Genomic DNA, 57,671 nt, shown 5'->3' on the forward strand with positions numbered 1-57,671 from the left:
ACCTGTGAAAAATGAAATATAGAATTAATGACCACATCATTTTTGACGTGGATACGGGAACCATGAGCCTGACAGAGTTTCCTGAAGATCCCATCTCTATTTCCAATCCGTCGAAGCGGTTACTGCTGCTATTGATTACGCATCATGGCGAGCCAGTGGGGCGGGAGGTAATATTCAAGAAGGTTTGGGATGATTATGGCATGGTGTCAGGCAACAATAATCTTAACCAATGTGTGAGTAAATTACGTCGGGTTATTAAAAATCTGGGCATTGAGGACGAGGTGATTGTCACCGTCCCCAAGGTCGGTTTTATGCTGCGATATCAAATTATGGTGGAGTCTTGCGAAGGGCCGGAAGATCGTTTCGTAAATGGAGATATAAATTCCCCTCCACCGGCGCCGGTTCAAGCGGAAATCGCGCCTTCGTCAGGCTCTTCAGCCGCAGCCGATGCGGTTTATACCGGGTATTCCCGGCGCTGGTGGGCGATAGTCAGCGTAGTGGCATTGGGGGTAATTATGCTGGCGGTTGGCATTACCACCTATCTCACCGGTTCGGTTTCCCGGCAAGAAATCTATCTTGGCAAAGTCAGCAGTTGTAAGGTGTTTATGTCGATGCCGGGCGCCTCAGCTGCCGTCAGTGCTGCTCTAAGTCGCGACATTCTGGCCTATGCGGGCCCGCAAACGGCAGAGTGCAGCGGTGACGAATTCCTGTTGGTAGTACGCAGCAATCAGGTACGCTCTTACATTTCGGGCATTTCCCGACTGTTTTTTCTGCGCTGTCGCATTTTACGCGAACATCGGGTAGAGATTTGCTCTGGGCTCGAAAGCGACAACGCCGCAATTCTTAATTAATCATCAATCGGTGTCAGGATGAACGCCACCCCGGGGGAAAGGAATATGCCACCAATCTTTATTGTCTTGATATTAAATACTTAATTTTCACCACCTGGTTAATAATGCAGCATTTATTCGATGCAAGCCTTATATTTTGCTCGCCGGCGCTGCCTTGCATTTCTGCGCCAACCGCTTTTGTAATACCTAATTATGGTAATAGATTATGAAAAATATCTCTTTCAGGGAGGACATTCTCTTTTTCGAACCCAACCCCTGGGTGAGAAAAGGATTACGGGCACTTATTGGAACCGAACCCATACACTACCAATTTGTGCACAGCATCAGGGCAGTGGAGGCAGGGTTAAAGGAGAATGAGAAACAAATCCTCATAATGGAGCTGTATAATGAAAGTGAGAGTTTGTATGATGTATTACATTTCATCCTGACGATAAAGGATATTTGGCCCAAGACGCCACTGATCATATTTACTGAAGTGACCAATGCCAGCATATTGACCATTCTGGCTGCTCAAACGCATTTATCCCTGGTGGCCAAAGACGATCCATTGGTTTGCCTGTATCAGGCCATTGACGCTGTCGGCACGGGGGTAAGTTACCGTAGTCCGGCGATTCAGAAAGCGTTGATATCCGCGGTAGAACCCTTGTCCCGTAGCGAATGGCAAATATTGGCGATGATGATCGCCGGCGCCAATCCGCGACATATCGCCAGTATTACCCATCGCAGTTGTAAAACGGTCAGTAGCCATAAGCTGAATATCATGCGTAAGCTGAGGCTTAATCAAGCAGGGTTTATGCGCCTGATTTTGGCATTCAGGACTCAACACCCGGCCTAAAAATTCGCCGTCGGTTGTAATGGCACACGCCGCGCCGGCGGTTTAATACTTTCTCGTTCCAAGCGCTTATCCCTTTATTTCCTGCCAGCCACCCAGATGAATTGATCTGCATCAAATTAAACATCCTACAAAAATAAACCTGTCGCCCTTATTTATGCGCTGACGCAATAGTGCGTTTTATATACCGTTAACGTGGTTTTAGAGGGGATGAAAACAATAGGTGTTTTGTTCCCTGCAGCATCATTACATGGCCCTTTTAACTTACTGGAAGCAAAATAAACATTAAAGTAAGAATAAAAATCTAAATATTTGACCATTGGTAGTTAATGGTTCTTTTTTGATTTGATGCGGTTACTCTTTTCTCCGTCAAGCAGACTGGCTAAAAGCACTCATGCAAGTGACTGATTAAGGCACGTCAGGCTAATGGACGCACAATCATATTTAAAGTTGAAGGGAGTTTTACCATGAAGAAAATTACACTGGCTCTGGCAATCATTTCCGCCTTCGCTGCGGTCAGCACTGCTCAAGCCGCCGACGTTACCGCTCAGGCGCTGGCTACCTGGTCTGCTACCGCGAAGAAAGACACCACCAGCAAACTGGTTGTTACCCCAATCGGCAGCCTGTCTTTCAACTATGCGGAAGGCATCAAGGGTTTCAACAGCCAGAAAGGTCTGTTTGACGTGACCGTAGAAGGGGATGCCACTGCAACTGCCTTCAAACTGACTTCTAAACTGGTTTCAAACACCCTGACTCAGCTGGATACCTCTGGCTCAACCCTGAATGTCGGCGTGAACTACAACGGCGCAGCGGTAGAGAAAACGGCGGAAACCACCATGATCGACACCTCTGCCGGCATTTTGGGTGGCAACCTGAGCGCGTTATCCAACGCTTACAATCAGGCTGTCCGCACCAGCGCACAAGATCAGTTCACTTTCACCATTATTGGCGCCACCTCTGACGGCACCACTGCGGTCACCGACTTCAGCACCCTGCCGGAAGGTATCTGGAGCGGTGATGTGAGCGTGGAATTCAACGCCACCTGGACTGCGTAATCCCCGAGTTGCTGGTTTAGAGCAGGGGGCAATCCCCTGCTTATTCCACCCCGCTGAAGAACGTCACTGGAATACCGTTATGAAACGACTCTCTCTCGCCGCCTGCCTGTTGCTATCGCTGTCTCAACCTGTTTTCGCGCTCGACGTCGGTGAGATCAGCTCGTTCATGCACAGCGATAGCGCGCGTCTGAGTAAAGAAATCAAGAACACCACCGACAGCGGTCGTCTGGTGAATATCAAGATCGAGCGAATTTCCAGCCCGCTGGAGTCCGGCACGGTGCTCCCGATGGGCAGTAAAGATGAAATGTTGCTGTCGCCGGCCAGCCTGATATTACCGGCCAATGCCAGCGACGTGATCCGTTTCTATTACAAAGGCCCCAGCGACAACCAGGAACGGTATTACCGCATTGTCTGGTTCGATCAGGCGTTGAGCGATGTGGGGAAAAACTCGGCTAAACGCAACGCGGTTGCCACCACATCGGCACGTATCGGCACTATTTTGGTGGTGGCGCCACGGCAGGACCAATTCGACTATCAGTTTGCCGACGGCCAGATCAAAAACACCGGCAACGCCACCTTTAAGGTGGTGGCCTACGGTAATTGCCGCGACAAGAAAGAGGGGAATGACTGCAAGGAAAACTATTTCGTCATGCCGGGCAAGGCTCGAGCTTTCAGCAAGGTGGACGTCAGCGACAAGAAGGGTCGCGTTGCGCTGTGGCATGGCGACCAGTTTATCCCGGTGAAATAACGGACTGCGTAACCCACGGCAAAGCCTATACGGAATGGAACTCATAACAAGAATTCAAGGAGTGGATGTGAAAGGTGCGCTGGATGATGTGTTGTTGAAAACCCTGCTTGCCGCCGGCGCGCTTGTGCTTCCTGCCGTGCTGTTGCCGGGTCAGACGACGATGGCTGCCGGACTGACCCAGATTGATGGCGTCTTGATCCCCCAGACCTTCAGCCTGGCGTTGCGCGAAGGCATGAGCATCCCCCTGCTATTGCACTTTGAAAAAAACAGCGGTGTAAAAGACGACCGCCGTATTGGCCATGCCTTTTTGTACCTCGAAAACGACCAACTAAAAATTCGCCAAATTACCCTGGAAGAGGGTGACGAGGGGACACCGCTGACTGCGGAAACCATCAAACAGCTGCAGGCACTGCAGGAGACCGCATTTGATCGGCAGCAGCGTATTGCGCTGACGCCCGACGCCTGGCTGGCGCTGGATTTCCGCCAGCTCAATTTACAGCTGGTGGTGAAAGCGTCCGCGATGGGAACCCTGCTCCGCGCGCGCTCCAGCGACATTGGCGCGTCGAGCGTCAATGCCGTCAGCAGCACGCTGGACTATAACCTTGGTATTTACGATAACCGCACCCGTGCCAGCGAGGGCAACACTTCCAGTTACCTGTCACTCAACAGCGTTACCGCTTTGCGCGAGCACCACGTGGAAGTGAACGGTTCGATTTACGGCATCGGCAGCGGCGACGAAAACGCTACGCTGTATAAGGCGATGTACGAGCGCGATTTTGCCGGCCGCCGCTTTGCCGCCGGCATGCTCGACAGCTGGAACCTGCAGTCGCTGGGGCCGGTCACCACCATCAACTCCAGCAAGATCTACGGCCTGTCCTACGGTAACCGTGCCAACTCTACCGTTTTTGATAACAGCCAGTCGCTGACGCCGATCGTGGCATTTTTTCCATCGGCGGGGGAAGTGCACTTGTCGCGTGAAGGGCGGCTGCTCAGCGTACAAAATTTTGCCATGGGTAACCATGAAGTGGATACCGGTAACTTGCCTTACGGCATTTATGACGTCGAAGTCGAAGTGGTGGTCAACGGCAAGGTGGTAGATAAGCGCATGCAGCGGGTGAACAAACTGTTCAGCCCCAATCGTGGTGCCAATGCGCCGCTGGCCTGGCAGTTTTGGGGCGGAATGATCCGTATGGACGACTGGCGCGGCGATAACCAACGTCAGCGACCGGCGAAAGATTCTTATCTGCTGGGTGCCTCTGCTACCGGCAACGTAAACAGGCTCAACTGGGCGCTGTCCGGCTATTCGTTTGACAGCAATGCGGTCGGTGAAAGCCGCATCAGCGTACCGCTCACCGAGTCGATTCAGTTCAACCTGCAGAACATGGCGGCCTCCGACAGCTCATGGAGCATGGTTAACAGCGTCAGCGCAGCACTGCCTGGCGGTTTCAGCAGTTTGTGGATCAATCAGGAAAAAACCTCGATTGGCGACAAACTGCTGCAAAACGATGCATATAACCGTGCCATTGGCGGCACGATGAATTTTGGTGCGCTATGGTCGCCGTTGGGCAGTCTGAGTCTCAGCTACAACGACGATAAGAAGAACAACAGTCATTACTACAACGCCGATTATTATCAAAATGTGTTTACCGGCCGCTTTGGTACGCTGGGCGTACGTGCCGGCATACAGCGCTATAACAACGGTGGCTACAGCGCAAATACCGGTAAATATATTGCGCTGGACTTCTCTTTGCCGATGGGCAATTGGCTCAGCGCCGGAGTTTCCAATCAAAACGGCTATACCACGGCTAACCTGGCGGCGCGCAAGGATATTCAAAACGGGCCGATCCGCACCCTCGGCGCCAACCTGTCGCGGGCGATATCCGGCGACACCAACGGCGATAACAGCCTTAACGGTGGTGCATACGCGCGCTTTGATACCAAATATTCCGCCGGTACGGTCAACGTCAGCAGCTCCGCCGACGGTTACGTCAACTCGAGCCTGTCCGCCAGCGGCAGCGTGGGTTGGCAGGGGCGTGATATTGCGGTCAGCGGCCGAAGCGAAGGGAATGCGGGCATCATCTTTAATACCGGTATTGAAAACGACGGCATGCTGACCGCCCGGGTCGACGGACGGACGGTCAAGCTGACCGGCAATAAAAACTATGTGCCGTTGTCGCCGTACGGTCAGTACGAAGTGGAGTTGATGAACAATAAAAACTCGGCGGAAAGCTTCGATATCGTCACCAAACGCAAGAGCAAGCTGACGCTGTATCCGGGTAACGTGGCGGTGATCACGCCAGAAATCAAACAGATGGTGACGGTGTTCGGTCGCATCAAGGCTGAAGACGGCACGCTGTTGGCCAATGCCTATATCAAAAACCATATCGGGCGCACCCGCACCGATGACAAAGGCGAATTCATTATGGACGTCGATAAGAAATTCCCGGTTATCGACTTTACGCATAGCGGTAACCAGAGCTGCGAAGTGGATCTGGATCTGAGTAAGGCTCAGGGCGCCGTGTGGGTCGGTGACGTGGTTTGTACCGGGCTGAAAACCTATGCCGGCAACAATATGCAGGCAGGAGAAACGATCAATGAAGGCTAAAATTGCGCTGCTGCTTATGCTGTGGGTGGCCCTGCCGTTGCGTGCGGCGGTTACCGTTACCAACTGGCCAAACGCCGCGACGGTGAAGTTCGTGTTCGTTGAAAACAACGCCGACGACAACTTTTTCGTTACGCCGTCCGGGGTGCTGGATCCGCGCATGACCGGTGCGAATAAATGGACCGGCCTGAAATACGGCGGCTCCGGCACCATTTATCAGCAGAGCCTGGGCTATGTGGACAATGGTTATAACACCGGCCTGTCAGCGAACAACCGCTTTGACATGTGGCTGGAAAATGCCCCGATAAAAAATCCGTTCCTCGGCCTGCGCTGCATTAACTGGTATGCGGGCTGTAATATGGACACCAGCCTGATCCTGCCGCAAAGCACCGATGAAAAAGGGTTTTATGGTGCGGTGGTGACGCCAGGCGGCGCAAAATGGATGCACGGCATGATGTCGCCGAGTTTCTACCAATATTTGCAGCAGATGGCCCCCGGCGATGCATTCAGCATGCAGATTAATAGCTGCCAGACCTCGGCCACTTATGATGCCGGCGCTGGGGGACGGTGCCAGAACCAGGCCAGCGGTAATTGGTATAAACGCACCGTGACCCACAGCAAGGCCGCGCATCTGCGCTTTATCAACACCAACGCGGTATCGGAAGTGTTTGTTAACAGCGACGGCGTGCCGATCATCGGTGAGGGGAATGCCGACTGTAAAAACCAGACTATCGGTGCGCGCGCCGGCATCATGTGCAAAATGGTCAGCTACGATCTGCAGACCGATGGAAGCGTCAGCAATACCTCGATTCACGTGTTCCCGGCCATTAACCATGCGGCGCTGTCCTCGGCGGTTAACGCCGCCGACCTGCAGTTCAGTCTGAACGGCAACACCTGGAAAAACACTTCCGGTACCGGCAGCTATTACACCTTTAACGAGCTGAAAAGCAGCAATGCCATCTACGTCTTTTTCGCCAGCAACTTCTTTAAGCAGATGGTGAAGCTGGGGATCTCCGACAGTGGCACTCGCGACCTGATTAACTTCCGCTTCCAGAACACCACGTCGCCGGAGTCCGGCTGGTATGAGTTTTCCACCTCAAACCAGCTGATTATTAAACCACGCGATTTCAGCATTAGCATTATTTCTGACGACTATGACAATACCCCTCATCGTGAAGGTTACGTTGGACCGGGTGAGCCACCGCTGGAGTTTACTTATATTGTTACCACCAGCGGTAAAACCGCTGCCGATGAGGTGAGAGTCATGGCCAGCGGCCCGACACAGGCCCTCAGCGGTAGAAGCTACTGCATTTTTTCCTCGGCGGATAACAGCACCAAAGTACCGTTCCCGGCGACGCTGAGCATCACTACCAGCACCAACGGGCAGCAGGATTATGACGCCGGCTGCGATGGGCAGTGGCATGACATGACGAATGCGTTATGGAGCAGTACGCCGTGGAATGACATTTCCGGCGAGGTAGGGGTGTTAAACAAAACGCGAGTGAAATTCAGTATCCCGATGAATAACCCGATTTCACTGAGGACGATTGAAGGTAATGGTTGGTACGGCGACGTTAGCGCCGCCGGTGAGATCCATGTTGAAGCCACCTGGCGCAACATTAACTAGGGGAAAGGTTGTGAGAAGCTTGCTGCTCGGGTTGTTGTGCCTGCCATTTTATGCCAGCGCGATTAACGTTGGCACCCTGACGTTCGCGATGGATCAGGACCAATCCTTCACCGCCAAGCGGGTGCTGAACAATAACCGCAGCGCGCGTATTTATCAGGTGACGCTGCGGGCCATTGATCGACCGGGTGATAGCGAAACGCGGAGCAAACCGGCCGATGGCGAACTGCTGTTTGCCCCTCGTCAACTCCAGTTGCAGGCGGGACAGAGCGAATATTACAAGTTCTTTTACCGCGGGCCGCAGGATAACCGCGAACGCTATTACCGGGTATCGTTCCGAGAAATTCCGACTCGTTTATTCGATCCCGCAGGGCAAAAGGCGACTGGCGTGACGCTGGAGCCAATCGTGGTAATGGACACCATTTTGGTGGTGCGGCCACGTCAGACCAATTTTGCCTATCGGCTCGATTCACAGCGCGGCACCGTCACCAATACCGGCAACACCTACTTCAAGCTGTTGATCAAGCCCGGTTGCGACAGTACCGACGAAGAAGGGGTAACCGAATACCTGCGTCCTGGCGATACTTTGACTCATGCCGGTATTCGCCAGAAAGGGCAGAAATTTATTATCTATAACGACAAGTTTATCAGCATCGATAAAAGCTGCCTCAACGAATAATAACGCGCTAACGCAGCGGGATTGAGAAGCGGAAGCAGGCACCGCGTTGCGGTTGTTCGATCAGTTGGATATCGCTGTCGTGCAGCAACAAAATGCGCCGCACGATCATCAATCCCAGCCCGCTGGCGTGGCGACGCGCGCTGCTCAGAATAGAAGGGCGAACGAACAGATCGGCGCGCAGCTCCTGTGGGATACCGGGGCCACTGTCGTTAAGTTGAACCAGCACCTTGCCTGCCTGCTGCCAGAGCCGCACTTCAATCTCGCCCCCCTGTGGCGTGTGGCGAATAGCGTTGTCCAGCAGGTTGGTCAACACGCGTTCAATCATGCTGACATCGGCGAACACCAATGGAATGCCCGGGGCGATATCAGCCAGCAGCCGTTGCTGGCGAGCCTCGGCTGCCAGCTCGAACTTCTGGAACACATCCTGCACCAGCTCGCTGAGCGAGAACGGCTCTTTCTGCGGTTTCACCACGCCATACTCCAGCCGTGCCAGCTCGAACAGCTCCTGCGCCAGCCGACCAACCTTGCGGCTCTGCGCCAGCGCGATCTCCAGATAGCGTTGGCGATCGTTTTCACTCAGGCTGGCGGATTTTACCGACAGCGTTTCCAGGTAGCCGTGCAGCGAAGTCAGCGGGGTACGCAGGTCGTGCGAGATATTGGCGATAAACTCGCGGCGCTGTTGGTCCTGCTGTGAAAGCGACTGCCACTGTAAGGCGATGCGTTGCGCCATGCTGTTGAAGGCTTGCTGCAGTCGGCTGACCTCGTCGCGTCCGGCGGCGTCGACCGGCAGCGCGGCATAGGCCTGTACCGCAGCGATGCCGCCGCTGTCCAGCTCGCTGACCTGACGCGTAAGACGACGGATTGGCCGGGTGACCCAATAGAACGCGAATCCGCCGGCCAACAGGCTGAACAGCACCATCAGGCCCGATGACCACAGCGCCATAGAAACCGCAGAGCTAAACAGCGCGTTGCTGGCCAGCGCGTCGTAGTCTTCGCCCAGCAGCACCACGTACAAATAGCCTTCAACCTGACCATTGACCTTCAGCGGTGCGGCGCTGAACACTTTTCTGGCATTCGGGTTGCGCGGGTCATCGCCGTAAACCGGCATGCTGGCGCCATCGAACAAGGCCTGCAACGGCAGCAGATCCACTTTCTGGCGTTTCAGGTGGCCGGCCGGCGCGGCGTTGCCAATGATATTGCCCTGTTTGTCGAGCAGGTAGACCTCAACGCTGGGGTTTACCGCCATCAGCTGATCGAACAGGCTGTGAACCGAGGGGGCGTTCAGCCCGTTTTGCCCCAACAGCGGGTTACTGTCGGCAATGTGCTGCGCCAGATTACCGGACAACCGCTGGATCACCGCCTGGCTATACTGGGTACTGCTGCGCACCTGCATCCAGCCGGATATGGCGCAGCTGACTACCATCAGCAGTGCGAAGATCAGGGTCAGACGTTGCGTTAACGTAAGGTTTTTCATGATTCACTCTTGCGGCGCTGCCGCGAATTTGTAGCCCATACCCCATACGGTGAGGATGCGCTCGGGTTCCGCCGGGTTGCTTTCAATCTTGATGCGCAGCCGGTTGATGTGGGTATTCACGGTGTGCTCATAGCCTTCGTGCTGATATCCCCACACCTGGTTGAGCAGGCTCAAGCGGGAAAAGACCTTGCCGGGGTGTTTGGCAAAAAAATACAGCAGGTCGAATTCACGCGGCGTCAGGTCGATGGCTTGATGATTCAACAGCACTTCACGCGCAATCGGATCGATGGTCAGGCCGTCAAAGCTCAAGGTGCCGGCGTCCATTTTCAGGTTGCGGCTCATGGCTTCCTGACGGCGAAACAGTGCCTTAACCCTGGCCACCAGTTCCAGCATCGAAAAGGGTTTGGCGAGATAGTCGTCGGCACCGAGTTCCAACCCCAGCACGCGATGTACCTCGCTGGATCGCGCGCTGGTGATGATGATCGGCGTGTAGCGCGTCATGTTGCGCGCGCGGCGGCAGATCTCCAACCCATCGATCCCCGGTAGCATCAAATCGAGGATCAATGCGTCCCAGCCGCCCTGTTCCAGCATCGCCATCCCCAGATTGCCATCGGCGGCATGGCTGATGTCATAACCCTCGTCGCGCAGATGTAACTGCAGCAGCTCTGCGATATTGCCGTCATCCTCGACGATTAAAATTTTCTTTGGCTTTTCCATTCTCTCACCGCTGATTGCCAGGCCTTAGTGAAGTCTACACAACCACCGGAGCCTGAGTTATCACATTTTATTTAACTTTGCGTGAGGTCTTGGGGAACAAATCGGACGGATACTCAGCCCATCGAAACCGCCACCGTCAGGAGAGACGTCATGGCCATGTCCATTACGCCGGAGAAACCCGCACTGATCCACCCGCTGTGGCTGCGCCTGACGCATTGGTTGAATGCGTTGGCGATGCTGATCATGGTCACCAGCGGGTGGCGCATCTACAACGCTTCCCCGCTGTTCAACTTCAGTTTTATCAATGAGCTGACGCTGGGCGGTTGGTTGGGTGGGGCGCTCCAATGGCACTTCGCCGGCATGTGGCTGTTTGGGATCAACGGGTTGTGTTATCTGCTGATCAATCTGTTCAGCGGCCGTTTGAAACGCAAATTTTGGCCGCTCAGCCCAAAAGCCTTGTTGAGCGATCTGCTGGCAGCGCTGCGGGGCAAACTCGGTCATAGCGATTTGCGTCATTACAACATGGTACAGCGAGCTGCTTATCTGTTTGTGATGGTGGCAGGCGTAGTGATGGTGATATCTGGCCTGGTGTTGTGGAAGTCGGTGCAATTTCCGCTGCTGCGCGAATTGCTCGGCGGCTATGAAGCGGCACGTTATATCCACTTTTACGCCATGTCGGCGCTGGTGGGGTTTGTAGTAGTGCACCTGGTCATGGTGGCGCTGGTACCACGCACGCTGTTGGCCATGCTGCGTGGACGTTAAGGAGAACCCGATGAAAACAGATAAACCCCTTATCAGCCTGAGTGAAGGCCGGGAGATTGTCAGGGAAGCACAGCAGTTGCTGGCGCGTCAATTGACCTCCTCTTCACGCCGCCGTTTTCTGCGTAACGGGTTGACGCTGGGTGGCATTGCGATGCTCACCGGCTGTGACCTTAGCGACAACACCCATGTGGAACAGGCGTTGAGCCGTATCTCGCGCTTTAACGATCGGGTGCAGGGGTGGCTGTTTAACGCCGACCATTTGGCACCGGTGTATGCCGAGTCGCAGATTACTCGTCCGTTCCCGTTCAACGCGTTTTACGCCGAGGAAGAGGCGCCGGATATCAATGGCGAGGATTATCGGTTGGAGGTCAGTGGGTTAGTGCTGAATAAGCAGCCGTGGACCTTGCCGCAATTGCACAGCATGACGCAAATCAGCCAGGTGACGCGCCATATCTGCGTTGAAGGTTGGAGCGCCATCGGTAAGTGGGGGGGCGTACCCTTTGCGCAATTTTTGCAGGCGATCGGCGCGGACCTGAGCGCCAACTATGTCAGCTTCAAATGCGCCGACGACTACTACACCAGCATCGACATGGCCACGGCGCTGCATCCGCAAACCATTATGGCGCTGACTTACGATGGCCAGATCCTGCCGCGTAAATACGGCTATCCGATGAAGCTGCGCATGCCGACCAAGCTCGGCTACAAGAACCCGAAACATATTCAGGTCATAGAGATCACCAACCGCTTTCCCGGCGGCTACTGGGAAGATCAAGGTTACAACTGGTTTGGCGGCAGCTAACGACGGCCCCAACTATCCCCGGCACACAGGTGCTTTTTAAATGAGAAAAGGAAATACCATGAAAAAGTTATTCGCAGTAATGATGTGTAGCGCGTTGATGTTAGGTTCCCTCGGTGCCAATGCCGCCGACAGCATGGGCAAAGACGCGATGAAAAAAGACGGCATGAGCCAGATGTCGCACGACGGTATGGCCAAAGACGGCATGAAAAAAGAGTGTATGGGCAAGGATTGCATGAAGAAAGACGGCATGGGCAAAGATGCCATGGGCAAAGATGCCATGGGCAAAGATGCCATGAAACATGATGGCATGAAGAAAGACAGCATGGGTAAAGACGCCATGAAGCATGACGGCATGAAGAAAGACAGTATGAGTAAAGACGCTATGCAAAAAGACGCTATGGGGCAGTAAGCCGCCGCGCCCCGCAGCCGGATGGACGCGGGTTTAATCCCGGCTGCGGGCAAGTACAACGGGAGGGACGATGGTTCAGACAATGTGGCTGCAGCGCTTTAAGCGCTCGAACTGGGACGTGGCCTTTGTGCGGCTGGCGCTGGTGGTGATCTTCGCCGCTTTCGGCTATGCCAAGTGGTTTGATTATGAAGCGCAGGGGCTGGTGCCTCTGATTGGTAATAGCCCGCTGCTGGCCTGGATGCACGATGTGTTTGGCATTCGCGGTGCCAGTTATGCGTTAGGGGTTGCCGAGTGGAGCTTTGGTCTTTTGCTGCTGGCCGGTTTTTGGTCGCGACGTTTGGGGTTATTGGGGGCGGTGGGATCGACGCTGACTTATCTGACGACCCTGACGCTGATCTTCTCCACTCCGGGTGCCTGGGAAGTTTCGGCCGGTGGCTTTCCGGCGATGGGGGGAGCCACCAGCTTTCTGCTAAAAGATCTGGTGTTATTGGCGGGTTCGATACTGCTGCTAAAAGCCGACTTGCCTGACGATATACCGTAAAAAAAGGCGCAGTTTTTAAACTGCGCCTTTTGGCCATGATGAACGGATCACATATCCGGGAAGGTCAAGGTATTGCCCGGCGCCTCACGGTGGATATGCACAAAGTTCAGGTGTTTCTCATACTGATCGAGAATATCGCCGATCACCTGCTCTTTGCTGTAATCCATCAGGTCATTGCCCTGGGTGCCTTCCATCAGGAAGGTTTCCAACCGGTAGTAATGCGACTTACCGGAGCGAGCACGATAGGTAAAGCCCGGCACCGAATAGCGCTGTGGCCAGATCTGGTAGATGAAGTTCTGCTCTTCGCCCAGATGCACCAGCAGCTCCAGATGGCTCAAACGTTCATCTTCGGTCGGCGGTACCTCACTGAATTCCACTTTGGCACCGCGCAGTTCCAGCTCACGCGCCACTTCTTGCATCGCCGGTCGGCAACGGGTATCCAGCATTTTCTGCGTGTACTGCGTGCCAGGATAATTCATTACGCGCGACAGGCGCTGTTTCCAGTTGAGCACGTCATTGCTGGACACCGGCATTGGCGCACTGGTGTTCAACGCGCTGGCTTTGCGGTAATCCTCTACCCGCAATGACTTATACAATCCGGCCATCACGAAGAAGATCACAAAGCTGAACGGCAGGCCCATGATCACCGTGGTTTTTTGCAACGCGGGCACGCCGTCGGTCATCAGCATGCCGATGGTCAGCAGGCCAATGGTTATTGACCAAAAAATACGTAGCCAGTTGGGCGCATCGTTGTTGATGTCGCTCAGACGCGAGGTGAAGTTACCCAAAACCAGTGAACCTGAATCCGCCGACGTGACGTAGAACAGCAGGCCAGTGATGGTTGCCACCGAGGCGCTGAAGGTGAAGCCCGGATACTGAGCCAGCAGGCTGTAGAAACCGCGTTCCGGATACTGCATTACTTCCTGCGCGAAAGCGGCGTTACCGTGAATGATCTGATACAGCGCGCTGTTGCCGAAAATCGACAGCCACAGCAGGGTGAACACGAAAGGAATAATCAGCGTACCGACTACAAATTGGCGGATGGTGCGCCCACGCGAAATACGCGCCAGGAACAGGCCGACAAACGGCGCCCAGGCCACCCACCAGGCCCAGAAGAACAGGGTCCAGTTGTTCATCCATTCTACCGGACGATCGAAGGCGAAGCTGTTAAGGGTCATCCCCATAAAGCGGTTAACGTAGTCGCCAACGTTGAGCACCAGCGCATTGAGCAGGAATTCGGTATCTCCGAAGAACAGCACGAACATGATCAGCCCCAACGCCAACAGCACGTTGAGTTCGGACAGAATGCGGATGCCCTTGTTAACGCCTGAGGTCACCGAAATGGTCGCCATGATCACTGAAAGCAGGATCAGCGCGGCCTGAACCGTCAGGTTTTCCGGAATGTGGAACAGAACTTTCAGCCCGTAGTTCAACTGCACTACGCCAATACCCAGCGTGGTGGCGATGCCGAAGATAGTGCCCAGCACGGCCGCTATGTCTACGCTGTGGCCGATCGGGCCGTTGATGCGTTTACCGAAAATCGGGTAGAGCGCCGAACGGATGGTCAACGGCAGGTTATAGCGGTAGCTGAAGTAGCCGAGGGCGATGCCCATCAGCGCATACATCGACCAGCCGGTCAGCCCGTAGTGGAACAGTGTCCACACCATGGCCTGGCGGGCGGCTTCCATCGTCTGGCCCTGGCCTTCCGGTGGCATCATATATTGCGTCACCGGTTCGGCGACCGAGAAGAACATCAGATCGATGCCGATGCCGGCGGCGAACAGCATCGCTGCCCAACTCATCAGGCTGAATTCGGGTTTCGACTGTTCTGGCCCGAGCTTGATCGAACCGAAGCGCGACGCGGCGATAAACACCACAAATACGATGTACAGAGTAGCGGCCAGCAGGTAATACCAGCCGAAGGTGGTTGAAACCCAATTCAGGGTGCGGGTGATCCATCGCCCGGAGAAATCGGTAAAAAAGATGGTCATCAGCGAGAAGGCCAGAATCAGCCCCGCCGAGGTAAAGAAAACCACCGGATTAAGGCCATCCTTTTGTGGTTTTGAGGAGGTTTCGCGTGTTGTCATCGTCTTCCTCTGTTTTTTAACAACTGAGTAAAATCGTGCCCACACACCAGCCTGAACGGACGCATCGGCGCCGTCCGGAAAAGTGCGGATATAAAGCCGCGGCAATCGCTATTCTGCTTGCCAAAGATTGCCGCTTTGCTTGTTAACGAAACAGAAAATCGTTTCGTGGTGGGAACCGCTTACAGACACTGATTTTGGTCAGATTCGTTAAATACCTCACAAAAATCAGCCAGTTCCACAACCGAAAAGTACATATTTGTAACCAAGCGGTAATAAAATATATGCAATTTTTATTGAACGTTCAATCAAAAAAAAGTTTAATAGTGAGCATGAAGACCAAGTTCAGCAGGTGAAAAGGGCGTGAAGTCCCGCCGCTGAGACGAGGCCGAAGTCGGTTTTGTGAGAGTCGAATTATGCCAAAGGTAGGAATGCAGCCAATCAGAAGGCAGCAGTTGATAGATGCCACGCTGGCCGCGGTGAACGAAGTGGGAATGCATGACGCCACCATCGCGCAAATAGCGCGGCGGGCCGGAGTTTCCAACGGCATCATCAGCCATTATTTCAAGGACAAGAACGGCCTGCTGGAAGCCACTATGCGCTATTTGATTAGCCATTTGGGCGAGGCGGTGAAGCTGCGGCTACAGGCGTTAAGCGACCAGAGCCCGGCATCACGGCTGCAGGCGATCGTCGCCGGTAACTTCGACGACAGCCAGATCAACAGTGCAGCGATGAAAACCTGGCTGGCGTTTTGGGCCAGCAGCTTACACCAGCCGCAGCTTAATCGGCTGCAACAGGTGAACGGCCGTCGGCTGTATTCCAACCTGTGTGCCGAATTTAGTCGCCAACTGCCCAAGGCGCAGGCGCGACTGGCAGCCAAAGGATTGGCAGCACTGATTGACGGCCTGTGGCTGCGCAGTGCGTTGCGCGGCGCGGCGTTCAACCAGAAGCAGGCGATAGCACTCACGACCGAATACATTACGTTTCAACTCCGGGGGCAAACGCCACCCTGAGGATAACCCAAGGAGAACCTATGTCCCGTTTTGGCTTACAGAAGCTCTATATTAATGGTGCCTATGTAGACAGTACCGATGGAAAAACTTTCAACGCGGTTAACCCGGCGAACGGTGAAGTGCTTGCCGAGATCCAGTCCGCCAGCGCTGAAGACGTCAACCGTGCGGTGGCCAGTGCAGCCAGCGGACAGAAAGTGTGGGCGGCGATGACGGCGATGGAACGTTCTCGTATTCTGCGCCGTGCGGTGGATATTCTGCGTGAACGCAACGACGAACTGGCCGCGCTGGAAACGTTGGATACCGGCAAGGCCATGTCGGAAACCACGGCAGTGGATATCGTTACCGGTGCCGACGTATTGGAATATTATGCGGGTCTGATCCCGGCGATCGAAGGCCAGCAGATCCCGCTGCGTGACAGCGCCTTTGTTTATACCCGCCGTGAGCCCCTGGGCGTGGTGGCCGGTATTGGCGCCTGGAACTACCCGATCCAGATTGCCCTGTGGAAATCCGCACCGGCACTGGCGGCAGGCAACGCGATGATCTTCAAACCCAGTGAAGTCACTTCCCTGACGGCGCTGAAGCTGGCGGAAATCTATACCGAAGCCGGTTTGCCGGACGGCGTATTCAACGTGGTCACCGGCAGCGGCGCAGAAGTCGGCCAGTACCTGACCGATCATCCCGGCATTGCCAAGGTGTCCTTCACCGGCGGTGTCAAAACCGGTAAGAAAGTGATGGCTAACGCCTCAGGTTCGACGCTGAAAGAAGTCACCATGGAGCTGGGTGGCAAATCCCCGCTGATTATTTTTGACGACGCCTGCCTGGATCGCGCCGCCGATATCGCCATGATGGCCAACTTCTACAGCTCCGGCCAGGTGTGCACCAACGGGACTCGAGTATTTGTCCCCGCAGCGTTGCAGGCCGAGTTCGAAGCCAAAATCCTCGAACGCGTTAAGCGCATCCGCCTGGGAGATCCTACCGATCCACAAACCAACTTCGGCCCGCTGGTCAGCTTCGCGCATATGGAGTCGGTATTACGCTTCATCGAAAGCGGCAAGAAAAGCGGCGCTCGCCTGTTGTGCGGCGGCGAACGTGTGACTGAGGGTGAATACGCCAAAGGGGCTTATGTGGCGCCGACGGTATTTACCGACTGCGGTGACGAGATGGAGATCGTGCGCGAAGAGATCTTTGGGCCGGTCATGAGCATTCTCACTTACCACAGCGAAGAAGAAGTGGTACGCCGTGCGAACGACACCACCTTCGGCCTGGCTGCCGGTTTGGTGACGAACGATCTGACCCGGGCGCATCGGGTGATCCACCAGTTGGAGGCCGGTATTTGCTGGATCAACACCTGGGGTGAATCGGCGCCGGAAATGCCGGTCGGCGGGTACAAGCAGTCTGGCGTCGGCCGTGAAAATGGCCTCAGTACGCTGGAACATTACACCCAGGTCAAATCGGTACAAGTCGAGCTGGGCGAATATATTTCCATCTTTTAAATATCCCCGTCGTCTTTCAAGCTACAGCGTTGTTGGCTGCGAACGCGGACCCCAGTCACTTACTTGACTCCTGGGGTTCCACGCCCTTGCCGCCTAGCTGTAACGCGAAATCCATAGGGGATAATCCTTTCTTGCATCCAAAACCGCCTGGATATATTCAGCATGCGATATTCAAGCCATTCGCATCATTCAGGCATACGAATATTTAGGAGATAATGTATGGAATACGATTACATCATTATCGGTGCCGGCTCAGCCGGTAACGTTTTAGCCACCCGTTTAACCGAAGACGCTGATGTTAGCGTATTGCTGCTGGAAGCCGGCGGCCCGGATTATCGGATGGATTTTCGCACCCAGATGCCGGCCGCGCTGGCATTCCCGCTGCAGGGCCGTCGTTACAACTGGGCGTATGAAACCGATCCTGAGCCGCACATGAACAACCGCCGCATGGAGTGTGGCCGGGGTAAAGGGCTGGGCGGCTCATCACTGATTAACGGCATGTGCTACATCCGCGGCAACGCGATGGACTTCGACAACTGGGCAAAAGCACCGGGGTTGGAGGACTGGAGTTATCTGGACTGCCTGCCATATTTCCGCAAGGCGGAAACCCGCGATATCGGGCCTAATGATTATCACGGTGGCGACGGCCCGGTCAGCGTGACCACGCCGAAAGCCGGTAATAACGAATTGTTCCACGCAATGGTGGAGGCCGGTGTGCAGGCGGGTTATCCGCGTACTGATGACCTGAACGGCTACCAGCAGGAAGGCTTTGGCCCGATGGATCGCACGGTCACGCCGAAAGGCCGTCGCGCCAGCACCGCTCGGGGTTATCTGGATCAGGCTCGTTCCCGTTCAAACCTGAAGATTGTGACTCACGCGTTGACCGACCGCATCCGCTTCGAGGGTAAGCGTGCGGTGGGCGTTGACTACTTGCAGGGCGAAAGTAACCAAATCAACAGTGCCCGAGCGCGTCGTGAAGTGTTGCTGTGTGCCGGGGCGATTGCCTCGCCGCAGATTTTGCAGCGTTCCGGCGTTGGTCCAGCGGCGCTGCTGAACCGCCTGGACATCGATCTGGTGCACGATCTGCCCGGCGTGGGCGAGAACTTGCAGGACCATCTGGAAATGTACCTGCAATACGCCTGTAACAAACCGGTGTCGTTGTACCCGGCATTGCAATGGTTCAACCAGCCGAAGATCGGCGCAGAGTGGCTGTTCAATGGCACCGGCGTGGGCGCCAGCAACCAGTTTGAAGCCGGTGGCTTTATCCGCAGCCGCGAAGAGTTCGCCTGGCCGAACATTCAGTACCATTTCTTGCCGGTGGCGATTAACTACAACGGCAGCAACGCGGTGAAAGAGCACGGTTTTCAGGCGCACGTCGGTTCAATGCGCTCCCCAAGCCGTGGCCGGGTGCAGGTGAAATCGAAGGATCCGCGCCAACATCCGAGCATCTTGTTCAACTATATGGCGACCGAACAGGACTGGCAGGAGTTCCGCGATGCCATTCGCATCACGCGCGAAATCATGGCGCAGCCTGCATTGGACGAATACCGCGGCCGCGAGATAAGCCCGGGGCCAGAAGTGCAGACCGACGAACAGCTGGACGCTTTTGTGCGTGAGCATGCCGAAACCGCCTTCCATCCTTCCTGCTCATGCAAAATGGGCGAAGACGAGATGGCGGTGGTGGATGGGCAAGGGCGAGTGCACGGTATGGAAGGCCTGCGGGTGGTGGATGCGTCCATTATGCCGCTGATCATCACCGGTAACCTGAACGCCACCACCATCATGATCGCCGAGAAGATTGCCGATCGTATTCGCCAGCGCACGCCGTTGCCGCGTAGTACTGCCGACTATTACGTGGCCGGCGACGCCCCGGCGCGTAAGCCATAACCCACATGCCCTCTCGCCGTTGAGGGGGAGGGCCGCTGTAGCAAGCAACCCCCTCTCCAATGTCCTTCCCCGAGGCGAGGGGGCAATTCATTCCCGTTATCTTTCACCTCAGCAGGTACAAACGTACCCCTTAAGCCGGCAGGGCGATCGCCTGATCGAAACTGTTTGGCGTCGCCATGCGCCACATGCGCGCATAAAAATCGCTTTCGATCTCTTTTTGCAGCAGTGCACCAGGCTCCAGGTAGTAATAGATGTCGGCGTAGACCTTGATTTCGGTTGAGGTAATACGGCGCAGCATATGATGCGAAGTCAACTGCTCAGGGCGGCTGACGCCCGCCGCGGCGAGCATTTCTGCCAGCGCTTTCACCGTATTCTGGTGGAAGTGATAAACGCGTTCGGCCTTGTTTGGCACCACCAGGGCTTTCTGTCGCAGTGGATCCTGGGTGGCGACCCCGGTAGGGCAGTGATTGGTATGGCAGCTTTGCGACTGAATGCAGCCGACGGCGAACATAAAACCACGGGCTGAGTTCACCCAGTCGGCGCCCAACACCAGCACGCTGGCGATGTCGAAGGCGCTGATGATTTTACCGCTGGCACCAATCTTGATTTTGTCGCGCAGTCCGCAGCCCACCAGGGTGTTGTGGACGAATAACAACCCTTCGCGCAGCGGCATGCCCATATAGTTGGACAGTTCGAGCGGTGCTGCGCCGGTTCCGCCTTCTTTGCCGTCCACCACGATAAAGTCCGGCAAGATCTGGGTTTGCAACATGGCTTTGGCGATGGCGACAAATTCCCACGGGTGGCCGATACAGAGTTTGAAGCCCACGGGTTTGCCACCGGACAATTCACGTAGCTGCTGGATGAAATGCATCATTTCAATTGGGGTGCTGAAGGCGCTGTGCGAAGCCGGAGAAATACAGTCGACTCCTTCAGGTACGCCGCGCGTTGCGGCGATTTCCGCATCCACTTTTTTCGCCGGCAGTATGCCGCCATGTCCGGGTTTAGCCCCCTGGCTGAGCTTGATTTCAATCATTCTCACCTGCGGTTTTTTAGCCTGCTCGGTGAAGCGTTGCGGATCAAAATGGCCGTCGGCGGTGCGGCAACCGAAGTAGCCGCTGCCCAATTCCCAGACCAGGTCGCCGCCATTTTCGCGATGATAACGGCTGATACTGCCTTCGCCGGTGTCGTGGTAGAAATTGCCCTTTGCCGCGCCGAGGTTGAGGGCGCGAATGGCGTTGGCCGACAGGGCGCCGAAGCTCATGGCGGAGATGTTAAAGATCGACGCGGAGTAGGGTTGGCTGCAATCTGGACCGCCGATCGTCACGCGGAAGCTGGTGGGGTCAGATACTTCGACCGGACGCATGGAGTGCCCGATACATTCGTAGCCGGTTTGATAAACGTCCAACTGGGTACCGAACGGCTTATCGCCCATTTCGTTTTTGGCGCGTCGGTAAACCAGCGTGCGCTGGGTACGTGAAAACGGGATCTGCGCGTTATCTTCTTCCAGTAAGTACTGGCGTATTTCCGGGCGAATAAACTCGAAGAAAAAGCGCAGTCGGCCGATGATCGGATAGTTTCGGCAGATGGCGTGGCGTTGTTGGGTCAGATCATAAATGCCCAGAGCGCTCAGACCACCAAAAATGATCGTCGGTAGCCAAAACCAGGGGCTATGGGACAACAGCGCCAAAGACGCCAACGTCAGCAAAAGACTCAACACAAGGCAGGTATAACGGCTGAATAATGATGACTTCATAACATCTCCTGATGTTTTTATTAGTCCAGACGACATGGCTCACAGAAAGTTTGCTGAGCGGATCCTAACCAATAGACAGGAGTGTTATGTGGCTGTTACTGCTTTATCGTTGATTGTTACATTAATTTAACGATGAGTCCGCCCTTCAGGCCGCCGGGTGGCAGCCTGAAGGGGAGAAGGAGTTACTTGCTGGCAACGAAAATACTGCTCATGCTGCGCAGACGCAGCTTTTTCATCGCACTGTATTTCTGAGAGAAAATCGTTTTGGGGTGGGTGCCGCGCTTTTGGGCAATATGCAGCAGGCTGTCACCGCGCAACAGGTTGAAGATAACGTCGCTTTCCGCCGGGCTAAGCTCGCGGGTTTTCTGCATTTTTATCCCCCCGGGCTCTTTGCTTTCCAGCAGGTTCTGTATTTTTTCCTGCAGCGAATAAAGTGGAATGCGTGTAGACACCAATTCAACGGAGATGCCCAGGATCGACAATAGTTTCACCACGCGTTCATCGTCATAAAACACCAACAGACGCGTTTTGGAGTTGTATTGCTGATGCAAAGACACCAGGCTTTCAATGACGTTAACGCTTTGCTCCAGATTTTGTGAGGTGAAGATCAGGGCGATGTCGTGCTTAATTATTTTCTCCGCCTTGGCGCCACCGTGCATAAAATCTGAAAACAGTCTGATATCGTACTTGCCGTAATGTTTTTTCAGTAACACCGAAAGGCCGACATAGCTGTACTTACACTCACTAATAACAAGGACATTGTTTTTAGACATAATGGCAAACACCCATAATGAGTTAAAAGTATTCAGCTGTAAGAAGCGAGTTCAAATCCTTGATGTCGGATTCCTTCCACAGCTTTCCCTGCAGTGCGTAATATGGCATTTCGTCCAGCCATTTTTTATGCTCGGGGGTTTCAACCCCTTCAATAATTACCTTGTAATGATTAAGGTAAAAAAAGCGCAATAAAGCGCGCATTAAACCGTCGCCGCCGGACTTTTTCATAAAGTCCCATAACAAAAAGCGGTCGAGTTTAACGAAGCGGAACTGGCTGTTATACAGCGCGGAAAAACCCGCATAGCCAGAACCAAAATCATCGAGCCAAAATGAATAGCTCTTTAGTGAAGGATCGCCATGAACGCGATCTTTAACCAAACGGGTTGAGTTCTCACTGATTTCGAAATGTATACAGCGAGTGGCGTTAATTCTTTCTGCAAAATGACTATTGGCCAACGAGCGTAGAGAATGGTCATCTACATTCAGCGTAGCTATAACCTGATTTTCACGAAACCAGTGATTATATTTCTCTATCAGACTGACCTGGTCTAACAGAATCTCAATTCGGGTCTCGCTATCGGCAGTACGAAAGAACTGTTCAGGAGAAAAATGCGCATATTCACTATTAAAAGTGAATCGAGATAGGCACTCAACGGCCAGCAATTGTCCGGATTTTGCGAACATTGGCTGGAAAACATAATTAATTCCGTTATTTTTCTCTCTAAAAGAACTGCGCATTCCTCAATCCCTTGATTGATATGTAACTACCTGTTTTTTAACTAAAATTAATTCAATATCAGGCTGTTTATAGGTAAATGTCTTATTTGGTGCGACGTGATTGTGAAATGTCGCTTGCAGACCATTTAACGCGCATTTAGTCGTGAAGTCCAAAGGGCTCAAAAGGTAACAAAATGTAAATATACGGAATAATATGCTGTTAATCAGGCCTTAAAGAAAAATGTCTGACTGCATGACTTTCCAAAACACAGATTATTCCTATTCGATTGAATCGTCAACATCGATCGATAGGTATTTGTTGATAGTTTATTCCTATCAAGAGGGGGGTTATGAATGTTTTAAACGATTTAACAATAAGAATGCGCTTAGTCTATATTTCGTCCGGCAATGGGTTCATCGAGGCAACACTCCTTTTAAGCAAGGAGTGCTATCGCTGAGTGTATGCTCAGTGCCGGGGAACTATATATTCGTCTGTCACTGAATCGATTATTTTATTGTTTTTCTATGGAGCTGGAAATGAAAAAAGTATTATTGCCTTTGGCCGCGCTGGTATTGTCTGCTACTGCTTATAACGCTACTGCTGCAAGCGGCAACGTTAAATTCACCGGTGAAATCGTACAGTCCACCTGTAAAGTTGTTGATAAAGACCAGAATAAAGAAGTTTACCTGGGTAAATACCCTACTACCGCATTCCCAACTTCTGGTTCTACCAGCGGTGCTAAAGCTTTCGATATTAGCCTGGAGAAATGTGAAGCGGGTAACTACACCCTGCGTTTCGACGGTAACACCCCAGCTGGCCACCCAGAGCTGTTGGCTGTAACTGGCGGCGCTAACGGCGTTGGCGTTGAAATCCTGGATAACAACGGCGCAACTCTGCCAATCTCTCAGGAAGTTGCTACCCCAGCGACCGTTTCTGTTGCTGCTGATGGCGACAACCCAGGTTCTGCGACTTTCAACCTGCGCGCTCGTTATAAATCTTACCAGGATCTGGTAACTGCGGGTCAGGCAAACTCTAACGCTACCTTCACCATCGAATACAAGTAATTTAATTCGCTGGCAGGATAGATAGAGCTATTGGCCACGGACGGCTAAATTCTGAGAGTTGAGATATTCCGATGAAAAAAGTGCTTTCTTGTATTTTATTCGCGTTTTCCGTAAATGCTTTTGCCGGAATTCAGGTTGATTCGACGCGCGTAATTTATAACAGCGGAAGTAAATCCGCATCGCTCTCAATCAGCAATGACAGCGACGACACCTATATGGTGCAAACCTGGTTGGATACTGGCGATTCAAGCCAGATGCCGAAGAATTTACCGATCGTGGTCACTCCACCTATTTTAAAACTGGCTGCCAAAAAAGACGCAATTCTGCGCTTTATTTATTCCGGCAGCGGGTTACCGCAGGACAGAGAAAGTCTGCTCTGGGTAAACGTACAGGAAATTCCGCCAACGCCTAAGCAAGACAACGTGCTGCAGGTGGCGATCCGTACCCGTATCAAACTGTTCTACCGCCCAGAAGCCTTGAAGGCCAACCTGCAACAGCAGGCAGAGGCACTGAAATGGCAGCGTCAGGGCAGCAATCTGGTGGTGACCAACAATGGTCCACTGTTTGTGACGCTGGGTGTACTGACGCTGAAAAGCGGTGGCAAAAGCTGGAAAGTGAATGCCGACATGGTGAAACCGCAAGATAGCCTGCGGATTGCTCTGCCACAGGGCGCGCAGTCGGCCAACAGTATGTCGTTCACCTATATCAACGATTACGGCGGCCACACCGAGATTAAGAACGTTGCATTAAATTGATTTAAGCCCTTCAAGGAATGAACAAAAAATGGCACATAAAAGAATAACAACCCTCACGCCAAAACGTTTGGTCAGGCTGATTAATGGTGTAATTTATTTTTCTGCGGTGCCATTTTCATTCTCTCATATGGCCATGGCGGAGGAGCAGTTCAACACCTCCTTCATCCATGGCGATGACAACATTGCCCAGGTGGCAGCGTTGTCCAGCGGCGATGATATCCTGCCAGGTAAATATCCGTTCGATATTTACCTGAACGGACAGCGTATCGATCACCGTGACATCGAATTCAAAAAAGACGCCAAAGACACGCCGGTAACGCCTTGCCTGACTGCGCAGGATTACCAGGACTACGGTGTAAAACTGCCGGGCGATATGAAAACCGAAGGTGCCGCGCAGTGCTACGCTCTGTCACAGCAAATTTCGGGTGCCAAGCTGAGCTACGACGCAGCCATACAGCGTATGGATTTGGAAGTGCCGCAGATATTCCTGGAGCCGCGTCCACAGGGTGCTATCTCGCCGAAGGTTTACGATCGCGGGATTAACGCCGGTTTCGTTAACTATAACTTCAGCGGCAACCATAATAATTACCGTAATAACGCCAACGATAAAACATCCGACTACTACTTCCTGAGCCTGAACAACGGCATCAATGTCGGTAATTGGCGCCTGCGTAACAACTCGACGCTGAATCAGCAGTCGGGTGCCGGCACGCACTGGAATACCGTTTCAAGCTGGGCGGAAACCGACATCGTTTCCCTGCGCAGCCGTCTGGTGATTGGCCAGACCAACACCAATAACAATGTATTCGACAGCATTCAGTTCCGCGGTGTGCAGATTTCCAGCGCCAACGATATGCTGCCGGAAAGCCAGCGCGGTTACGCGCCCGTGGTCCGTGGCGTGGCGTCGACCAACGCCCGCGTTGAGATCCGCCAAAACGGCTACACCATTTACAGCACCAACGTGCCGCCGGGTCCGTTTGCGCTGACCGACATCTTCCCAAGCACCTTGAGCGGTAACCTGAACGTCACGGTCATTGAGGCCAACGGTTCAAGAACCTCTTTCGTGGTGCCGTTCTCTTCCGTGCCGAACATGCTGCGCGAAGGGATCTGGGACTACCAGATGACCGCCGGTAAATACCATGACGGCACCACCAAATACCAGCCGAAGTTCGTGCAAGGCACCTTGTCCCACGGCATGGCGTATGACATCACGCCTTATGGTGGGGTGCTGGTCGCGGAAAATTACCGTTCGGCGGTAGTGGGTATGGGTAAAAACATGGGCGTCTGGGGGGCAGTTTCCTTCGATATGTCCTATTCCGACACCAACCTGGTCAACGGTGACGACAAACAGGGGGAGAGCTTCCGCTTCCTGTACTCCAAATCGCTCAACGACTGGGGCACCGAATTCCAGATCGCCGGTTACCGTTACTCGACCTCTGGTTACTATGATTTCTCTGATGCGGTTGCGGAACGCGATCGCTATGAAAACGGCGTCTACCGTAACGATTACTACGATGAGAATGACCGCAATCTGGGCGTGCCGGATTGGGCAGAATCACGTCGTCGTACCTATTACACCAGCCGTTTCAATAACAAACGCCAGCGTGTAGAGTTGTCGATCAACCAGCGTATTGCCGGTAACTCAACGCTGTATACCAATATCAGCAACCAGTCATATTGGGGCGGCTCCGGCCAGGATCGTACGGTTCAAACCGGCTTTAACAGCAGCTACAAAAATATCAGCTACGGCGTGTTCTATCAGGACAGCCGCAGCAACTACGGTTATAAAGATCGCAGCATCAACATGAGCGTCTCTATTCCGTTCAGCTTCTTCAGCCGCGATTCGTCTGATATGACGGCCAGCTTCAACGCCGGTCACAGCAAGCAGAGCGGTAATACATACAGCGCTGGCCTGAGTGGTACCGCGCTGGACGATAACCGTCTGAACTACGCGGTGCAAAGTGGTCACGATCGTTACTCCGGCCAAACCAGCTCGGCTAACGTCGGCTACCAGGGCAGCATGGGTACCGTCAATGCCGGTTACAGCTACAGTAATGATTACCAGCAGTCTACCCTGGGCGTGTCGGGCGGTATCGTGGCGCACTCCGGCGGCGTGACACTGACCCAGCCGCTGCAAAATACCTTTGTGCTGGTTGAGGCCAAAGATGCCAAGGGCGTCCGTCTGGAAAACCAGCCGGGTGTGGCTATCGACCGCTTCGGTTACGCGGTAATGACCTCGGCCTCACCTTATCGTCATAACCGCGTGGCGTTGCGCACTGAGGATATCGGCAACGGCCTGGATATCCCGATGGCGGCCCGCGACGTGGTACCGACATATGGCGCCATTACCCGCGTGAAATTTGAAACGCATACCGGCCAAAGCCTGCTGGTACACAGTAAACTGTTGGACGGCAGCGTACCGCCAATCGGCGCCAACGTGTTTAGCGCCGACGGCAAGAACAACGGTACCGTGGGTACCAATGGGGATATTTATATCTCCGGCGCATCCGCAGGGGATCGCCTGTTGGTTAAATGGGGCAGCGATGCCGGCGACAGCTGTTCACTGGTGGTGCCGGAACTGAAATCGGCGACCGAACAGCTGATGGGCTATCAGGAACTTTCGCTGACCTGCGGAAAACCGTAAAAGGAATGAATATGTCTTCTTTGTTGTTAAAACATAAAAACCTCGGGCTGGCGGCAGGGCTGCTGGTCACGCTGGGGACGTTCTCGCAGAGCAGCTTTGCGCTGTCTTGTAAGCAGAATGGCAGCGTCAGTCAGATTATTACGCTGGATAAGCCAATTAAAGTGTCAACCGCTAATACGGCGGCGGGGGCTCTGCTGTGGCGCTCGCAAACCTTCACATCGACTTTCCAATGTGTCGATGACCGTGATTACCCCAAAGGCGAAAATGCCTATCTTTACTGGGATCCGAAGAAGGATATGCGCAATATCGACAAATCTATCGAGGTTGGTGTCAACTACAACAGCGTGGATTATAAGCTGACCAATGGCGCAAGACAGGATGTTGGTCCGGGTACACAATGTCGTCCAAATGGTCGCGGTGGTTGTGCCAAACCAGCCCAATCCTTGAGTGTGACGGTGACCTACTCGCTTTATATCAAGGCGACAGGGGCACCTCCGCCTGCTGGTGGGAAAATCACCAACAATGGCACTTATTCCGTATTTCAGGTTGATGGGGTCGGCGGTCTCAACAACGTGGTCGGCAGCAACTTCAATGCCTATATTAACGGTCTGGGAAATATTCAGTTTATTTCCTGTAATCCGAAAATCACCGTAGTGGCTAACAATGGCTCAACCGTGAATTTTGGCACCATTCCGCGTCAGAATGCGGTAGCTGGCAAGATAGAAAAACAAGTACCGTTCTCGGTCAGCGCCAATATGTCTGATCCGGCTACCGGTCAGGATTGCAAGGGCGAGACACTGCAGGCCAGTTTCAGCTCCACTTATCCAGTGCAGGACGCTACGACGATCTTGCCAACCAGCGACAGCGGATTTGGTATCTTGATTTCGCAGGCGGCGACACCAAACACGCCAATCAAGATGAATTCCCCGGTTGATCTGGGCCTGGTCAATGGTAGCACCGTTGAAAAGAACTTCATGGCTAGCCTGAAATGGCTGAATACCAACCCGAAGGTGGGGCCATTCACCGCGTCGGCCAATATCGACGTCACCTTCAAGTAAGATTTCTCAATAAAAAAAGGGGTTCAGCGCAGGCTGAACCCCTTTTTTAATGCAATTTCTCTCAGTGTTGACCAACCCAGTTGGTACAGACACTGTCCAGGCATTTACCGGCATACCACAGATGCACGCCAGGGGACTCATGGCGATGCCCTTTCAGCGGTTCTATCGGCTGCGGGTGCATCTCTGCGACGTCCCAGCGGGTTGTGCGACGATAAACCGCCGGCGTTTTGCCGAACTGTTTTTTAAATGCGCGTGAAAAAGACGGCTGAGAATCAAAGTGGAACTGCAGGGCAATGTCGAGAATAGGGCGCGGGGTCGAACGCAGTGCTTGCGCGGCTTGCGACAGTCGACGCTCGCGAATGTAACTGCCTAAAGCATGCCCGGTAGTGCTGCGGAACATCCTTTGCAGGTGCCACTTGGAGTAGCCTGACTTCGCCGCTACGTTGTCTAACAGTAACGGCTGATCCAGATGGGTTTCAATCCAGTCCAGCAAATCGTGAATGATATTAACGCGATCCATTGTTTTAGTTCTCCTGCGGGTACGACATTCAGGTCACAGTAGGTAATAGTAATTATCCAAGTTGATGCTTTGATAATAGGCCGCAGAGACGGGTTACGCAAGTGTTAACCCGGAGGAAAAAGGTGGCTAAACGTGCTCTTTGGGTCGCAGGGAAATGAAAAAGGCCGCACGTGGCGGCCTTGAGCAAAGAGGGGAAAGGCGGGGATCAGTTAGTTTCCGGCTTCACTTCGATATAGTCCAACTGCAAGACGCTGCTGGTGTAGCCGCGGATCTTGTTGGTCATTTCAATATCGCCGTTCAGCTTGTGGCCGTAAGACGGAATGATCTCTTTCAGTTTGCTCTGCCATTCCGGCGTAGCCACTTTATCTTTGAACACTTTCTCCATCAGGTGCAGCATGATCGGTGCGGCAGTTGATGCGCCCGGTGATGCACCCAGCAGAGCGGCAATGCTGCCATCTTCGGAACTGACCACTTCGGTACCGAACTGCAGTACGCCACCTTTATCTGCATCTTTTTTGATGATCTGCACGCGTTGGCCGGCGGTCCACAGTTTCCAGTCTGCCTGTTTGGCTTCAGGGAAGTACTCTTTCAGCGCAGCGAAACGATCGTCGTCGTTCATCATCAACTGACCCACCAGGTATTTCACCAGGTCGAAGTTGTCCAGCCCGACGTGGGTCATTGGCATCAGGTTCGAAGTGCTCAGGGAGTGCAGCAGGTCGAACAGTGAACCGTTTTTCAGGAACTTGCCGGAGAAGGTGGCGAACGGTCCGAACAGCAAGACACGCTTGCCGTCCAGCATGCGGGTATCCAGGTGCGGAACCGACATCGGCGGTGAACCTACGCTGGCCAGGCCATAAACCTTGGCCAGGTGTTGGTCAGCGATTTCCGGGTTGGTGGTGACCAGGAACTGACCGCCGACAGGGAAGGCACCGTAGCCTTCGGCTTCAGGAATGCCGGTTTTCTGCAGCAGCGTCAGAGAAGCACCGCCTGCACCGATAAACACGAATTTGGCATTCACGGTGGTTTCTTTGCCGTCGCGGTTCAGATCGGCCACGGTGACGCGCCAGGTGTTGTCGGCATTGCGCTTGATGTCGCGGACTTCATGGCTCAGGTTCAGCTTGAAGTTCGGGTTTTTGGTCAGCGTGTCCACCAGTTGGTGGGTGATCACGCCAAAGTTAACGTCGGTACCCAGCGGCATGCGGGTCGCAGCAATTTTCTGCGCCGGATCGCGGCCGTTCATCACCAGCGGAGCCCACTGTTTAATCTGGTTAGGGTCTTCTGAGTACTCCATACCACGGAACAGGGTGCTGTGTTGCAGTGCGGCATAGCGTTTGCGCAGGAAGTTGACGTTGTCGTCACCCCAGACAAAGCTCATGTGCGGCACACTGTTAATAAAGGATTTTGGATCTTTCAGGACGTTATTTTTCACCTGATAAGACCAGAATTGACGCGAGATTTCAAAAGACTCGTTAACCACCACGGCTTTGCTGATGTCGATGGTGCCGTCTTTTTTTTCCGGGGTATAGTTCATTTCAGCGAAGGCGGAGTGACCGGTACCGGCGTTGTTCCAGCCGTTGGAGCTTTCTTCAGCCACGCCGTTCATGCGCTCATACATGTCGATGGACCAGTTTGGCTCCAGCTCATGCAGGTAGGTCCCCAGCGTGGCGCTCATGATGCCACCGCCGATCAGTACCACATCAACGGACTTATTCTCTTCCGCCGTCGCCTGTTGCGTAACGCCAAACAGGTTCAGACAGAAGATCAGGACGAGTAATTTTCTCATTGAATCAAATCTCTTGTGTGTAAATTCTACTCATTGCAGGTGAAAGAATTTATCGGGAGTTACCCTGGAAATAAGTAAAACTAACCCGCCCGGCTAAGCCGAGTGACAGTGATAATGTCTTTTTGTTAATCGTTTTCTTAACGAAAAGTGGATTATTACAGGCTGTCTGGGGACAGGTTGTTCAACTCTGGTTACTGCGGGGATATTATTGTTTGCAATATTGTTAAAAACTACTTTTGTAACTAAAAAAAGCCTATTAAAGGCAGGAATCATTCATTTATTATTTTTATTTAAATATAACCGCTAAATTAATAAGGTCTAATTGCCGCTGATTTAAACGATATGCCATTATCACACAATATTTATGGAATAATGGCAAATAGCAGCAGGTAACAAAATGAAAATGGCCGCCGGGCATTTCAGTGCGGCCAAGATGCTGGTTGACGCTTAGCGGCGGGCCTTCATTGCTGCCGACGGCCACTCTTCTTTCAGCAGTGCATAAATCAGTTCATCACCCCATTGGCCATTGAAACGATCGTTTTGTCGCAGGTGCGCCTCTTTGCGCATCCCCAGACGTTCGACGACCCCGATAGACCCCTGATTGGCAGCATCGAGCCGGGCAAAAATGCGGTGGCAGCCCACTTGGTTAAACCCCCGATCCAACACCGCTTGCACGGCTTCGCTGGCATAACCTTTACCGGCATAAACCGGGCTGAAGATATAACCGATCTCGGCTTGTAATGCTGCGCGGTTAGCCAGTTTCAACAACACTTCACCGATCAACTCTCCGCTGTCCTTTAGGGTGACGGCGCAATAAAAAATATCGCCGTCCTGACAGAAGCGCGAAGCTATCGCCTGAGCAAGCTGATCGGCCAGTTGCGCGTTGTCCGGGGTGGGGGCATACAGATAACGATAGACCTCCGGCAAACGGTGGTAAGTCGAGTAGGCTTCGAGATCGTCGGGCGTGAAGCGGCGCAGTTGCAGGCGTTCGGTGTCGAAGGGCAGGGTAATCAAATGCAAGAGCTCATCCTTATTGTCGGGTGGGATCACATTGGTTTGTTTACGGACAGGGCAGAACATTTTTGCGAGGAATACAGGTCCCACAATATAGCAGTAGCCTGGAGGTTTCAAACGGCGAAAACCCTGTTCATCGCCGGCGTGAGCAACGATGAACAGGGTTTAATTAATCAGCGGACGGGGTCGTTAGCTTACTTGATCGCCATGGCGTCACGCATGGTATAGAACAAATCTGTCTGATCGGTCAGCCCGACGACGTTGGCGGCATGCGGGCCGTAGGCGGCAACACGCAGCTGGGTGCCGGTGTGGCCCTGCGAATCCTCTTCCGAGTTGCCGTAGCTGATGGTCATCGGCGCGCCATCTTTGGTGGTCAGCATTTGCGTCAGGCCCGGCGCTTTGGCGTCGGCGGCGATAATCTGGCTGGAGTGAGCATGGTCAGCGGTGACGATCACCAGAGTGTTGCCGTCGGCACGGGCGAATTCCAATGCTTTCTGCACGGCTTCATCCAGATCGACAGTTTCCCCGAACTGGCCGCACGGGTTGGCGGCATGATCCTGTTTGTCGATCGATGCGCCTTCGACCTGCAGGAAGAATCCGTTTTTATTGGTTTTCAGCAGGTCGATGGCTTTCTCGGTCATAACCGCCAGCGTCGGGATATCCGCCGTACGTGCCGGGTTGTTCTGACAGGTCACCGCCGGTTGGTCGAGATTACCGTGATAGCTGGCCTTCGGCCCCTGCCAGCGTACCGGCATATTGCCGGCGGCAAACAGCCCCAGCAGCGGCTTTTGCTGATTGGCGACGTTAACGGCGTTCAGGGCATCGAGGTTTTCCACCCACTGATAACCTAATGCAGTTGCCTGCTCTTTCAGTGATTTTCCCTGCCATTCGCCGCTTTTGGCTAACTGATTAAAGGATTTTGCTCCGCCGCCTAAGGTGACGTCGGCGCGGGCTTTGAGTAACTGTTCACTGATCGAACCGCGGCCGCCATTTTCCAGCGCGTTGGTTGCGCATTTTTCACTGGTCTCTTCCGGGCCGTAACATTTACGCGAGGTGACGTGGGAAATCTGCGCCGCAGGTGTGGCGTCTTGCAACTCTGCGGTGGAAACGTTGCCGGTGGCTTTACCCGCCGCTTTGGCAATTTCCAATAGGGTCGGTTGGTCTTTGCCATTAACGTCAACGCCCAGCGCGCCGTTATAGGTTTTGACGCCGGTGGACCAGGCAGTCGCCGAGGCGGCGGAGTCAGTGACGTAATCCGGCTTGTGGGTTTTCTTGTCCAGCGAATAATGGGTGTATTGGCCGGTTAACGGCAGGGCATCGATGCCTTTAAAATAGCCGCCTGCGCCTTCGGCATAGTTGCGTGCCGAAGTGATTTCCGAATCGCCCATGCCGTCGCCAATCAGCAAAATCACATTCTTGACCGTTTTATCAGACAACGAAGCTTTCAATGCCGCGGTTTGATCGCCACTCAGGCGACGTGCTCCGCCGGGTTCAACGATATTGCCGCGAGCCGCACGCTCGGAAAGTCCGGCAGCGTTGGCCGGCGTCTCATCGGCGAAGGCGCTTGAGCATAATAAGGCGGATAACACGGCACTGGCGATCAGGGAAACTGGCTGCAACATCGGGGAAAGCTCCTTGTCGTAATATAAAAACATAAATACCCGGTCGCCTTTCAAGCTACAGCGTGGTTACCAGCACTCGCTAACCCCAAGTTACTTACTGGAGTAAGCGCCTGGGGATGAGCGAGCAGGATGCCTGACTGTGGCTTAAAAATCATAGGGGTATAACACGAACTTGTTAGGCAGGGAGGGTAATGCAGGGGTGTGACACTTTTATGACGACAAAGAAGACGCAAAAGGGATAGCCGGGCGGCTATCCCAGGCAAGCCATTATTCGCTGCGGGCGGGAATGTTGACGCCGCGTTGCACCGCCGGTCGTGCCAGACCGCGCTCCAGCCATTGCCCTACGCGTGGGAAACTGTCGAAATCGACTATCTCGCGGGCTTCGTAGAAGCCGATCAGATTACGCACCCAGCCCAACAGTGAAATGTCGGCAATGGTGTAATCCTGGCCCATGATCCAGTCGCGGCCTTCAAGCCGGCTTTCCAGTACGCCCAGCAGGCGTTTCGACTCATTCTTATAACGCTCAAGCGGGCGCTTATCTTCGTATTCACGACCGGCGAAACGGTGGAAGAAGCCGAGCTGACCGAACATGGGGCCAACGGCCGCCATTTGGAAAAATACCCACTGAATGGTTTCATAACGCAGAGCCGGATCCTGCGGCAGGAACTTGCCACTTTTTTCCGCCAGATACAGCAGAATGGCGCCGGATTCGAACAGGGGTAATGGCTTGCCGCCAGGGCCATCGGGATCGATGATTGCCGGGATCTTGCCGTTCGGGTTCAGCGACAAAAACTCGGGCGTCCAGGTCTCGTTTTTGCCGATGTCGATCAGGTGCGCTTCATACGGCAGGCCGATCTCCTCCAGCATGATAGAAACTTTTACCCCGTTCGGCGTGGGCAGCGAATAGAGCTGCAGCCGCTCCGGATGCTGCGCCGGCCACAGTTTGGTGATTGGGAATTGGGTTTGATCGAGCATGGGAGTCCTCGGGTTGACGGTTTGCTTATTGAGTATTGCACCAAAACTAACCTGTTGTGAGGTTAAACAGTGAGGTCAAAATGTGCTTTAAGCGCTTTTTTCCCGCTGGCGGTGAGCTGCAGTTCACGACTCTCCAACTGGCGTTTTATCCAGCCACGACGAATAAATGCGGTAAGCATCGCCGCACCTAATGCACCACCCAGATGGGCCTTGCGCTCGCTCCAGTCCAGGCAACCGCAGGCGAAGCGTCTTCGTGAGGGCGCAGGGGAACAGTCGACGCCCAACCGAGTGAGTGCAGCGTGGCCGGCCTCGCTTAACCGATAGTCTTCCTCACCTTCTAACCAGGTTAGCTGATGCAGGCGTTGGTGCAGTTTTACCGCCACTTCACCGGCCAGATGGTCATAACAGGTTCGGGCGAATTGCAATGACGTCGGAGTAGTGCTTTTCACCACGGGCTTTTCGACGCCGGCCAGTGCCATTAGCGTTTCCAGCGCGGCGGCGACTTCCGGCCCCGCCAGACGGAAATAGCGGTAACGCCCTTGCTTGACGCAGGCGATCAGTCGCTGTTCCTGCAGGCGTGCCAGATGGCCGCTGGCCGTTGAGGCGGCAACGTCCACCGCGGCGCTGAGTTCGGTGGCGGTATAAGCGCGACCATCCATCAGCAGGCACAGCATGCGCGCCCGGGTGCGGTCGGCAATGGCACCGCTCAGTGCCGCCAGACGATCTTCAATATCGATGTTATTCATACTTCGAGATTAGGCGAAGTATGGCTGTGCGTCCACCGTTAGGATGGGTTCACACCGGCCAAACCTACTGGAGAACAACATGGCAACCTGCCCTTATTCCCGCGCCATTGCTGCCGTCACGGCCGATGATCCGCGGGCCAATTATATGCAATTGGAACCCATGCAGTTTCAGCCGCAAAAGCAAAGTTGGCTCGCCGTTTCGCCTTTAGCCGTGCGGGAGGTTTTGCACAATATTGACTTTGGCGTTCGGCCCACAGATGAACCTATCCCGGCAGCCTTGCTGGGTACACCGGCGCAATCCATCTTTGGCAATTTGGTGCGTATGCGAGATGGCGACGAGCATGTCAGGCTTAAAAAGGCCATCGTGCAAACTTTAGCGGCTTTTGACTCATCTCTAGTCCAACAAACCGCGAGGGCTGTGGCGCAAGAATTGATGCCTGCAATAGCGAATGCGAGGCAGATCACCCGTTTTAATTATGCTCTGCCAGTGTGTGTTATCGCGGCACTTTTGGGCATCCCCGCCAAGGAATGGACTGAGCTGGTTGACGAGATACTGGACTTTTCCCGCTGTATAGCGCCTGGCGGCAGTGCGCCTCAGGTGGCGCTCGGGATCCGGGCGGTAGAATCTATTTCGGCACGTCTCACAAACTGTTGTGGTCCACTATGGCAGGAATTGCAGCAGGTATCTGCACAACTCGGCATTGAAGATCGGGTCGTGGTGGCCAATGCCATCGGTTTGATGCTCCAGGCCTGCGAAAGCACCGCCGGTTTGATCGGTCAGACGTTATTGCTGATGGGCGACAACACGGAAAGTGTGCCACAACGCATTGAACAGATACTGACTGAAATGCCCTCGATCCAAAATACTCGCCGCTTTGCCCGGCAGGATACCCAGGTCGCCGGCTGCCAGGTGTTGGCCGGACAAAGCGTATTGGTTTTGCTGTGTGCAGGAGACGAAAGTTTTGCTTTCGGCGAAGGTGCGCATCGCTGCCCGGGGGCTGACTGGGCGAAAATTATCGCACAGTGTGGCATTCAGCATTTATTGGCATTGGGCGTTGATGTTCAAACGTTGAACAACGTTCGCTGGCGGTTTTCGCAAAATGCGCGCGTACCCGAATTTTTCTCTGACAGGAGCGCCCTATGATTGCCGTTATTTTTGAGCTGCAGGCCGCTGACGGCCAGCGTGAGACCTATCTTGATTTGGCCGCCGATCTGAAGCCGCTACTGGCAGAAATTGACGGTTTTATTTCCATTGAGCGTTTTCAAAGCCTGGCCGATCCGCAGCGGCTGCTGTCATTGTCCTTTTGGCGTGATGAGGCGGCGGTACAGCAGTGGCGAAATGTCGAGCAGCACCGAGCCGCACAGAAACGGGGCCGCCATGGCGTGCTGGCACAGTATCGCCTGCGGGTGGCTGAGGTGGTGCGGGACTATGGTCTGGATCAGCGAGAACAGACCCCTCATGACAGCCGCGGCTATCACGCGGGGTAAAGTGCGCGGCCATTATCAGTTATGACTCTGTGAGGCACAGCGTTGTTGACAATATGTGGGGATTTGCCTTATTGATAAGGTATGAGCATAAACAAGGTTTCATTCGCGCAGATTATTATCACCATTCTCGGAGTGGTGGGATAGCGCGTCTGTGTCATGCTAAAACCCGCCGGTAAGGCGGGTCATCTTTTCCTCCTGCCGGTACTCACCTTCAGGAGAACGCCATGAATAATTCCTCCCACGCCGTTTTACATTTGATGTGCGGCAAAGCCGGTTCCGGCAAATCAACCCTGGCAAATCGACTGGCGCAGCAGCCCCATACGCTGCTGATCGTTGAAGATAGCTGGTTGGCAACGTTATATGACCAGCAGATGAAAACCCTACAGGACTACGTTCGTTATTCCGCCAACCTGCGGCAGGTGTTGAGCGAGCATTTGGTGCAACTGCTGCGGCATGGTCTGTCGGTGGTGCTGGATTTTCCGATGAATACGCCGGATCGGCGCTTATGGGCCAGACAAGTGGCGGAGGAGGCCGGTGTAGCGCACTGCCTGCATTTTCTGGACGTCAGCAATGCGCAGTGCAAGAGCAGAATAAAACACAGAAATGAGCAAGGTGAACATCCCTTTGTGCTCAGTGAAGAGACCTTCGATCTGCTCACGCAATATTTTGTCGCCCCTACCGAAGAAGAACGCCTGAGCCTTATCAGATATGGTGAATAGATGGGGTGAAGCGCAGAGACTGCGGAGAAAAGCACCCAATGCCGGCGACGCTATCGCCGGCATCGTCAGGATCAGAAAGGCTTGGTCGGCAGGTATTTACCGTCCAGGGTGATCACTGCGCGTTCGCCACCTTCCGGATCCGGCACTTTCTTGATGTCCAGTTTGAAGTTAATCGCACTGATAATGCCGTCGCCAAACTGCTCATGCACCAGCGCTTTCAGCGTGGAGCCGTAAATTTGCACCATTTCATAAAAGCGATAAATGGTTGGATCGGTCGGCACACCGCCTGGGATGCTGCCGCGCAGCGGAATGGTTTGCAGCAGACGGATGGCGTCTTCGTCCAGATCGAGCTTGGCGGCCACCACACGCGCCGCCTGTTCTGGCAGCGGATGCTGACCCAGCAGAGCGGCGGTGACGAAGGCCAGACTCAGCCCGGTACCCTGGTTGATCGCTTCGAAGGTCAGTTTTTTACGGATCTTGGCGGCCATAATGGTGTCGGTCAAGGTTTCGCGTGGGGATGAATAATGCAGGGACTGTGTCATGTTATCTCCTTATTGAGATTAAAAACGGGATACGGCAGGGGTAGCCGTGACATTTGGATTGGTGGCCAGTGGAATAAAGCGGCGGGTTTCGCCATCCAGCGCTTCAATACAGCCGCTGGCAATGTCATAGACCCAACCGTGCAGCTTCAACCGGCCCTGCTCAAGCGCCAGCGCCACTGAAGGATGGGTTTTAATATTGGTCAGTTGTGCGATGACGTTCTCACGCACCATCGAACTGACGCGTTCATTTTCAGAGGTATGCGGATGGGCCTGATTCACCGCCTTGGCTGAATCGGCGTAACGCAGCCAATTCGCTACGGTTGGCATATGATCCAGGCACTGACAGGTGGCGATGGCGGTCATTGCGCCGCAGTCGGAGTGTCCGCAGATCACGATATCTTCCACGCCGAGTGCGGCGACGGCATATTCCACAGAAGCAGTTACGCCACCCGGCTCCGGGCCGAACGAAGGCACGATATTGCCGGCATTGCGGATCACGAACAGGTCACCCGGCTCACGCTGGGTGATCAGTTCCGGCACCAGGCGGCTGTCGGAACATGAGATAAACAGGGTGCGTGGATTCTGGCGCGTGGCCAACTGCCGGAACAGTTCGGAACGTTCGACAAACGCCTCGCGCTGGAACTTCAAAAAACCCTCAATAACCTCTTTCATGCTGTCTCCATCAGGATGCTGTTAAGCGATGGGGGCATGATGCGCCGCTCTGGCTATAGGGTCTAAGACCCATTTATAATGGTCACCATAGGAATTACTAATAGTTGAGGCGTTATGCTGCTGCGACACATCCGTTATTTTCTTGCCGTTGCCGAACAGGGCAACTTCACCCGCGCCGCCGAAGCGCTACACGTCTCGCAACCGACGCTGTCGCAACAAATCAAGCAGTTGGAAGAAAACCTGGGAACGCCTCTGTTTGATCGTTCCGGCCGAACGGTGCGCCTGACCGACGCCGGTATGGGCTGGATGCGCTATGCCCGGCTGGCGCTGCAGGATCTGGAAGCCGGCACTCGGGCGATCCACGACGTGGCGACGCTGGAGCGCGGTAATTTGCGGCTGGCGATGACGCCAACCTTTACCGCCTATCTGGTGGGGCCTGTTATCGATGCTTTTTATCGGCAATATCCGGGTGTTTCGGTGAGTATTCATGAAATGACGCAGGACAGGATCGAGGCGCTTCTGGCGGAAGACCGGCTGGATGTGGGGATCGCGTTCAGTCAGGCGCAATCGGTGGATATTGTGGCCGAGGAGCTGTTTACCGAGTCACTGAATATGATGGTTGGAGCTCAGCACCCGCTGGTTCAACAGCGTGAGCCTTTGAGTGCACAGGTGTTCGAACAGCAACCGCTGGTATTACTGAGCGAGGACTTTGCTACCCGTCAATTTATCGACGATTATTGTCGTCGACAGGGGATCCGCCCCCGGGTAGCAATGGAGGCCAACGCAATTGGTGCCATCATTGAAATTGTGCGACGTGGCCAACTGGCTACCCTGCTACCGGCAGCGGTTGCGCAGGAAAACCCGCAGTTGCACCCGGTACGGCTTACCGAGATCATGCCCGCTCGCCGGGCGGTGCTGTTGCAGCGTAAAGACGCCTACCGTAGCGCGGCGTCACGGGCGTTTATCGAGGTCTTGCACCGGCAGAAATTTAGCTAGGGACATTTCGGCCCGCTATAAAACCGGCTAAATACCGTGGTAGTCTGGCGCACCGAGCTGGTCCGATCGTCACTTTCATTCTTGGCTGAATAGGGAGGTTTTTGTGAAAAGGATCTTGAGCGTTATTACTTTGGTTTTTGTTTCTTTCTCTTCCCTCAACGGTTACGCCGCTGAGCAACACCGTGAAGCGACAGAAAATAATTTATCCAAGGTGACTCATTTCTCTTTGGGAATGAACGGGTTTGTTGGCATTGGTAGTGCCGGAGAAACCGAAGTAATAGAAATCCTAACCTACCAGGACGCGGGGGCCGTTTTTTTGCGTATTGCCAATAACCCGCAGGCAACCCCAGAAGCGAAACTTTATGCTGCCTGTGGCTTAAAAAAGCTCAATAACAAAACCGGCGAACCCAATTTCACCCAAGTGTGGGATCAACCGGTTTCGGTTTTGAAAGGGGATGTTTTAAGGAAAGAAAAATTCAGCGATGTTTATTTCAGTATTCTAAAACAGGGGTGTTGGTAAACCTCTGCATTCACCTCCCTCAGGCCGAGACGTTCTTTCCACTTGGCCTGCCGCCGCACCTTTGCTCAAATTGTCACCGAAACTTCCCGCGATCTCTGTTGCCCGTTATGGCATAATGCGCGCCAAATCACATTCCCAATGATATGAAGAGCGAGCGCTGTGTTAAGCACTAACAACATCACTATGCAGTTTGGCAGTAAGCCGCTGTTTGAAAACATCTCCGTTAAGTTTGGCGGCGGTAACCGCTATGGTTTGATCGGCGCCAACGGCTGCGGCAAATCCACATTTATGAAAATCCTGGGCGGCGATCTGGTGCCGAGCGGCGGCAACGTGTTCCTCGACCCGAACGAGCGCCTGGGTAAACTGCGTCAGGATCAGTTCGCTTTCGAGCAATACAGCGTGCTGGACACCGTCATCATGGGCCACAACGAACTGTGGGCGGTGAAGGAAGAGCGCGATCGCATTTATGCGCTGGCTGAAATGAGCGAAGAAGACGGCTATAAAGTGGCCGATCTGGAAGTGGCCTACGGCGAGATGGACGGTTATACCGCTGAAGCGCGCGCCGGCGAACTGCTGCTCGGCGTCGGCATCCCGGTTGAACAGCATTATGGCCCGATGAGCGAAATCGCACCGGGCTTCAAACTGCGCGTATTGCTGGCGCAGGCGCTGTTCTCCGATCCGGAAATTCTGTTGCTCGACGAACCGACCAACAACCTGGACATCGACACCATCCGCTGGCTGGAGCAGGTGCTGAACGAACGTAACAGCACCATGGTTATCATTTCGCACGACCGTCACTTCCTGAACATGGTTTGTACTCACATGGCGGATTTGGACTACGGTGAGCTGCGCGTGTATCCGGGTAACTACGACGAATATATGACGGCGGCTACGCAGGCGCGTGAACGTCTGGTTGCGGATAACGCCAAGAAGAAGGCGCAGATTAACGAACTGCAATCGTTCGTGAGCCGCTTCAGTGCCAACGCCTCCAAATCCAAGCAGGCAACCTCACGTGCCCGCCAGATCGACAAGATCCAGCTGGAAGAAATTAAGGCTTCAAGCCGTCAGAACCCGTTCATCCGTTTCGAACAGGACAAAAAACTGTTCCGTAACGCGCTGGAAGTGGAAGCGCTGGCCAAAGGTTTCGACAACGGTCCTCTGTTCGGCAAGTTCAACCTGATGGTTGAAGTGGGCGAGAAAGTGGCGGTGTTGGGCCCGAACGGTATCGGTAAATCTACCCTGCTGAAAACGCTGGTGGGCGATACGTTGCCGGATAGCGGTACCGTGAAATGGTCTGAAAATGCCAAGATCGGTTACTACGCTCAGGATCACGAATACGAATTCGATGACACCCTGACGGTGTTCGACTGGATGAGCCAGTGGAAGCAGGAAAAAGACGACGAGCAGGCGGTGCGCAGCGTGCTGGGCCGTTTGCTGTTCAGCCAGGACGACATCAAGAAGAAAGTGAAGGTGTTGTCCGGGGGGAGAAGGGCCGCATGCTGTTTGGCAAGCTGATGATGCAGCGTCCTAATATCCTGGTTATGGATGAACCGACCAACCACCTGGATATGGAATCCATCGAGTCGCTGAACATGGCGCTGGAAATGTACGAAGGCACCTTGATCTTCGTTTCCCACGACCGTGAATTCGTTAGCTCGTTGGCGACCCGCGTACTGGAAATGACGCCGACCAAAGTGATCGACTTTACCGGCAACTACGAAGATTATCTGCGTAGCCAGGGTATCGTGTAACCCAGCGGCAGGGGCGCTGCATGCTGCGCCCGAAGCTATAACCGGTGACGAATTTGTCATCAAACTCAGGCGGGAGCATTCCCGCCTTTTTTGTCTCTGCTATTCCCCACCGCAAACGTCGCACTGCGGATCCTTCGGCAGCTTCATCTCGCGGAACTGCATCGTCATGGCATCAAACATCAGCAGTTTTCCGGTGAGCGGTTGGCCGTACTGCGTCAGCAGTTTGATGGCCTCCATCGCTTGCAGCGTGCCGATGGTGCCGACCAGCGGTGCCATGACACCGGCCTCGACGCAGGTGAGGGCATTGTCGCCGAATAACCGGCTCAGGCAGCGGTAGCAGGGTTCTCCGGGCTGATAGGTGAAGACGCTGAGCTGCCCTTCCATGCGGATCGCCGCGCCGGACACCAGGGGTTTGCGCTGAGCATGACAGAGGCGATTTAGCAGATTGCGCGTCGCCACGTTGTCAGTGCAGTCCAGCACCAAATCGCAGGCGGCAATCTGCGCCGCCATCTGGTCGTCGTCCAGCTGTGCATCAACAGTTTCTATCTGAGCATGTGGGTTGATGGCACTGAGTTCGAGACGGGCCGATTCAACTTTCGCCATACCGATGCGCGCGTCGCGGTGCAGAATTTGGCGCTGCAGGTTAGAGAGTGAAACGGTGTCGAAATCAACCAGCGTCAGGTGGCCGACGCCCGCCGCGACCAGATAGGGGGCGGCGGCGCAGCCTAACCCGCCGAGGCCGACAATCAGTACCCGGGCGGCCTTCAGTTTTTCCTGACCGTCGAAGTCAAAGCCACGCAGGATAATCTGGCGGTTATAGCGCAGCGCTTCGGCATCGGTTAATTCCGGCAGCATGCTCAGCTCCTCAGCAAGGCGTTGAAGGGCTCAATGTCCACTTTTTCGCCCACTGCTACGGAGCCGCGTTCGCGCTCCAGCACGATAAAGCAGTTACCCTGGCTGAAAGAACTGAACACGTGTGACCCTTGATGGCCGGTGGTGCTCACTTCCAGCTCGCCCTGAGCGTTGCTGCTAAACACGCCGCGCTGAAAATCAAGGCGTCCCGGCGCTTTCTTCAAGGGGGTCAGGGCGCGAGCCTGCAAACGCGGTGGCAAATGCCAGTCGCTGTGGCCCGCCAGCTTCGCCAACAGCGGCTGCACCAGTTGGTAGAAGGTCAGCGCTGCAGAAACCGGGTTGCCCGGCAGGCCGCAGAACCAAGCCTGCTTGAGCTTGCCGAAGGCAAAGGGTTTACCGGGTTTGATCGCCAGCTTCCAGAAGCCGACTTCGCCCAGCTCGTCGAGCATCTGCTTGGTGTAGTCGGCTTCACCGACCGAGACGCCACCGCTGCTGATCACCACATCGGCCTGGCGGTCTGCCTGCTCGAAGGCGGCGCGCAGCGCGTTTTGATCATCACGGATAATGCCCAGATCCAGCGTTTCGCACCCTAACTGTTCCAGCATCAGGCGTACGGCAAAGCGGTTGGTATCATAGATTTGGCCCGCCTGCAGCGGCTGCCCGACCGGCTGTAACTCGTCGCCGGTGGAGAATACCGCCACCTTCAACTTACGTACCACCTGCACCTCGGCGACACCGAGCGAGGCCAACAGCGGCAACTGCGCAGCGCCCAGTCTGATACCCGCAGGTAAAACCCCGGCACCCTGGCGAATATCTTCCCCCGCCAGGCGAATATTTTGCCCGGCTTGCACTTCGGCCGTGAAGCGCACGCCGGCATCGCTGATCTCGGCCTGCTCCTGCATGATCACCGCCTCGGCCCCTGCTGGGACAGGCGCGCCTGTCATGATGCGTACGCAGGTACCGGCTGGCCAGTCGCCGTCGAACGGAGCACCGGCAAAAGCTTTGCCCGCGACCGGCAGCGGCGCGTTGGCTTGCAGATCGGCGAGGCGCACGGCATAGCCGTCCATGGCCGAATTGGCGAAGGGCGGTACATCAATCGGCGAAATAACCGGTGCGGCGGTAATGCGGCCGGCGGCGGCGGTCAGGGCAATGGATTCGGTTTGCTGAAGGGGGGAGATCTGGCTGAGCATCTTCTCCAACGCCTGCTCCAGGGAAATAAGATCGGAAGTATGGCAATGATCCATAAGGAACTCCGTAATCAGGGTGCGCGACAAATGGCGGCAAAGTGGGGGTATTATGAAGGATGCTATGCTGAAGTAAACAACGGGAGGCAGTGATGCACAGACAGGTATTAGACTTTTGGTTTGACGAGATCGAACCGGCAATGTGGTTCAAAAAGGACGATGATTTCGATCGCCTGTTGCATACGCGCTTTGGTCAGATCTGGCAGGCCGCCGCCGCCGGCGAGCTGGCGCACTGGCGAGACACCATTGAGGGGCGGTTGGCGGAGGTGATCGTGCTCGATCAGTTCAGTCGCAACCTGTTCCGCGGCACGCCGCGTTCATTTGCCAGCGACTGCATGGCGTTGGTGCTGGCACAGGAAGCGGTCCGTAGTGGGCAATGTGAACGACTTACGCCAGAGCAACGGGGCTTTCTCTATTTGCCCTTTATGCATTCAGAGTCGGCGTTGATTCATCAACAGGCTTTGGCGTTGTATACCGAGCTGGGCAATGCCAATCAGTTGGAGTTTGAAGTGCGGCACAAAGCCATTATTGACCGCTTTGGCCGTTACCCACACCGTAATGCGATATTAGGCCGAGTCTCTACCCCGGAGGAGGAAGCATTTCTGCTGTTGCCGGGGTCAGGATTCTAAATATTGATCATCTGCGTTCAGCCGGCTAAAAAACAGCAGGTTGAACGCACAACGGCCGGATATTTAGAGATATCGATTATTTTTGCCGGTAATTACTGTGTGCCCCTCACGGGTTTCTACCAAAAATCCCAATCGTTATTCAGAACGGTTTTTCCAATTTATAACTCTCTGTTTTTATTCCATTAAGCTATTTCAATGTGCGAAATAATCTAAGCGGGCTACGCTAAAAGCTGGGCGAAGACTTTATGCTTTACTTCGATAGCGCGGCTAAATATAGTCGGGAAAAGGCCGAATAATAATTATACCCGTCGCCTTGCCGGCCGCCGCGTTGTGGGCTGCCGCCGAGGTGAATCTATTTCCCCTTCAATGAGGGGCGGGATTGGCAGGATTAACACAGGGTGACAGGCAAATGAGCAAACCAGTGATTGCCATTCATGGCGGTGCGGGCGCAATTACCCGTGCGGCGCTGAGTGCTGAAAAGGAACAGGAGTATATTCAGGCGTTGTCCGACATCGTCGCCGCCGGCCAGCAGATCCTGGCCCAGGGTGGCAGCGCCCTGGATGCGGTCACCGAGGCGGTGAGGCTGCTGGAAGAGTGCCCATTGTTTAATGCCGGTAAAGGCTCGGTATTCACCCATCAGGGCACCCACGAGTTGGATGCCTGTGTGATGGATGGGAGCACCTGCGATGCCGGTGCCGTGGCCTGCGTCAGCCGGATACGCAATCCGGTGCTGGCTGCGCGCGCGGTATTGGAAAACAGCCAACACGTGCTGTTCGCTGGGGAGGGTGCGGAGAAATTTGCCGCCGCCCACGATCTTGAAATGGTCGCACCCGATTTCTTCTTTACCCAACCACGTTTTGACCAACTGCACCGTGCTCAGGCCGAGCTTGGGCGTGTGTTGCTCGATCACGATGGCGCTGCGCAAAGCGGTGAGCCGATCGACCCCGATCGTAAATTCGGTACCGTTGGCGCGGTGGCGCTGGATGCCCTGGGCAACCTGGCGGCCGCAACGTCGACGGGCGGCATGACCAACAAACAGGCCGGCCGGGTGGGGGATACGCCGATCATCGGTGCCGGTTGTTACGCCAACAATGCCACGGTGGCGGTCTCCAGCACCGGTACCGGGGAAACCTTCATGCGCGGCGTGTCGGCCTATGACGTTTCCGCGTTGATGGAGTACGCCGGGCTCAGTCTGCAGCAGGCCACTGACCGGGTGGTGATGGAAAAACTGCTGGCGATGGGTGGCAGCGGCGGCATGATTGCCATCGACAGTCACGGCAACGTGGCGCTGCCTTTCAACAGTGAAGGCATGTACCGCGGTTTCGGTTATGTCGGCGATGCGCCGTCCGTAGGGATTTACCGCTAACCGATCGCCAGGAGGGTGCATGACCGATGCCTTAATGCCGCTTGCGGCCAACGCCGGGCTATTATTGCCGCCGCAGCGCGTGCTGTCGGTGCGCGATCTGAGCGTCCAATTTCAACAACAGGGCGATACCGTAGAAGCGGTGCGCAACCTGTCATTTGATCTCGATCGCGGTGAGACGCTGGCGATCGTCGGTGAATCCGGTTCGGGTAAATCTGTCACCTCTCTGGCATTGATGCGCCTGGTCGAACAGGGCGGCGGCAACATCGTCAGCGGGACGATGCCCTTTCGTCGGCGTAACGGCGAGGTGCTCGATCTGGCCCACGCACGTCAGGGTACATTACGCACGGTGCGCGGTGCCGATATGGCGATGATCTTTCAGGAACCGATGACCTCGCTGAACCCGGTATTCCCGGTAGGGGAACAGATCGCCGAATCTCTGCGCCTGCATCAGGCGATGGATCACCGCGCCGCCAGACAAGCCGCCTTGCAGATGCTCGATTTGGTGCGCATTCCCGAAGCCAAAGACGTACTTAACCGTTACCCACATCAGCTCTCCGGCGGTATGCGCCAGCGGGTGATGATCGCCATGGCGCTGTCCTGCAAGCCGGCCTTATTGATTGCCGATGAACCTACCACAGCGCTGGACGTCACCATTCAGGCGCAAATCCTGCAGCTTATCCGCGTACTGCAGCAGGAAATGCAGATGGGGGTCATTTTTATTACCCACGATATGGGGGTAGTGGCGGAGATAGCCGATCGGGTACTGGTCATGCGTCAGGGGGAACAGGTGGAGCAGGGGCCGGTGCGCGAACTGTTTGCCGCGCCGCAACAGCCCTACACCCAAGCGCTGCTGGCGGCGGTGCCCAGGCTGGGATCAATGGCGGAGTTGGACTTCCCGGCGAAATTCCCGTTGCCGAACGGCGCAGACAATGGCGGGCCACAGAATACCGTACCGCCGGGGGCGACGCCGATCCTGCGGGTAGAAAATCTGGTTACGCGCTTTGACCTACGCAGCGGTATTTTAAATCGCGTCACCCGGCGAGTGCATGCGGTGGAAAACGTCAGTTTTGATCTCTACCCCGGCGAAACGCTGGGGCTGGTGGGAGAGTCCGGCTGCGGCAAATCCACGACTGGCCGCTCGTTGTTGAAGCTGGTGGACAGCCAGCGCGGCACCATTACCTTTGACGGTCGTCAAATCAATCAGTTGAAAGGCCCGGCGCTGCAGCACCTGCGGCGGGACATCCAGTTTATCTTCCAGGATCCTTACGCCTCGCTCGATCCGCGTCTGACCGTCGGGTTCTCGATCATGGAACCGCTGCTGGTACATAACGTGGCACGTGGCAAGGCGGCACAAGAGCGCGTGGCCTGGCTGCTGGAACGCGTTGGGCTTAAACCAGAGCATGCGCGTCGTTATCCGCATGAGTTTTCCGGCGGCCAGCGGCAGCGAATCTGCATTGCGCGCGCGTTGGCGCTTAATCCCAAGGTAGTGATCGCTGACGAATCGGTGTCGGCGCTCGACGTGTCGATTCAGGCGCAGATCGTCAATCTGCTGCTCGATCTGCAGCGTGAGTTCGGCATCGCCTTTTTGTTTATCTCGCACGATATGGCGGTAGTAGAGCGCATCAGCCACCGCGTAGCGGTGATGTATCTCGGGCAGATTGTCGAGATTGGCCCGCGTCGGGCGGTGTTTGAGAACCCGCAGCACGCTTACACCCGCAAGCTGATGGCGGCGGTGCCGGTGGCCGATCCTAACCATGCTTATAAACGCCAGCCGCTGCTGGTCGATGAAATCCCCAGCCCGATCCGCGCGCTGGGCGATGAACCCGTTACCGCACCGCTAGTGCAGGTTGGACCGGGGCATTTTGTCGCCCGCCATCCGATCGCCGGTGCCTTTTAGTGACCTCAGGAGAGACAAGCACCATGAAGCACTCATTCAAACGTAAGGCATTAGCGGGCGCCGTGCTGCTGGCGGCCGCGGTCGCCGGCCCAGCCTGGGCTGCGAAAGATGCGGTGATCGCCGTCGCGTCCAATTTCACCACGCTTGATCCGTATGACGCCAACGATACGCTGTCGCAGGCGGTGGCCAAATCCTTCTATCAGGGCCTGTTCGGTTTCGATAAAGACATGAAACTGGTGAACGTGCTGGCGGACAGCTATGAGGTGAGCAAAGACGGCCTGACTTACACCCTCAAGCTGCATCCGGGAGTGAAATTCCATGACGGCACCGAGTTTAACGCCGAAGCGGTGAAGGTGAACCTGGATCGCGCCAGCAACCCGGACAATCACCTCAAGCGCTACAACCTGTTCAAAATGATCGACAAAACCGAAGTGGTGGACGCCAATACGGTGAAGATCGTGCTGAAAGCGCCATTCTCGGCCTTTATCAACAACCTGGCGCACCCGGCGGCGGTGATCATTTCGCCGGCCGCGCTGAAGCAGTACGGCAAAGAGATTGGTTTCCACCCGGTGGGGACCGGCCCTTATCAGTTCGTGACCTGGAACCAGACCGATTTCGTCAAGGTGAAAAAGTTTGACGGTTACTGGAAACAGGGGCTGCCGAAGCTCGACAGCATCACCTGGCGCCCGGTCGTGGATAACAATACCCGCGCTGCCATGCTGCAGACCGGTGAGGCGACCTTTGCCTTCCCGATCCCGTATGAGCAGGCCAAGGTATTGGAAGGCAATGCCAAGCTCGATTTGGTGGCCGCGCCGTCGATCCTGCAGCGTTATATCAGCCTGAACGTGACTCAAAAGCCATTCGATAACCTGAAAGTGCGTCAGGCGTTGAACTACGCCATCAATAAAGACGCGCTGATCAAGGTCGCGTTCTCCGGCTACGCCGTTCCGGCGGAAGGCCCGGTGCCGCCAGCGATCGATTTTGCCACCCGTTACCAGCCTTGGCCTTATGATCCGGCCAAGGCGCGCGAACTGCTTAAAGAGGCCGGTTATCCTAACGGTTTCACCACCACCCTGTGGTCGTCTCATAACCACAGCACCGCGCAGAAAGTGCTGCAGTTTGCCCAGCAGCAGTTGGCGCAGGTTGGCGTGAAAGTGACGGTGACGGCGATGGATGCCGGTCAGCGTGCGGCCCAGGTGGAAAGCGTTGGGGTGAAAGACACCGGCGTGCGTATGTTCTACACCGGTTGGTCAGCATCAACCGGTGAAGCGGACTGGGCCTTATCACCGCTGTTCTCAACCCAGGCTGCGCCGCCGAAGCAGTTCAACACGGCGTTTTACAGTAATCCGCAGGTGGATCAGGATCTGACCGGCGCGCTGGCGACCACCGACCGTGCCGAGAAGCAGAAACTGTACAAGGACGCGCAGGATCGTATCTGGGCAGATGCGCCATGGATTTTCCTGGCCACCGAGCGCTTGCTGTCGGCTAACAATAAACAGCTGAGCGGCTTTTACGTGATGCCGGATACCTCGTTCAACTTTGATAATGCCGATCTTAAATAAGGCACCGATCCCCGCTCTCGTGGAGGGCGGGGTGAAGGGACGCACCCAAGATGCTTAATTATTTTCTTAAACGACTGCTGGGCCTGATCCCGACGCTGCTGATTGTCGCGGTGTTGGTGTTTTTGTTCGTCCATATGCTGCCCGGCGATCCGGCGCGGCTGGCGGCAGGACCGGAAGCCGACGAAGCGGTAGTACAGCTGGTGCGTAAGGATCTGGGGCTGGACAAGCCGCTGCCGCAACAGTTCGTGCACTTTTTTGTCAATGCGGTGCGGGGGGATTTCGGAACCTCGATGGTTTCCAAGCGCCCGGTGAGCGAAGAGATCGGCTCGCGCTTTTTACCGACCCTGTGGCTGACGCTGAGCAGCATGCTGTGGGCGGTGATTTTCGGTATGGGCATCGGCATGGTGTCGGCCGTGTGGCGCAACCGCTGGCCCGATCGTCTCGGCATGACCCTGGCGGTCTCCGGGATTTCGTTCCCCGCCTTTGCGCTGGGTATGCTGCTGATGCAGGTGTTTTCCGTCAATCTCGGTTGGTTGCCGACGGTGGGCGCCGACAGTTGGCGGCACTATATTTTGCCTTCCATCACCCTTGGGGCTGCGGTAGCGGCGGTGATGGCGCGTTTTACCCGCGCTTCGTTTGTTGAGGTGCTGCAGGAAGACTACATGCGTACCGCGCGCGCCAAAGGCGTACGGGAAACCATGGTGGTAGTGAAACACGGGCTGCGCAACGCGATGATCCCGGTCGTCACCATGATGGGATTGCAGTTTGGCTTCCTGCTCGGTGGCTCGATCGTCGTGGAGAAGGTCTTCAACTGGCCGGGGTTGGGCAGGCTGCTGGTCGATTCGGTTGAGATGCGTGATTACCCGGTGATCCAGGCCGAAGTCTTGCTGTTCTCGCTGGAGTTTATTCTGATTAACCTGTTGGTGGACCTGCTGTATGCGGCAATTAACCCGGCAATACGATACAAATGAGGGCGCTGCATGATTAAGCATTGGCGACGCGACGCCGCACTGAAGGCGATGCCGACAATCGATCCTAACGCAGTACGAACGCCGTGGCATGAATTCTGGCGGCGTTTCCGTCAGCAACGCGTGGCGCTGGTCGCTGCGCTATTGGTGTTACTGTTGGTGGTTGCTGCGCTGCTGGCACCCTACCTGGTTCCCTTTGACGCGGAAAATTATTTTGATTACGACCGCCTGAACGAAGGGCCTTCGCTGATGCATTGGCTGGGGGTGGATTCGCTGGGGCGGGACATTTTCAGCCGCATTCTGATGGGGACCCGTATTTCGCTGGCCGCCGGGGTGTTCTCGGTGCTGGTGGGTGGGCTGATCGGTACGCTGCTGGGGCTGCTGGCGGGCTATTACGAAGGCTGGTGGGATCGCATTACCATGCGTATCTGTGATGTGCTGTTCGCCTTTCCGGGCATTCTGCTGGCGATCGGCGTGGTGGCGATTATGGGCAGCGGCATGGCCAACGTGATTATCGCCGTGGCCATTTTCAGCATACCGGCATTCGCCCGATTGGTACGGGGCAACACCCTGGTGTTGAAGCATCTGACCTACATCGAGTCGGCACGCAGCATTGGCGCGTCAGACTGGACCATTATCATGCGGCATATTCTGCCGGGGACAATTTCGTCGATTGTGGTGTATTTTACCCTGCGTATCGGTACTTCAATCATCACCGCCGCCAGCCTGTCGTTCCTCGGGCTGGGTGCCCAGCCGCCAACGCCGGAATGGGGCGCGATGCTCAATGAAGCGCGGGCGGATATGGTGATCGCGCCGCATGTCGCGATTTTCCCGAGTCTGGCAATATTCATCACGGTGTTGGCGTTTAACCTGCTGGGGGATGGCTTGCGCGATGCGTTGGATCCGAAGTTGAAGGGATAACCGTTTTTTAGTCCAAAGGAGCTGGCTATGAGCCATATCAGTAAAAAGGGAATTAAAACAGGCATGCTGATTTACATCATCACCTATCTGGGGGGCTCAGCCTGGTACGCAATTCGTCGCTTCTGGTAGCCTACCCCGATATCAGCTATGTCGATGTGGTTATTGGTCTACTGGTGTATTTTGGTATCTGGAAGGTCTGTAACCTGATGCAAGCTTTTTACCGCTGGTATAACGGCATCGAGAATGTTTCATGATCTTTAGCGTGAGAGAAGGCTAACGTACCGGATAAGATGAATTTATCTCAAGGTTAATACGCTAAGTTTTTAGTGTTCTATTAAATTGAGTCTTTTAGTGTTGTCGGTTAATAACCGAAGAATACATGATTAACCTATTGCTCTCGTCACGTTTTTACTAAATAAAATTTGTATTTTACTTTCGCAATTATATTATCACTATGGTTGCCCAATATGTTTGTTTGTGAGGATTTAATAACTTTAATTCATGGAGTGAATAATATGGCTATTCGTGAGTTAACATCACAGGATCTTGATCTAATTTCTGGCGGAAACGCTGACTCCGGTTATGAAGGTCGGGGGGATGGCTGTGGTCACTATGGTGGAGCACCGAATACCTGCGCGAACCAAGTGGGGAGTAAAATTATTCTGGGTGCGATCGGGGGAGCGATACGAAGGCCAGGTCATCCGGCCTTAATGGTGGTTGGTGCTATTATGGGGGGAATGAAGGCGGCAATATCCTGTAAGGATAATAACCCGCAAAGAGGGGGGCGGCAGGATGCTTTGGGTGGAAATAATAGCCCTAATAGTGTGAATGGTCAGTGCCGTTGGTAATATCCACCGCATCAATGGAATATCAAATGAAAGATGTTATATATGTCGCTTTATGGATATGGATATCATTTGATTTAATTCAATACTCTTCACTGGCCATTATGAAACCTCATAATAGCTATGTGGATATTGCCGTGGCGGTTTTCGCCTTTTTTGGCGTGAAGGCGGTACTGACTTCTGTTGAGAATTTTTATTATTGGTTTAATGGCCGGGAATAAGCAGTCGCCGTAATAAGTGCTTGCGATAGCGATTATCGCAAGCACTGTTACGGTTTTATGATCAGCGGAACAGATGTTCGGCGTGGAAGCGCAGATGGTCTTCGATAAAGCTGGCGATGGTAAAGTAGCTGTGATCGTAGCCCGGCTGAATGCGCAGGATCAGCGGCCAGTCGCGCTGGCGTGCCAGCTCGGCCAGTTTTGCCGGCTGCAGTTGATCTGCCAGGAACTGATCGTCGTCACCTTGGTCCACCAATACCGGCATTTTTTCCGCGCCGTTGGCCAGCAGGTGGCAACTGTCATACTGCAGCCACTGGCTTTCGTCGTCGCCCAAATAGGCGGCAAAGGCTTTACGTCCCCAGGGCACCTGACAGGGATTGACGATCGGCGCAAACGCCGATACCGACCGGAAGCGCTGGGGATTGCGGAACGCCATCATCAGTGCGCCGTGGCCGCCCATGGAATGGCCGAAAATCGACTGGCGCTCGCTGACGCTGAAATGCTGGTTGATCAACGCCGGCAGCTCATCGCTAATGTAGTCGTACATGCGAAAATGCTTGTCCCACGGTGCTTGGGTGGCATTCAGATAGAAGCCTGCGCCCTGGCCCAAATCGTAGCCTTCATCATTCGGCACATCGTCGCCGCGCGGGCTGGTGTCGGCCATCACCAATACCAGTCCCAGCTCGGCGGCGATACGCTGCGCACCGGCCTTCAGCGTGAAGTTTTCGTCATTGCAGGTCAGCCCCGACAGCCAGTACAGCACCGGCGGCGGGTTATCATCGCGCGGTGGCGGCAGATAGATGCTGAAAGTCATGTTGCAATTCAGGCTCTGCGCCGCATGGCGGTAACGCTGTTGCCAGCCGCCAAACATGCGGTGCTCTTCGAGAAGTTCTAATGACAAGGTCATCTCTGCCTCCTGGCTTATTTTTTGTCGAAGTGAATAACGGAACGAATGGATTTGCCTTCGTGCATCAAATCGAACGCCTCGTTAATCTGCTCCAGGCCCATGGTGTGGGTAATAAAGTCATTCAGCGCGAATTCGCCGTTCATATAACGCTCGACGATACCCGGCAGTTGCGAACGGCCTTTCACCCCACCAAAAGCAGAGCCGCGCCAGACGCGGCCGGTCACCAGTTGGAACGGACGGGTAGAGATTTCCTGCCCTGCACCGGCGACGCCGATGATTACGGATTCGCCCCAGCCTTTATGGCAGCATTCCAGCGCTGAACGCATTACGTTGACGTTGCCGATACACTCGAAGGAGAAATCTACGCCGCCGTCGGTCAGTTCAACGATCACATCCTGGATCGGTTTATCGTAGTCTTTCGGGTTGATCAGATCGGTAGCGCCCAGCTTGCGCGCCAGATCGAACTTGCTGGTGTTGATGTCGATGCCGATGATGCGACCTGCACCGGCCATCTGTGCGCCGATAATGGCCGACAGACCGATGCCGCCAAGGCCGAAGATGGCAACGGTATCGCCTTTTTGCACTTTGGCGGTGTTGATAACCGCACCCATGCCGGTAGTGACGCCGCAGCCGAGCAGGCAGACTTCTTCCAGCGGTGCTTCTTTACTGATTTTGGCCAGTGAGATTTCCGGTACCACGGTGTATTCGGAGAAGGTTGAAGTGCCCATGTAGTGGAAAATAGGCTTGCCGTCCTTAAAGAAGCGGGTAGTGCCGTCCGGCATCAGGCCCTTGCCTTGGGTGGCGCGGATCGCCTGGCACAGGTTGGTTTTGCCGGATTTACAGAATTTGCACTCGCCGCATTCCGGGGTGTACAGCGGGATCACGTGATCGCCTACCGCCACGCTGGTCACGCCTTCGCCGATGGCTTCCACCACGCCGCCGCCTTCATGGCCGAGGATTGCCGGGAACACGCCTTCGGGATCGGCACCGGACAGGGTGTAGGCGTCTGTGTGGCAGACACCGGTGGCGACGATCCGCACCAGCACTTCGCCTTTTTGCGGTGGCATCAGATCGACTTCTTCGATCTTCAGCGGCTGGTTCGGTCCCCAGGCAACGGCGGCACGGGTTTTGATCATTTCCATCATAGTCTCCAGTGGTCTATTTTTTAAATCAGGCTATGTCGATAGCATCGGGTAAGTCATGGGCAGTATTTTCAACCGCAACGGTTTCTGCCTGTTCAATAATCAGTTCTTTCAGGGCGCGTACGTTCGGGCCAAAGGCGTCGCGTCGCCACAGTAGCCAGGTGGCAGTTTGGGCAATGTCGTCCGGCAGGGTGTGTACTTTCACCCGTTCGTGGCCGGGCAGCAGGCTTAGTACCGAATGCGGGATCATCGCCAGCCCGGCGCCGCTGGCGACGCAGGCCAGCATGGCGTGGTAGGACTGGATTTCCATAATCTGGCCTGGCAGCGCACCTTCGCGCTTGAACCAGGACTCCAACCGCAGACGGTAAGAACAGCTTGCGCGAAAGGCAAACAGGGTTTCGCCCTTGGCATCTTTGGCGTTATGGATCGGCAGGTGGTCGAGACAGGAGATCACCACCATATGTTCGGGGAAGGCAATACAGCCATTGAGTTCGTCATACTGTACCGGCCCGTCGACCAGCGCGGCCGCTAGCGTACCGGCGCGGACTCGTTCGGTGATCTCGCCGGAGGTGCCGGTGGTCAGTGACAGCGACACCTGCGAGAAACACTGATGATACGCCGCCAACAGGGTGGGCAACCGGGTGGCGGCGGTGCTTTCCATCGAGCCGATGGCGAAGTTACCCGCCGGCTCACCGGCATGGGTGATGCTCATGGCTTCTTCGCTCAGCGCCAGGATACGGTTGGCATAACAGAGAAAGTTATGGCCCATCGGCGAAAGGCGCAGTCGCTGTTTTTCACGGATAAACAGATCGGTGCCCAGTTCCTGTTCGAGCTGACGCAGGCGTGTGGTCAGGTTCGAGGGGACGCGGTGCAATTGCTCTGCGGCACGGGCGACGGAGCCGGTTTCGGCGACGCTGCAAAACATGCGGAGCTGGGTCAGATCCATTATCTTCTCTTTTCGTGATGAACTTGATGAGTATTATTCAGTTTTTGTGAGTGTAATACTGCTGCATGATACTGGCAACTTTCTTTTAACAGTATGGATAACTCTACATGGCCTTAAGAATTGCCCTGAGCGGTTTTATCGCGTTGATCGTTGCCATGGGGATTGGCCGCTTCGCCTTTACCCCGCAGGTGCCGCTGATGATTGCTGAGCATCAGTTTACTCTGACCGGCGCCGGATTGGTGGCGGCCATCAACTATCTGGGCTACCTGTGCGGCGCTTACGATGCCATGCGTGCCAGCCGACACGTGGAACGTCGGCTGTGGTTGGGCGTGTGGGGGGCGGTGATCTTGACGCTGCTTTCCGCCTGGGTACAGGGGGAGTGGTGGCACGGTGCGGTGCGTTTCTTCATCGGGTGGGCTAGCGGTTGGTCGATGGTACTGGTGGCGGCCTGGACCAACGAACGGTTGGCACACTATGGCCGACCGGCGCTCAGCGCGGCGGTGTTTGCCGGCCCGGGAGCCGGAATTTTTATCAGCGGCATGCTGGCGGTGGGGATCCACAGTCTGGCGTTGACCGCGTCACAGGCCTGGCTGGTCTACGGCGTACTGGCGCTGGTATTGATTGGCGCGATCAGCATTAATCTGCCGAAGACCGGCGAATTGCATCGTCCTGACGTGGCGCCTGAGCCATTGTTGTTGACCCCGGCGCTGAAACGTCTGGTGTGGAGCTACAGTCTCGCAGGCTTTGGTTATATTCTGCCGGCCACTTTTTTGTCGCAAATGGCCGCGGCGCGCTTTCCCGGCAGCCTGTTCGCGCAATTTGTCTGGCCGATCTTTGGTGGGGCGGCGGTGCTGGGGATTGTCATCGGTATTCTGACCCGTCACCGGCTGACTACTCAAACCCGGCTGGCTATCACCCTGTGGGTACAGGCATTGGGGGTGTTAAGCGCGGAAATCGTACCGGGAGTTGCCGGCTTGGCACTGGGCGCGTTGCTGACCGGTGGCGGCTTCCTCAGCGTGGTGCAGCTGTCGATTCAGCATGGCCGTGAGTTGGCACCCAACCATGCCCGTTATATGGCGGGACTGCTGACCACCGGTTATGCGATTGGCCAACTGGTTGGTCCGACGCTGTCGGCGTTGTCTACCGCATTGACTCACCGACTGGAACCGGCATTGTACGTGGCCGTGGCGGCGCTGATTGTGGCCGGTCTGCTGGTGGTCAATACGTCGGCGCGCGAGCTGGCGCGAAAACCGATGGCGCAGTGATTAAATTCCGTACAAAAAAAGTGGAATAGCCGCAGCTGGCCTGATTGTGCTAAATGCGAATATTTCACCTGCGGATGAAACACAATCACTGGATAATCCCCTCGCTCTCATCTAGAGTGGGGGCAAAATCTTGACTGGGTTCACGTTATCAACTGCGGAAACGTCTGTCGTCAGGAGAGTATGCAATTCATCCCTCTGCTCGGTAAAACAGCCGGATGGGTGAGTTCAAGTCCGTTGGAGAGAAGAAATGACATCATCATTAAGTAAAGAAGCTGCATTGGTTCACGCGGCGCTCGAAGAGCGCGGTCTGGAAACTCCGTTGCGCGGCGAAGTGCTGGATCGCGAAACGCGTAAACGTCGTATTAAAGAGCACATGACCGAAATCATGCAGCTGCTTAATCTCGATCTGTCCGACGACAGCCTGGCGGAAACCCCGCACCGCATCGCCAAAATGTATGTCGATGAGATTTTCTCCGGCCTGGACTACGCCAACTTCCCAAAAATCACCGTCATTGAAAATAAGATGAAGGTGGATGAAATGGTGACGGTGCGTGATATCACCCTGACCAGCACCTGCGAACACCATTTCGTCACCATCGATGGCAAGGCGACCGTTGCCTACATTCCCAAGGATGCGGTGATTGGGCTGTCGAAAATCAACCGTATCGTGCAGTTCTTCTCCCAGCGCCCACAGGTGCAGGAGCGCTTAACTCAGCAGATCCTGGTGGCATTGCAAACCTTGCTGGGCACCAATAATGTGGCGGTATCAATTGATGCGGTCCATTATTGTGTTAAGGCGCGCGGTATCCGTGACGCGACCAGCGCCACCACCACGACCTCTCTGGGCGGGCTGTTCAAGTCCAGCCAGAACACCCGTCAGGAATTCCTGCGCGCGGTGCGCCATCACCAGTCGTGATGGGTCGCTAGAATGGTAACAGGCGCCTGCGGGCGCCTTTTTAATGAGCGGAATACAGCGATAAAATAATGAACACTAGCCCAACGGCTCCTTTGCCGCGCATCGCCACGCTGGACTGCGTGCGCGGTATCGCCATCCTTGGCATTTTGCTGCTGAATATCAGCGCCTTTGGCCTGCCGAAGGCGGCCTATCTCAATCCGGCCTATCTGGGCTTGCCTACAACGCGCGATGCCTGGACCTGGGCGCTGCTGGACATTTTCGCGCAGGCTAAATTCCTGGCGATGTTCGCCCTGTTGTTTGGCGCCGGGC

General features: G+C 54.9%; 52 protein-coding genes and 1 pseudogene (1 of these 53 running past the window's edge). 34 read left to right on the forward strand and 19 right to left on the reverse strand.

What is annotated here, in order from left to right:
• Positions 1–11 precede the first annotated feature (11 nt).
• The 7 genes from M495_RS06995 (at position 12) to M495_RS07025 (ending at position 8,391) form a co-directional block, all read left to right on the forward strand.
• Positions 12–851 (forward strand): winged helix-turn-helix domain-containing protein, encoded by an 840-nt coding sequence (locus tag M495_RS06995; RefSeq protein ID WP_041414347.1) that lies wholly within the window; start codon positions 12–14, stop codon positions 849–851.
• Positions 852–1,056: 205 nt separating this feature from the next.
• Positions 1,057–1,686, forward strand: coding sequence for a LuxR C-terminal-related transcriptional regulator (locus M495_RS07000; protein WP_020825938.1), 630 nt, complete (start codon positions 1,057–1,059; stop codon positions 1,684–1,686).
• Positions 1,687–2,150: 464 nt separating this feature from the next.
• On the forward strand, positions 2,151–2,738 hold the full coding sequence (ecpA, locus tag M495_RS07005; RefSeq protein ID WP_020825939.1) for a common pilus major fimbrillin subunit EcpA: 588 nt from the start codon (positions 2,151–2,153) through the stop codon (positions 2,736–2,738).
• 79 nt (positions 2,739–2,817) lie between these two features.
• The gene (locus tag M495_RS07010) at positions 2,818–3,486 is read left to right on the forward strand and encodes an EcpB family pilus assembly chaperone (protein ID WP_020825940.1); all 669 of its coding nucleotides are present in this window, start codon (positions 2,818–2,820) and stop codon (positions 3,484–3,486) included.
• 79 nt (positions 3,487–3,565) lie between these two features.
• Complete coding sequence (locus M495_RS07015; RefSeq protein WP_041415272.1) at positions 3,566–6,091, forward strand: CS1-pili formation C-terminal domain-containing protein; 2,526 nt, start codon at positions 3,566–3,568, stop codon at positions 6,089–6,091.
• The gene (ecpD, locus tag M495_RS07020; protein WP_020825942.1) at positions 6,081–7,715 is read left to right on the forward strand and encodes a fimbrial adhesin EcpD; all 1,635 of its coding nucleotides are present in this window, start codon (positions 6,081–6,083) and stop codon (positions 7,713–7,715) included. The genes M495_RS07015 and ecpD overlap by 11 nt, the downstream gene beginning before the upstream one ends.
• A 10-nt stretch (positions 7,716–7,725) precedes the next feature.
• Entirely contained in the window at positions 7,726–8,391 is a 666-nt protein-coding gene (locus M495_RS07025; protein WP_041414348.1) for a fimbria/pilus periplasmic chaperone, read from the forward strand.
• Positions 8,392–8,398: 7 nt separating this feature from the next.
• Here the strand turns inward: M495_RS07025 and M495_RS07030 are convergent, their stop codons facing one another.
• Together M495_RS07030 and M495_RS07035 are read right to left on the reverse strand one after the other, a co-directional pair.
• Positions 8,399–9,865 (reverse strand): sensor histidine kinase, encoded by a 1,467-nt coding sequence (locus M495_RS07030; RefSeq protein ID WP_020825944.1) that lies wholly within the window; start codon positions 9,863–9,865, stop codon positions 8,399–8,401.
• A 3-nt stretch (positions 9,866–9,868) separates the two neighbouring features.
• Positions 9,869–10,582, reverse strand: coding sequence for a response regulator transcription factor (locus M495_RS07035; protein WP_020825945.1), 714 nt, complete (start codon positions 10,580–10,582; stop codon positions 9,869–9,871).
• 150 nt (positions 10,583–10,732) lie between these two features.
• Here M495_RS07035 and M495_RS07040 point away from each other — a divergent pair, with 150 nt between their 5' ends.
• The 4 genes from M495_RS07040 to M495_RS07055 all read left to right on the forward strand — a co-directional run bounded on the left by M495_RS07040 (position 10,733) and on the right by M495_RS07055 (position 13,093).
• Positions 10,733–11,344 carry a cytochrome b/b6 domain-containing protein gene (locus M495_RS07040; protein ID WP_020825946.1) on the forward strand — a complete coding sequence of 204 codons (612 nt, stop codon included), beginning with the start codon at positions 10,733–10,735 and terminating at the stop codon, positions 11,342–11,344.
• A 10-nt stretch (positions 11,345–11,354) separates the two neighbouring features.
• A complete protein-coding gene (locus M495_RS07045) occupies positions 11,355–12,143 on the forward strand; it encodes a molybdopterin-dependent oxidoreductase (protein WP_020825947.1) in 789 nt (262 codons plus the stop codon).
• A 58-nt stretch (positions 12,144–12,201) separates the two neighbouring features.
• On the forward strand, positions 12,202–12,552 hold the full coding sequence (locus tag M495_RS07050) for a pentapeptide MXKDX repeat protein (RefSeq protein WP_020825948.1): 351 nt from the start codon (positions 12,202–12,204) through the stop codon (positions 12,550–12,552).
• A 70-nt stretch (positions 12,553–12,622) separates the two neighbouring features.
• The gene (locus M495_RS07055) at positions 12,623–13,093 is read left to right on the forward strand and encodes a YkgB family protein (RefSeq protein WP_041414351.1); all 471 of its coding nucleotides are present in this window, start codon (positions 12,623–12,625) and stop codon (positions 13,091–13,093) included.
• A gap of 47 nt (positions 13,094–13,140) precedes the next feature.
• Here the strand turns inward: M495_RS07055 and M495_RS07060 are convergent, their stop codons facing one another.
• The gene (locus tag M495_RS07060) at positions 13,141–15,180 is read right to left on the reverse strand and encodes a choline transporter (RefSeq protein ID WP_020825950.1); all 2,040 of its coding nucleotides are present in this window, start codon (positions 15,178–15,180) and stop codon (positions 13,141–13,143) included.
• 413 nt (positions 15,181–15,593) lie between these two features.
• Here M495_RS07060 and betI point away from each other — a divergent pair, with 413 nt between their 5' ends.
• From betI to betA, 3 genes are all read left to right on the forward strand, one after another.
• A complete protein-coding gene (betI, locus tag M495_RS07065; protein ID WP_041414353.1) occupies positions 15,594–16,190 on the forward strand; it encodes a transcriptional regulator BetI in 597 nt (198 codons plus the stop codon).
• Between the two features lie 20 nt (positions 16,191–16,210).
• Entirely contained in the window at positions 16,211–17,683 is a 1,473-nt protein-coding gene (gene betB, locus M495_RS07070) for a betaine-aldehyde dehydrogenase (protein ID WP_020825952.1), read from the forward strand.
• Between the two features lie 219 nt (positions 17,684–17,902).
• Positions 17,903–19,570, forward strand: coding sequence for a choline dehydrogenase (gene betA / locus M495_RS07075; RefSeq protein WP_020825953.1), 1,668 nt, complete (start codon positions 17,903–17,905; stop codon positions 19,568–19,570).
• Between the two features lie 130 nt (positions 19,571–19,700).
• On the opposite strand, the gene M495_RS07080 is transcribed toward betA, so the two are convergent.
• The 3 genes from M495_RS07080 to M495_RS07090 all read right to left on the reverse strand — a co-directional run bounded on the left by M495_RS07080 (position 19,701) and on the right by M495_RS07090 (position 22,835).
• Positions 19,701–21,323: an FMN-binding glutamate synthase family protein gene (locus M495_RS07080; protein ID WP_020825954.1), complete on the reverse strand. Its 1,623-nt coding sequence runs from the start codon at positions 21,321–21,323 to the stop codon at positions 19,701–19,703.
• 182 nt (positions 21,324–21,505) lie between these two features.
• Positions 21,506–22,096 (reverse strand): LuxR family transcriptional regulator, encoded by a 591-nt coding sequence (locus M495_RS07085; RefSeq protein ID WP_020825955.1) that lies wholly within the window; start codon positions 22,094–22,096, stop codon positions 21,506–21,508.
• 22 nt (positions 22,097–22,118) lie between these two features.
• Complete coding sequence (locus M495_RS07090) at positions 22,119–22,835, reverse strand: EAL domain-containing protein (RefSeq protein ID WP_020825956.1); 717 nt, start codon at positions 22,833–22,835, stop codon at positions 22,119–22,121.
• Positions 22,836–23,351: 516 nt separating this feature from the next.
• Here M495_RS07090 and M495_RS07095 point away from each other — a divergent pair.
• From M495_RS07095 to M495_RS07110, 4 genes are all read left to right on the forward strand, one after another.
• Positions 23,352–23,879, forward strand: a complete 528-nt coding sequence (locus M495_RS07095; RefSeq protein WP_012005952.1) for a fimbrial protein — start codon at positions 23,352–23,354, stop codon at positions 23,877–23,879.
• Positions 23,880–23,950: 71 nt separating this feature from the next.
• Complete coding sequence (locus M495_RS07100) at positions 23,951–24,634, forward strand: fimbrial biogenesis chaperone (RefSeq protein ID WP_020825958.1); 684 nt, start codon at positions 23,951–23,953, stop codon at positions 24,632–24,634.
• A 28-nt stretch (positions 24,635–24,662) separates the two neighbouring features.
• On the forward strand, positions 24,663–27,278 hold the full coding sequence (locus M495_RS07105; RefSeq protein WP_020825959.1) for a fimbria/pilus outer membrane usher protein: 2,616 nt from the start codon (positions 24,663–24,665) through the stop codon (positions 27,276–27,278).
• Between the two features lie 11 nt (positions 27,279–27,289).
• The gene (locus M495_RS07110; RefSeq protein ID WP_020825960.1) at positions 27,290–28,336 is read left to right on the forward strand and encodes a fimbrial protein; all 1,047 of its coding nucleotides are present in this window, start codon (positions 27,290–27,292) and stop codon (positions 28,334–28,336) included.
• Positions 28,337–28,397: 61 nt separating this feature from the next.
• On the opposite strand, the gene M495_RS07115 is transcribed toward M495_RS07110, so the two are convergent.
• The 6 genes from M495_RS07115 to M495_RS07145 all read right to left on the reverse strand — a co-directional run bounded on the left by M495_RS07115 (position 28,398) and on the right by M495_RS07145 (position 34,996).
• Complete coding sequence (locus tag M495_RS07115; protein WP_020825961.1) at positions 28,398–28,856, reverse strand: helix-turn-helix domain-containing protein; 459 nt, start codon at positions 28,854–28,856, stop codon at positions 28,398–28,400.
• A 205-nt stretch (positions 28,857–29,061) separates the two neighbouring features.
• Positions 29,062–30,639, reverse strand: a complete 1,578-nt coding sequence (locus M495_RS07120) for a malate:quinone oxidoreductase (protein WP_020825962.1) — start codon at positions 30,637–30,639, stop codon at positions 29,062–29,064.
• A gap of 447 nt (positions 30,640–31,086) precedes the next feature.
• Positions 31,087–31,659, reverse strand: coding sequence for a GNAT family N-acetyltransferase (locus tag M495_RS07125; protein ID WP_020825963.1), 573 nt, complete (start codon positions 31,657–31,659; stop codon positions 31,087–31,089).
• Positions 31,660–31,847: 188 nt separating this feature from the next.
• Positions 31,848–33,275: an alkaline phosphatase gene (gene phoA, locus M495_RS07135; RefSeq protein WP_020825965.1), complete on the reverse strand. Its 1,428-nt coding sequence runs from the start codon at positions 33,273–33,275 to the stop codon at positions 31,848–31,850.
• Positions 33,276–33,542: 267 nt separating this feature from the next.
• The gene (locus M495_RS07140) at positions 33,543–34,250 is read right to left on the reverse strand and encodes a glutathione S-transferase N-terminal domain-containing protein (protein ID WP_020825966.1); all 708 of its coding nucleotides are present in this window, start codon (positions 34,248–34,250) and stop codon (positions 33,543–33,545) included.
• 62 nt (positions 34,251–34,312) lie between these two features.
• Positions 34,313–34,996, reverse strand: a complete 684-nt coding sequence (locus M495_RS07145; RefSeq protein WP_020825967.1) for an ArsR/SmtB family transcription factor — start codon at positions 34,994–34,996, stop codon at positions 34,313–34,315.
• A 79-nt stretch (positions 34,997–35,075) separates the two neighbouring features.
• Between M495_RS07145 and M495_RS07150 the strand changes: the two genes are divergently transcribed.
• From M495_RS07150 to M495_RS07160, 3 genes are all read left to right on the forward strand, one after another.
• Positions 35,076–36,140 carry a cytochrome P450 family protein gene (locus M495_RS07150; RefSeq protein WP_020825968.1) on the forward strand — a complete coding sequence of 355 codons (1,065 nt, stop codon included), beginning with the start codon at positions 35,076–35,078 and terminating at the stop codon, positions 36,138–36,140.
• A complete protein-coding gene (locus M495_RS07155; RefSeq protein WP_020825969.1) occupies positions 36,137–36,484 on the forward strand; it encodes an antibiotic biosynthesis monooxygenase family protein in 348 nt (115 codons plus the stop codon). Before M495_RS07150 ends, M495_RS07155 begins: the two co-directional genes overlap by 4 nt.
• A gap of 224 nt (positions 36,485–36,708) precedes the next feature.
• Positions 36,709–37,203 (forward strand): AAA family ATPase, encoded by a 495-nt coding sequence (locus M495_RS07160; protein WP_020825970.1) that lies wholly within the window; start codon positions 36,709–36,711, stop codon positions 37,201–37,203.
• Positions 37,204–37,274: 71 nt separating this feature from the next.
• On the opposite strand, the gene cynS is transcribed toward M495_RS07160, so the two are convergent.
• Entirely contained in the window at positions 37,275–37,745 is a 471-nt protein-coding gene (gene cynS / locus M495_RS07165; RefSeq protein ID WP_020825971.1) for a cyanase, read from the reverse strand.
• 18 nt (positions 37,746–37,763) lie between these two features.
• Positions 37,764–38,417 (reverse strand): carbonic anhydrase, encoded by a 654-nt coding sequence (locus M495_RS07170; RefSeq protein WP_020825972.1) that lies wholly within the window; start codon positions 38,415–38,417, stop codon positions 37,764–37,766.
• Positions 38,418–38,531: 114 nt separating this feature from the next.
• On the opposite strand from M495_RS07170, the gene cynR reads away from it, so the two are divergent.
• From cynR to M495_RS07185, 3 genes and pseudogenes are all read left to right on the forward strand, one after another.
• On the forward strand, positions 38,532–39,413 hold the full coding sequence (gene cynR, locus M495_RS07175; RefSeq protein ID WP_020825973.1) for a transcriptional regulator CynR: 882 nt from the start codon (positions 38,532–38,534) through the stop codon (positions 39,411–39,413).
• A 103-nt stretch (positions 39,414–39,516) separates the two neighbouring features.
• The gene (gene mchS3 / locus M495_RS07180) at positions 39,517–39,933 is read left to right on the forward strand and encodes an MchS3 family protein (RefSeq protein WP_020825974.1); all 417 of its coding nucleotides are present in this window, start codon (positions 39,517–39,519) and stop codon (positions 39,931–39,933) included.
• A gap of 183 nt (positions 39,934–40,116) precedes the next feature.
• Positions 40,117–41,684: pseudogene (locus tag M495_RS07185) on the forward strand (ABC-F family ATPase).
• A gap of 99 nt (positions 41,685–41,783) precedes the next feature.
• Here M495_RS07185 and moeB read toward each other — a convergent pair.
• Entirely contained in the window at positions 41,784–42,539 is a 756-nt protein-coding gene (gene moeB, locus M495_RS07190; RefSeq protein WP_020825975.1) for a molybdopterin-synthase adenylyltransferase MoeB, read from the reverse strand.
• A gap of 2 nt (positions 42,540–42,541) precedes the next feature.
• Positions 42,542–43,780, reverse strand: coding sequence for a molybdopterin molybdotransferase MoeA (gene moeA / locus M495_RS07195; RefSeq protein ID WP_020825976.1), 1,239 nt, complete (start codon positions 43,778–43,780; stop codon positions 42,542–42,544).
• Positions 43,781–43,872: 92 nt separating this feature from the next.
• On the opposite strand from moeA, the gene M495_RS07200 reads away from it, so the two are divergent.
• The 7 genes from M495_RS07200 (at position 43,873) to M495_RS07230 (ending at position 52,189) form a co-directional block, all read left to right on the forward strand.
• Positions 43,873–44,409 carry a DUF924 family protein gene (locus tag M495_RS07200; protein WP_020825977.1) on the forward strand — a complete coding sequence of 179 codons (537 nt, stop codon included), beginning with the start codon at positions 43,873–43,875 and terminating at the stop codon, positions 44,407–44,409.
• Between the two features lie 409 nt (positions 44,410–44,818).
• Complete coding sequence (locus M495_RS07205) at positions 44,819–45,775, forward strand: isoaspartyl peptidase/L-asparaginase family protein (protein WP_020825978.1); 957 nt, start codon at positions 44,819–44,821, stop codon at positions 45,773–45,775.
• Between the two features lie 19 nt (positions 45,776–45,794).
• A complete protein-coding gene (locus M495_RS07210) occupies positions 45,795–47,672 on the forward strand; it encodes a dipeptide ABC transporter ATP-binding protein (protein WP_020825979.1) in 1,878 nt (625 codons plus the stop codon).
• 23 nt (positions 47,673–47,695) lie between these two features.
• A complete protein-coding gene (gene gsiB / locus M495_RS07215; RefSeq protein WP_020825980.1) occupies positions 47,696–49,234 on the forward strand; it encodes a glutathione ABC transporter substrate-binding protein GsiB in 1,539 nt (512 codons plus the stop codon).
• A gap of 50 nt (positions 49,235–49,284) precedes the next feature.
• Entirely contained in the window at positions 49,285–50,205 is a 921-nt protein-coding gene (gsiC, locus tag M495_RS07220; protein ID WP_020825981.1) for a glutathione ABC transporter permease GsiC, read from the forward strand.
• A 9-nt stretch (positions 50,206–50,214) separates the two neighbouring features.
• Positions 50,215–51,123 carry a glutathione ABC transporter permease GsiD gene (gene gsiD / locus M495_RS07225; protein ID WP_020825982.1) on the forward strand — a complete coding sequence of 303 codons (909 nt, stop codon included), beginning with the start codon at positions 50,215–50,217 and terminating at the stop codon, positions 51,121–51,123.
• 874 nt (positions 51,124–51,997) lie between these two features.
• Complete coding sequence (locus tag M495_RS07230; protein ID WP_020825984.1) at positions 51,998–52,189, forward strand: hypothetical protein; 192 nt, start codon at positions 51,998–52,000, stop codon at positions 52,187–52,189.
• A 61-nt stretch (positions 52,190–52,250) separates the two neighbouring features.
• On the opposite strand, the gene fghA is transcribed toward M495_RS07230, so the two are convergent.
• Genes fghA through ptrR form a run of 3 tightly spaced genes read right to left on the reverse strand, consistent with a single transcriptional unit; the run spans position 52,251 to position 55,181 of the window.
• Positions 52,251–53,093 carry an S-formylglutathione hydrolase gene (gene fghA / locus M495_RS07235; RefSeq protein WP_020825985.1) on the reverse strand — a complete coding sequence of 281 codons (843 nt, stop codon included), beginning with the start codon at positions 53,091–53,093 and terminating at the stop codon, positions 52,251–52,253.
• A gap of 14 nt (positions 53,094–53,107) precedes the next feature.
• Positions 53,108–54,235, reverse strand: coding sequence for an S-(hydroxymethyl)glutathione dehydrogenase/class III alcohol dehydrogenase (locus tag M495_RS07240; protein ID WP_020825986.1), 1,128 nt, complete (start codon positions 54,233–54,235; stop codon positions 53,108–53,110).
• 28 nt (positions 54,236–54,263) lie between these two features.
• Positions 54,264–55,181 carry a putrescine utilization regulator PtrR gene (ptrR, locus tag M495_RS07245; RefSeq protein WP_020825987.1) on the reverse strand — a complete coding sequence of 306 codons (918 nt, stop codon included), beginning with the start codon at positions 55,179–55,181 and terminating at the stop codon, positions 54,264–54,266.
• 107 nt (positions 55,182–55,288) lie between these two features.
• On the opposite strand from ptrR, the gene M495_RS07250 reads away from it, so the two are divergent.
• The 3 genes from M495_RS07250 to yeiB all read left to right on the forward strand — a co-directional run.
• A complete protein-coding gene (locus M495_RS07250; RefSeq protein WP_020825988.1) occupies positions 55,289–56,446 on the forward strand; it encodes a YbfB/YjiJ family MFS transporter in 1,158 nt (385 codons plus the stop codon).
• A 247-nt stretch (positions 56,447–56,693) separates the two neighbouring features.
• Positions 56,694–57,362 (forward strand): GTP cyclohydrolase I FolE, encoded by a 669-nt coding sequence (gene folE / locus M495_RS07255; protein ID WP_041414357.1) that lies wholly within the window; start codon positions 56,694–56,696, stop codon positions 57,360–57,362.
• A gap of 68 nt (positions 57,363–57,430) precedes the next feature.
• A protein-coding gene (gene yeiB / locus M495_RS07260; protein ID WP_020825990.1) for a DUF418 domain-containing protein YeiB crosses the window boundary here: on the forward strand, positions 57,431–57,671 show its 5' end (the start). It continues 941 nt past the right edge of the window; the window shows 241 of its 1,182 coding nt (coding positions 1–241); its start codon is at positions 57,431–57,433; the stop codon falls past the right edge of the window.

The organism is Serratia liquefaciens ATCC 27592 (genome assembly GCF_000422085.1).
GTDB lineage: Bacteria > Pseudomonadota > Gammaproteobacteria > Enterobacterales > Enterobacteriaceae > Serratia > Serratia liquefaciens.

Bases quoted from the DNA above. Each gene is read 5' to 3' on its own strand.
- M495_RS07035 (WP_020825945.1), bottom strand. From the start codon at position 10,582: ATGGAAAAGCCAAAGAAAATTTTAATCGTCGAGGATGACGGCAATATC.
- M495_RS07000 (WP_020825938.1), top strand. From the start codon at position 1,057: ATGAAAAATATCTCTTTCAGGGAGGACATTCTCTTTTTCGAACCCAAC.
- M495_RS07085 (WP_020825955.1), bottom strand. From the start codon at position 22,096: ATGTCTAAAAACAATGTCCTTGTTATTAGTGAGTGTAAGTACAGCTAT.
- M495_RS07250 (WP_020825988.1), top strand. From the start codon at position 55,289: ATGGCCTTAAGAATTGCCCTGAGCGGTTTTATCGCGTTGATCGTTGCC.
- M495_RS07030 (WP_020825944.1), bottom strand. From the start codon at position 9,865: ATGAAAAACCTTACGTTAACGCAACGTCTGACCCTGATCTTCGCACTG.
- M495_RS07105 (WP_020825959.1), top strand. From the start codon at position 24,663: ATGGCACATAAAAGAATAACAACCCTCACGCCAAAACGTTTGGTCAGG.
- M495_RS06995 (WP_041414347.1), top strand. From the start codon at position 12: ATGAAATATAGAATTAATGACCACATCATTTTTGACGTGGATACGGGA.
- phoA (WP_020825965.1), bottom strand. From the start codon at position 33,275: ATGTTGCAGCCAGTTTCCCTGATCGCCAGTGCCGTGTTATCCGCCTTA.
- M495_RS07160 (WP_020825970.1), top strand. From the start codon at position 36,709: ATGAATAATTCCTCCCACGCCGTTTTACATTTGATGTGCGGCAAAGCC.
- folE (WP_041414357.1), top strand. From the start codon at position 56,694: ATGACATCATCATTAAGTAAAGAAGCTGCATTGGTTCACGCGGCGCTC.
- M495_RS07110 (WP_020825960.1), top strand. From the start codon at position 27,290: ATGTCTTCTTTGTTGTTAAAACATAAAAACCTCGGGCTGGCGGCAGGG.
- ecpA (WP_020825939.1), top strand. From the start codon at position 2,151: ATGAAGAAAATTACACTGGCTCTGGCAATCATTTCCGCCTTCGCTGCG.
- betB (WP_020825952.1), top strand. From the start codon at position 16,211: ATGTCCCGTTTTGGCTTACAGAAGCTCTATATTAATGGTGCCTATGTA.
- M495_RS07050 (WP_020825948.1), top strand. From the start codon at position 12,202: ATGAAAAAGTTATTCGCAGTAATGATGTGTAGCGCGTTGATGTTAGGT.
- ecpD (WP_020825942.1), top strand. From the start codon at position 6,081: ATGAAGGCTAAAATTGCGCTGCTGCTTATGCTGTGGGTGGCCCTGCCG.
- M495_RS07010 (WP_020825940.1), top strand. From the start codon at position 2,818: ATGAAACGACTCTCTCTCGCCGCCTGCCTGTTGCTATCGCTGTCTCAA.
- betA (WP_020825953.1), top strand. From the start codon at position 17,903: ATGGAATACGATTACATCATTATCGGTGCCGGCTCAGCCGGTAACGTT.
- M495_RS07230 (WP_020825984.1), top strand. From the start codon at position 51,998: ATGAAAGATGTTATATATGTCGCTTTATGGATATGGATATCATTTGAT.
- cynR (WP_020825973.1), top strand. From the start codon at position 38,532: ATGCTGCTGCGACACATCCGTTATTTTCTTGCCGTTGCCGAACAGGGC.
- M495_RS07120 (WP_020825962.1), bottom strand. From the start codon at position 30,639: ATGAGAAAATTACTCGTCCTGATCTTCTGTCTGAACCTGTTTGGCGTT.
- fghA (WP_020825985.1), bottom strand. From the start codon at position 53,093: ATGACCTTGTCATTAGAACTTCTCGAAGAGCACCGCATGTTTGGCGGC.
- M495_RS07095 (WP_012005952.1), top strand. From the start codon at position 23,352: ATGAAAAAAGTATTATTGCCTTTGGCCGCGCTGGTATTGTCTGCTACT.
- betI (WP_041414353.1), top strand. From the start codon at position 15,594: ATGCCAAAGGTAGGAATGCAGCCAATCAGAAGGCAGCAGTTGATAGAT.
- moeA (WP_020825976.1), bottom strand. From the start codon at position 43,780: ATGGATCATTGCCATACTTCCGATCTTATTTCCCTGGAGCAGGCGTTG.
- M495_RS07115 (WP_020825961.1), bottom strand. From the start codon at position 28,856: ATGGATCGCGTTAATATCATTCACGATTTGCTGGACTGGATTGAAACC.
- M495_RS07155 (WP_020825969.1), top strand. From the start codon at position 36,137: ATGATTGCCGTTATTTTTGAGCTGCAGGCCGCTGACGGCCAGCGTGAG.
- cynS (WP_020825971.1), bottom strand. From the start codon at position 37,745: ATGACACAGTCCCTGCATTATTCATCCCCACGCGAAACCTTGACCGAC.
- M495_RS07145 (WP_020825967.1), bottom strand. From the start codon at position 34,996: ATGAATAACATCGATATTGAAGATCGTCTGGCGGCACTGAGCGGTGCC.
- M495_RS07090 (WP_020825956.1), bottom strand. From the start codon at position 22,835: ATGCGCAGTTCTTTTAGAGAGAAAAATAACGGAATTAATTATGTTTTC.
- gsiD (WP_020825982.1), top strand. From the start codon at position 50,215: ATGATTAAGCATTGGCGACGCGACGCCGCACTGAAGGCGATGCCGACA.
- M495_RS07240 (WP_020825986.1), bottom strand. From the start codon at position 54,235: ATGGAAATGATCAAAACCCGTGCCGCCGTTGCCTGGGGACCGAACCAG.
- M495_RS07210 (WP_020825979.1), top strand. From the start codon at position 45,795: ATGACCGATGCCTTAATGCCGCTTGCGGCCAACGCCGGGCTATTATTG.
- M495_RS07080 (WP_020825954.1), bottom strand. From the start codon at position 21,323: ATGAAGTCATCATTATTCAGCCGTTATACCTGCCTTGTGTTGAGTCTT.
- M495_RS07170 (WP_020825972.1), bottom strand. From the start codon at position 38,417: ATGAAAGAGGTTATTGAGGGTTTTTTGAAGTTCCAGCGCGAGGCGTTT.
- moeB (WP_020825975.1), bottom strand. From the start codon at position 42,539: ATGCTGCCGGAATTAACCGATGCCGAAGCGCTGCGCTATAACCGCCAG.
- gsiC (WP_020825981.1), top strand. From the start codon at position 49,285: ATGCTTAATTATTTTCTTAAACGACTGCTGGGCCTGATCCCGACGCTG.
- M495_RS07150 (WP_020825968.1), top strand. From the start codon at position 35,076: ATGGCAACCTGCCCTTATTCCCGCGCCATTGCTGCCGTCACGGCCGAT.
- M495_RS07055 (WP_041414351.1), top strand. From the start codon at position 12,623: ATGGTTCAGACAATGTGGCTGCAGCGCTTTAAGCGCTCGAACTGGGAC.
- M495_RS07200 (WP_020825977.1), top strand. From the start codon at position 43,873: ATGCACAGACAGGTATTAGACTTTTGGTTTGACGAGATCGAACCGGCA.
- M495_RS07205 (WP_020825978.1), top strand. From the start codon at position 44,819: ATGAGCAAACCAGTGATTGCCATTCATGGCGGTGCGGGCGCAATTACC.
- M495_RS07140 (WP_020825966.1), bottom strand. From the start codon at position 34,250: ATGCTCGATCAAACCCAATTCCCAATCACCAAACTGTGGCCGGCGCAG.
- gsiB (WP_020825980.1), top strand. From the start codon at position 47,696: ATGAAGCACTCATTCAAACGTAAGGCATTAGCGGGCGCCGTGCTGCTG.
- ptrR (WP_020825987.1), bottom strand. From the start codon at position 55,181: ATGGATCTGACCCAGCTCCGCATGTTTTGCAGCGTCGCCGAAACCGGC.
- M495_RS07100 (WP_020825958.1), top strand. From the start codon at position 23,951: ATGAAAAAAGTGCTTTCTTGTATTTTATTCGCGTTTTCCGTAAATGCT.
- M495_RS07045 (WP_020825947.1), top strand. From the start codon at position 11,355: ATGAAAACAGATAAACCCCTTATCAGCCTGAGTGAAGGCCGGGAGATT.
- M495_RS07040 (WP_020825946.1), top strand. From the start codon at position 10,733: ATGGCCATGTCCATTACGCCGGAGAAACCCGCACTGATCCACCCGCTG.
- M495_RS07060 (WP_020825950.1), bottom strand. From the start codon at position 15,180: ATGACAACACGCGAAACCTCCTCAAAACCACAAAAGGATGGCCTTAAT.